The sequence below is a fragment of the Azospirillum sp. UENF 312511 genome (assembly GCF_058780635.1).
The window spans coordinates 235,001-291,032 of sequence record NZ_JBSNCG010000001.1; the positions used below are offsets into that span (position 1 = coordinate 235,001).

The following is a 56,032-nucleotide window of genomic DNA, read 5'->3' on the forward strand; positions in this document are numbered from 1 at the left end:
ATTTAGGTAGCGCGTCGGGCGATTGCCCACGGGGGTAGAGCACTGGATGGGCTAGGGGGCCTCGCGGCTTACCAAACCTAACCAAACTCCGAATACCGTGGAGCACAGCCCGGCAGACAGACGGTGGGTGCTAAGGTCCATCGTCGAGAGGGAAACAGCCCAGACCGCCAGCTAAGGTCCCCAAATCACGGCTAAGTGGGAAAGGATGTGGGAAGGCCATGACAACCAGGAGGTTGGCTTAGAAGCAGCCATCCTTTAAAGAAAGCGTAATAGCTCACTGGTCTAGTTAAGCCGGCCTGCGCCGAAAATGTATCGGGGCTCAAGCCGTGTACCGAAGCTGCGGATGTGATCTCTGGATCACGTGGTAGCGGAGCGTTCCGTAAGCCTGCGAAGGGTCCCCGCGAGGGTGCCTGGAGGTATCGGAAGTGAGAATGCTGACATGAGTAGCGACAAACAGTGTGAGAAACACTGTCGCCGAAAGTCCAAGGGTTCCTGCGCAAGGTTAATCCACGCAGGGTGAGCCGGCCCCTAAGGCGAGGCCGAAAGGCGTAGTCGATGGGAACCACGTTAATATTCGTGGGCCAGCGGGTGTGTGACGAATGGGAAAGCGTGTCGGGCCTTATCGGATTGGCCCGGCTGGGGACCCGTTCCAGGAAACAGCCCCCGCATCAGACCGTACCCCAAACCGACACAGGTGGACTGGTAGAGTATACCCAGGCGCTTGAGAGAATGGTGTTGAAGGAACTCGGCAAATTGCCCTCGTAACTTCGGAAGAAGAGGGCCCCGTTGTGGCGCAAGCCATGGCGGGGGGCACAGACCAGGGGGTGGCGACTGTTTACTAAAAACACAGGGCTCTGCGAAGCCGTACAAGGCGACGTATAGGGTCTGACGCCTGCCCGGTGCCGGAAGGTTAAGAGGAGGGGTTCACGCTCCGAATTGAAGCCCCGGTAAACGGCGGCCGTAACTATAACGGTCCTAAGGTAGCGAAATTCCTTGTCGGGTAAGTTCCGACCTGCACGAATGGCGTAACGACTTCCCCGCTGTCTCCAACACCAACTCAGCGAAATTGAACTCTCCGTGAAGATGCGGAGTACCCGCGGTCAGACGGAAAGACCCCGTGCACCTTTACTACAGCTTTGCAGTGGTGCTAGGGATCTCATGTGTAGGATAGGTGGGAGGCTAGGAAGCCCGGGCGCCAGCTCGGGTGGAGCCATCCTTGAAATACCACCCTTGAGGTCTCTGGCATCTAACCGCGCTCCGTTCATCCGGAGCCGGGACCCTGCATGGCGGGTAGTTTGACTGGGGCGGTCGCCTCCCAAAGTGTAACGGAGGCGCGCGATGGTGGGCTCAGAGCGGTCGGAAATCGCTCGTCGAGTGCAATGGCATAAGCCCGCCTGACTGCAAGACAGACAAGTCGAGCAGAGACGAAAGTCGGCCATAGTGATCCGGTGGTTCCATGTGGACGGGCCATCGCTCAACGGATAAAAGGTACGCCGGGGATAACAGGCTGATGACTCCCAAGAGTCCATATCGACGGAGTCGTTTGGCACCTCGATGTCGGCTCATCACATCCTGGGGCTGGAGCAGGTCCCAAGGGTTCGGCTGTTCGCCGATTAAAGTGGTACGTGAGCTGGGTTTAGAACGTCGTGAGACAGTTCGGTCCCTATCTGCCGTGGGTGTCGGAGTTTTGCGAGGATCTGTCCCTAGTACGAGAGGACCGGGATGGACATACCTCTGGTGCACCGGTTGTCACGCCAGTGGCATGGCCGGGTAGCTAAGTATGGACGGGATAACCGCTGAAAGCATCTAAGCGGGAAACCCACCTCTAAACCAGAACTCCCTTGAGAGCCGTGACAGACCATCACGTCGATAGGAGGCATGTGGACGGGCGGCAACGCCTGAAGCTGAGCCTTACTAATCGCTCGATCGGCTTGATCCTTCCCAGCAGGCGGCCCGCGCGCAGCGGCAAGCCCTGGGCGCACGAGCCAACACCGCAAGAACAAGAGCAAACGTCCTCGCTCAAACCAAACCTCTGCCGTCCCTGTCCGGATGGTTCGCGTGTGCCTTGGTGACCTGGTGGTCATGGCGGGGCTCCCAACACCCGATCCCATTCCGAACTCGGCCGTGAAACGCCTCAGCGCCGATGGTACTGCGTCTTAAGACGTGGGAGAGTAGGTCGCCGCCAGGTCACCACGGCACACGCCAAACCAACACGGACGTGGACGCAGCAAGGCTTCAGACACACTTGACAATCGGCTTCATGAACGGCAAGGCCGGCGCTTTCCCCTGGGGGAAGCGCCGGCTTTTCGTTGTGTTTGGGGTATCGCTGCGGGCCCCCTCCCTAACCCTCCCCCGCTCCGCGGGGGAGGGGATTATGGGGGTGGGGATTGGTTGCCGGGGCGGCGATCGAGTTGGGTCAGGATCGTCTGGGCCTCGGTCAGCAGGGCGTCGCGGACGCGGATGTATTGGTCGAGGGAGGTCCCGGATCGTTGCCGCGCCTGCAAGGCGGCGATCTGGATGTCGAGCGCGTCGAGATCGCGGTCGATGCATTTCAGCGCGTCGCGCGCCCGTTGCTCTTCTTGCGCGTTCATGGCCACTCCTCCCGTGTCTGGTCTGGATTTCCGGCGAATCGCATCCGAACGAGGTACGGCTCTTTGTTTCGGTCTCCCTGGCATTGCTTTTGCTGAACGAGTTCCGTTCACGAGCGTCCGCTCGGCAAGCTGAGAGGGAGACTACGATGGCGTCACGCGGAATCAATGCCGGTTTGGTGATTACGGTCGCTCAGAGTGCCATCGACTTTCTGTGGTCGCATTGGGACGGCTCGTCCAAATCCGTCCGCTCGGCGCTGATGGCCTCGGAATTCTGGACGCTGCAAGCCTATGGCCGGCATGGCCAGTGGGTGCAGTCGGTTACCCGCGACGCGCTGGTCGAGTTTCTCGGCAACTACATCGACCGGCGCATGGAGGTCGGTGACAGCGAGGACCGAGCGGTCGCCACCGCGGTTTACCGTCTCACGGGCAAGACGGTGGGTGCGGTTTGAACGCAGGCCAGGGGTTGGTCTGCCTGTTTATTGGTCTGCCTGTTTTTTGTCCGGATGCCCATGGGATGAGCAGCGCTTCCCATGGGCGTCCGGGAAGTGGATGTCACTCGGGGTCGGACCACAGCTTGCCGCCGCTGGCCCAATCGCTCTTCTTCACGTCGTGGAAGATGACATCGACCGCCTCCGGGCTGCAGCCGAGCACCGCGACCGAGGCGTCGGTGAGCGCCTTGGCGTAGGCGCGCTTCTGCTCCAGCGTGCGGCCTTCGAAAAGCTGAACATTGATCAGCGGCATCGTCGTTCCATCCCCTCTGTTGCGGACCACGGTCCGGAAAGCTCAGTTTTTGTAGTCCGGGCAGCGCCGGTCCAGGCGTCGCAGCAGCGCCGGCCATTCCAGTTCGCCTTCGGGCTCCGGATCGGCGGTGAGCTGCCGGTAGGTCTTGTCGCACAGCTCCGGTGCTGGCGACACAAGTTCCGCGCCGGTGGCCTGCGCGGCGAGCTGCATCCGGCAGGCCTTGTCCAGCATGTCCATCAGGCAGAACGCCTCCGCCACCGTGCGCCCGGTCACCAGACTGCCGTGGTTGTGGAGCAGCATTGCCCGGCGGGTGCCGAGATTGGCGACGAGGCGGACCTTCTCGCTGTCGGTTAGGGCCAGCCCTTCGTACCGATGGTAGGCGAGGTCGCGGTAGAAGCGCAGGGCGTGCTGGGACAGCGGGAGGAGCCCGTCCTTCAGCATCGACACCGCCACCGCCGCCTCGTTGTGGAGGTGCATGACGCAACGCGCGTCTTCGCGCGCCGCATGGACGGCGCCATGGATGACGAAGCCGGTGGCGTTCACCGAGTGGGGGCTGTCGCTGATGATGGCGCCGTGGATGTCGATCTTCACGAGGTTGGACGCGGTCACCTCGTCGAAGGACAGGCCGAAGGGGTTGATGAGGAAGCGCCCCGGCTCCCCCGGCACGGCCAGCGAAATGTGTGTGTAGATCAGGTCGTCCCAGCCGCGTTCGGCGACCAGACGGTAGGCGGCGGCGAGATCGATCCGGGCCTGCCATTCGGCATCACCGATGCCGGTGTCGGCGATGCGCGGTCCGGCATGGACGAATGATCCGCTGGTGTCCGTCATAGTCGGCTCCCGGTCTGTGCGATGAGCGGGGGAGCGTCGCATGGCGCGGCGCGGTTGTCCAAGCGGGACGCTGGGACTATTCCGGATTTCGGAAATCACTGGCTCGCCCTGGTTGCGGTCCCTTAGACTGAGGGGCTTTCCGCCGCCGAGTGCACAGTGATGACCATGACCGCTCCAGTCTCCGCCCCGCCCGACCGCAGCGCGCCGGAAGGGGGCCGAATGGAGGATCAGGCGAAGCCCTCCATCCTCGTGGTGGACGACGAGGAGGGGATTTGCAGCTTCCTGTCGCGCGCGCTGGAGCGGCGCGGCTGGCGGGTCGAGGTGGCGGGCAGCGCCGAGGAGGGCGCCCAGAAGCTGGAGCGCATCCACGCCGAGGTGATCATCCTCGACGTCGCCCTGCCGGGCCGCTCGGGGCTGGACTGGCTGAAGGAGCTGATGGCCGGCGGGTATGTCGGCGAGGTGATCCTGGTCACCGCCTTCGCCGATATGGACACGGCCATCGACGCCCTGCGCTCCGGCGCCGCGGATTTCGTGCTGAAGCCCTTCCGGGTCGAGCAGATCCTGAACTCCATCGACCGCTGTGTCGAGCGCACCCGGCTGACCCGCGAGAACTATGTGCTGCGCCGGCAGCTGTCGAAGAAGGACAACGGGCGCGACGAGATCGTCGGGCGGTCGGACGCCATGATGCGGCTGCGCTCGCTGGTCCAGCGGGTGGCGCCGACCCCGTCCACCGTGCTGATCCAGGGGGAGTCCGGCGTGGGCAAGGAGCTGGTCGCCCGCGCGCTGCACGACCTGTCGCCGCGCGCCGACCGGCCCTTCGTAGCGGTGAATTGCGCGGCGATCTCCGCCGACCTGATCGAGGCGGAGCTGTTCGGCCACGCCCGCGGCGCCTTCACCGGGGCCAAGGACGCGCGCAAGGGGCTGTTCTACTACGCCCACGGCGGCACGCTGTTCCTGGACGAGATCGGCGAGCTGTCGCTGACGTTGCAATCCAAGCTGCTGCGCGTTCTGGAGGAGCGGCGCATCCGCCCGGTCGGCAGCGAGCAGGAGGTGCCGGTGGACGTCCGCGTGGTCACCGCCACCAACCGTGACCTGAAGGCGGAGGCCGCGGCGGGGCGCTTCCGCCCGGACCTGTTCTACCGGCTGGAGGTGATGACGCTGACCATCCCGCCGCTGCGCCAGCGCGCGGTGGACGTGCCGGAGCTGGCCGCGTTGTTCATGCGCTTCCTGCCGGCGCGGCTGGCCGTGCCGCCGCTGACCCTGACGCCGGAGGTGACGCGGGCGCTGATGTGCCATTCCTGGCCCGGCAACGTGCGCGAGCTGCGCAACTTCGTGGAGCGGTCGCTGCTGCTCGGCGAATTCCCGCTCGACGATCTGGACACCGCCAACGCCGCAGCGGTGGAGGCCGGCTTGGCCGCGGACCCCAGCCTGTGCGCCGCCGCGGTGGCCGGCAACCCGCCCTGCGCGCCCTGTCCGGTCCGCCACGTCCGCATGGACGGCGACAATGACGTGCTGCCGCTGGCTGAGGTGGAGAAGCGCCACATCCTGACCGTGCTGGCGCGCTGCGACGGCAGCAAGACGCGCGCCGCCGACCTGCTGGGCGTGTCGCGCAAGACGCTGGACCGGAAATGCGTGGAATGGGGGGTGTGACGCCCCCATCTCCGGCGCCTCGCCCCAATCCGCCCCAGCCCAATATGCTGAAGCGGCTGGCGACGGCCTACGCGGAGTCGGTGCGGCTCAAGCTGCTGGCGCTGGTGCTGGCGCCGCTGCTGGTCGGCGCGCCGGTTCTGCTGATGATCGTCTGGGCCTGGGGGACGCAGGGCTACGACCAGCTTCTGGTCAACAAGGTCAGCTCCGACCTGGGGACGGCGCGGCAGTTCTTCGACCGGGTGCAGATGTCGCTGCGCAACGGGTTGGAGGGGGTGGCGACCTCCCACCGGCTGGCCCTTTTGCTGGAGCGTGGGGTTCTGGAACGCGGGACTCCCGCCGATCTGCGCCGGCTGCTCGACGAGGAGGCGGAAGAACACGGTCTGGATTATCTGCTGCTGCTCGACGCCGGGGGCATGGTGCGGGCGGGCGGGTCCTTCGCCGTCCCGGCGGACCGCAGCGGCTGGTCGGTGGTGCGCGAGGCGCTGCACGGCTACGCGCAGCACGGGCTGGAGGTTTTCGCCCCGGCGGAGCTGGAGGCGCTGAACCCGGCGCTGCGCCGGGCCGCCCACACGCCGCTGGTGCCGACCCGCGCCGCCCGGCCCGATCCGCGCAATGTCGAAAATCATGGGGCCGAGGACCGCGGGCTGGTGGTCCAGGTCGCCATTCCCTTCGACGGGCCGGATGGGCGGCTGCTGGGGGTGCTGGAAGGCGGGGTGCTGCTGAACGGCAACCAGGGCATCGTGGACCGGCTGAACACCATCGTCTATCAGGACGCCTCGCTGCCGCTGGGCAGCCAGGGCACCGCCACGCTGTTCCTGGGCGACACCCGCATCGCCACCAACGTCCGGCTGTTCGAAGGGCAGCGGGCGCTGGGCACCCGGGCGTCGCAGGCGGTGGCGGACAAGGTGCTGGACCGCGGCGAGCCGTGGCTGGGCTCGGCCTTCGTGGTCAACGACACTTATGTGTCGGGCTATCAGCCGCTGAGCGACACCGCCGGGCGGCGGATCGGCATGCTCTATGTCGGGTTCCTGGAATCGCCGTTGCGCGACACGTTGTACAAGGCGCTGGCCGGGCTGTTCCTGCTGTTCCTGCTGGTGTCGGGGCTGGGGACGCTGGTCGGCCTGCGTGGCGCGCGGGCCATCTTCCGCCCGCTGGAGCGCATGGCCGGCGTCATCGTACGCATCGAGAGGGGCGAGGATTCCGCGCGCATCGGCCCGACCGCCAGCCGGGACGAGCTGGGGCGGCTGGCCCGCGCCTTCGACCATCTGCTGGACTCCGTGGCGGCGCGGCGGTGGGAGCTTCAGCGCTCCGCCGAGGAGCTGGACCGCAAGGTGGCCCTGCGCACGGCCGCGCTGGAGGAGGCGAATGCCACGCTGCGCCGCGCCCAGCAGCAGCTGGTGATGAACGAGAAGCTGACCGCCATCGGCGAGCTGACCGCCGGGGTGGCGCACGAGATCAACAACCCGGTCGCGGTGATCCAGGGCAACCTCGACCTGCTGCGCGAGGTGCTGGGCGACGGGATCGAGCCGGTGCGCCAGGAGGTCCGGCTGATCGACGAGCAGACCCGGCGCATCCACGCCATCGTGACCAAGCTGCTGCAATTCGCCCGGCCCGGCGACTTCGCCGGCTACGCCGAGCCGACCGACGTGAACGGCGTGCTGTCCGACTGTCTGGTGCTGACCCGGCACAACCTGAACCGGGCGCGGGTCGTGGTGACGCTGGAGACGCGGGCGGGCGGCCCGGTGGAGATGAACCGCGGCGAGCTTCAGCAGGTGCTCATCAACCTGATCGTCAACGCCATGCAGGCGATGCCGGAGGGCGGCCGCCTGACTCTGGACAGCCGCGACATCGGCCCGGACGAGCGCCTGCCCGGGGCGGAGCCGTTCGAAGGGGTGCTGGTGGGGGTCGAGGACACCGGCCACGGCATCGCGGCGGGCGATCTGGCCCGCATCTTCGACCCCTTCTTCACCACCAAGAAGCAGACCGGGACGGGGCTCGGCCTGTCGATCAGCTACGCCATCGTCCAGCGCTACGGCGGGCGGATCACGGTGGAGAGCGTTCCGGGGCGCGGCACCCGCTTCACCCTGTGGCTGCGGCGGCAGGCCGTCTATTCCGACCAGCCGACCGCGCCCTTCTTCGCCGCCCAGCGGATCACCGCGGGGGGCTGACCGGCTTTCAATTACCCACATCCGGCAGCACCGCTGGTGACGGCAGTCTCCACCTCGAACGCGGGCAATCCACGGCCTGTTGACATCGCACGATGTTCGGGAGGTGCCGATGGCCACGGGAACCAACGCCTGGATCGACAATGAACTCGCTGGCTGCCACTTTGCCGACGAGCGGCTGGGGCGACGCTTGGGCACGTTGCTCGATCAGATGGCCGGGGCGATGGGCGACAGCATTCCCCTGGCCTGCCAGGACTGGGCCAACACCAAGGCGGCCTACCGGTTCTTCGCCAACGAGCGGGTGAGCGACGCGGACATCCTCTCCGGCCACTTCGATTCGACGCGCCAGCGGGTCGCCGCGGCCTCCGGCCCCATCCTGGCCATTCAGGACACCACGGAGTTCTCCTTCCAGCGTGAGCATCCCGAGAAGATCGGCCAGACCGTCCGGGTCAACAGTGGTCAGGACGAGGAGGGCCGGTTCCGCATGCACACCGTGTGTGGGCTGTTGATGCACGCCAGTTTGGCGGTCACGACCGAGGGTCTGCCCCTTGGGCTCGGCGCGGTCAAGTTCTGGACCCGGAGCAAGTTCAAGGGAACCGCCGCCCTCAAGAGAAGGATCAACCCAACGCGGGTTCCCATCGAGCAGAAGGAGAGTGTCCGCTGGCTGGAGAACCTGCGCCGGACCACGGAACTGTTCGGTGATCCGGGACGCTGCATCCACGTCGGCGATCGCGAAAGCGACATCTACGAGCTGTTTTGCCTGGCTCAGAAGATGGGCACGCATTTCCTGGTGCGAACCTGCGTCGATCGGCTCGCCCTTGGTGGCGATACGACCGTCGACGCCGTGATGGATGAGGTCGCCGTCCAAGGCGTGCATGCCGTTGCTGTCCGAGATGGCAAAGGTCACCTCGACACGGCGAAGGTCGAACTGACCTACCGTAGCCTGCGGATTTTGCCGCCGGTCGGAAAGCAGAAACGCTATCCGGCCCTCTCCCTGACGGTCCTGCGTGCCCGAGAACGTGACGCGCCCGCCGACCGGCCGCGCATTGATTGGAAGCTCCTCACCGATCTGCCCGTCCTCTCGAACGAGGACGCCATTGAGAAGCTCTGTTGGTATTCGGTGAGGTGGAAGATCGAGTTGTTTCACAAAATCCTGAAGTCAGGCTGTAAGGCGGAAGAGGCGCGCCTGCGAAGCGCCGACCGTTTGGTGAAGTTGATCGCCGTCTACTGCTTGGTGAGTTGGCGGGTCTTCTGGCTAACGATGATCAACCGATCGGCGCCGGACATTGACGCAGGGATCGTCTTCACCGAGCGCGAGCAGAAGATCCTCATTTTCCTGATCCCGAACAAGGCTCCAACCACGCCCGGCAGCAACACCCTGGGCATCTATCTCACCAAAGTCGCCAAGCTCGGCGGCTATCTCGCTCGCGGCGGTGATCCACCACCGGGAAACACTGTCATGTGGCGGGGCATGTCTCGCCTGATCGACATTGCATTGGGTTCGGAGATCGCGCCGCAGCTTGTGGGTAATTGAAAGGCTGACCGGTCCTTTACCCCCTTACCCCGCAACCGCCAGGAACGGGTTGACGCCGATGCGCCGGTACTCCTCCTCGCCCAGCAGCAGGTCGAGCGCCAGGGTGGCGAGGTCGTCGGCCACCGGGTCGAGGTCCGGCGCCTTCTCCAGGAACAGCAGCTTCAGATAGCTGTGGCAGGCGTCGCAGGTCTCCGCCCGCACCGCGCCGTTGGCCTCCGTGCCGTCCGCCCCTTCGACGAAGCGCTGGGAGACGTCCTTGCCGTCGCCGCAGGCCACGCAGGACGAGCGCACATGGTGCCAAGCGGTGTGGCAGATCCCGCAATGGAGATAGCGCAGGCCGCCGCTCTCCATGCCGACCTGCAACACGCCGGCGACCGGCGCGCCGCCGCAGACCGGGCAGGCGGTTGCGGTGGCGTGGGTGGTCACCGACGCCGGGTCGAGTGCCGCGGCGTGGCGCGTCCAGGCGGTCTGGAAGGCCGCGGCGAGGAAGGGTGCTGCGGCGAGGTCGCCGTCCTCCAGCGCGTCGCCGGCCCAGCGCCCGGCCAGCGCCTCCAGGGTGTCAGCGTCGGACGCGGCCAGAGCGGTCAGGGCGTCGCGCGCGCCGCCGGGCAGGCTGTCCAGCCGGGCGGCCAGGGCGCGCAGGTCGGCGGCCCACTGCTCCTCCGGCGGCAGGGTGGCGGGGGTGGCGGCCACCGCCGCCTGGGCGTCGGCCAGCGTGGCGACGAAGCGCAGCCAGTCGCCCATGGCGTGCCCCGCCGCCAGCGCGCGCAGGCGCGCCGCCCGCTGGGCGAAGATCGCCGCGTCGGGCAGGCGCAGCGGGGCCGGCGACTGGCCCGGCACCAGACCAGCGGCGGCCATGGCGGCGGCAGTCGCTTCGGACATCGCCGCTTCGGAAATCAGGGCGTCGGAGGAGGAGACGGTCATGGTGGCTTTCCCGGTCACGGATCACGAACAGTCGGAAGGGATAGCACAGCGCAAGAACGGTGCCAGGGGGACGAAAAGCCCTCTCCCCGCCGGGGAGAGGGTGGCCCGAAGGGCCGGGTGAGGGGGATGCGCGTGGCGGTAGGTTCGGCATAAGCGAAACCCCCTCACCCTAACCCTCTCCCCGGAGGGGAGAGGGGATTTTAGCTGCTCCCACCCCCGACAGATTGTCCTCCACACAAACGTTAGGGACATTTTGTCCATCGCCGGCTGGACAAAATGTCCCTCAGAGCGGTGCGGGCATGGCCGTTCCGTCCGTCCGCCCCAGCAAACGCACCGCGTTCCGCCACAGACCCCGGCTGGCACGGAATCTGCCCTTTGGGGGATGCGCTACTCCGGCCGGGTCACCCCGGACGGTGCGGCGCCACCGGCTCCAGGCGCTCAAGCGCCGGGCCGGCACATCCTGACACCAGGGCCGACATCAGGGAGGTTTCATGCCCATCACACCCATGCAGGTATCACGGCGGCAGTTCTTGAAGGTCACGGCGGGCGGTCTCGCCGCCTCCAGCATGGGGGTTCTGGGCTTCCTGCCGTCCGAGGCGCTGGCCGAGGTGCGCCAGTTCCGCCTCGCCCGCGCCAAGGAGATCCGCAACACCTGCCCCTACTGCTCGGTCGGCTGCGGCCTGCTGATGTACAGCCTGGGCGACGGCGCCAAGAACGCCAAGGCCGAGATCATCCACATCGAGGGCGACCCCGACCATCCGGTCAGCCGCGGCTCGCTCTGCCCGAAGGGCGCCGGCCTGCTGGACTTCATCCACAGCCCGAACCGCCTGAAGTACCCGGAGGTCCGCGAGGCCGGCTCCAACAGCTGGAAGCGCATCTCCTGGCATGAGGCGATCGAGCGCATCGCCCGCCACATCAAGGACGACCGCGACGCCAACTTCGTCACCAAGACCGCCGACGGCGTGACGGTGAACCGCTGGCTGTCCACCGCCATGCTGACCGCCTCGGCCTCGTCCAACGAGACGGGCATCCTGACGCAGAAGGTCATGCGCTCGCTGGGCATCGTCGGCACCGACGCGCAGGCCCGCGTCTGCCACGGCCCGACCGTGTCGGCGCTGGCTTCGACCTTCGGGCGCGGGGCGATGACCAACACGTGGGTGGACATCTCCAACGCCGACTTCATCCTGATCATGGGCGGCAACCCGGCGGAGGCACACCCGGTCGGCTTCAAGTGGGCGGTCGAGGCGAAGAAGCGCGGCGCGCGCATCGTCGTCGTCGATCCGCGCTACAACCGCTCCGCCGCGGTGGCCGACGAGTATCTGCCGATCCGCGCCGGCTCCGACATCGTGTTCCTGGGCGGCGTCATCAACTGGCTGGTCGCCAACGATAAGATCCAGTGGGACTATGTCCGCGCCTACACCAACGCCGCCTACATTGTGAAGGAGGGCTACGGGTTCGAGGACGGACTGTTCAGCGGCTACGACGCGGCCAAGGGCCAGTACGACCGCTCGTCTTGGAACTACGAGGTCGAGGCGGACGGGAACACGGCGAAGACCGACCCGACGCTCCAGCATCCGCGCTGCGTGTGGAACCTGATGAAGGCCCACTACGCGCGCTACACGCCGGAGCTGGTCGAGGATCTGACCGGCACGCCGAAGGACGGCTTCCTGCGCGTCTGCCAGCATCTCGGCTCCACGGCGGTGCGCGACCGGGTCGGCACGATCCTCTACGCGCTGGGCTGGACGCAGCACACGGTGGGTGCCCAGAACATCCGCACCATGGCGATGATCCAGCTCCTGCTGGGCAACATCGGCATGCCGGGCGGCGGCGTGAACGCCCTGCGCGGCCACTCCAACATCCAGGGCCTGTCGGACCTTGGCCTGCTGTCCACCAACCTGCCGGGCTATCTGACCCTGCCGTCGGAGAAGGCGCATCCGACCTTCGCCGACTACATCGCCAAGACCGCGCCGAAGGCGCAGGCGCCGGGCCAGCTCAACTTCTGGGCCAACACGCCGAAATTCTTCGTCAGCCTGCTGAAGTGGTTCTGGGGCGACAAGGCGACGGCGGAGAACAACTGGGGTTACGACTGGCTGCCCAAGTGGGACAGGATGTACGACGTGCTCCAGGTCATGGACCTGATGCACAACGGCAAGGTCAACGGCTTCATCGTCCAGGGCTTCAACCCGCTGACCTCCTTCCCGGACGCACGCAAGACGGCGGCGGACTTCGCCAAGCTGAAATACATGGTGGTGATCGATCCGATCGCCACGGAGACCGCCTCCTTCTGGCAGAACCACGGCGAGGTCAACGAGGTCGACACGGCGTCGATCAAGACCGAGGTGTTCCGCCTGCCCTCCACCTGCTTCGCCGAGGAGGACGGCGCCATCGTCAATTCCTCGCGCTGGCTGCAGTGGCACTGGAAGGGCGCCAACCCGCCGGGCGAGGCGAAGACCGACCAGGAGATCCTGGCCGAGCTGTTCATGGCCGTCCGCACCCTCTACGCCAAGGAGGGCGGCACCGCGCCGGAGCCGATCCTCAACCTCTCCTGGCCCTACAAGAACCCGCTGGAGCCGACGCCGGAGGAACTGGCGAAGGAGATGAACGGCCGCGCGCTGGCCGACATCCCCGACCCCAAGGACCCGACGAAGTTCCTGGCCCGCAAGGGGGAGCAGCTTCCCAACTTCGCCCTGCTGCGCGACGACGGCACGACGATGAGCGCCTGCTGGATCTTCGCCGGCAGCTGGACGCAGGCGGGCAACCAGATGGCCCGGCGCGACAACACCGACGCGGGTCTCGGCAACACGCCGGGCTGGGCCTGGGCGTGGCCGGCCAACCGCCGCATCATCTACAACCGCGCCTCCTGCGACCCGTCGGGCAAGCCCTGGGACCCCAAGCGCAATCTGATCGCGTGGAACGGCACCGCCTGGGCGGGCGCCGACGTGCCGGACTTCAAGGTGGACTCGCCGCCGGCCGACGGGATGAACCCCTTCATCATGAACCCGGAGGGCGTCGGGCGGCTGTTCTGCACCGACAAGCTGGTGGACGGTCCGTTCCCCGAGCATTACGAGCCGATGGAAAGCCCGCTCGGCACCAACCCGCTGCACCCGAAGGTGGTCAGCAGCCCGGCGGTGCGCATCTTCAAGGCCGACCGCGAGCGGCTGGGCACCCATGACCAGTTCCCCTATGTCGGCACCACCTACCGCCTGACCGAGCATTTCCAGTTCTGGACCAAGAGCGTGCGGCTGAACGCCATCGCCCAGCCGGAGCAGTTCGTGGAGATCGGCGAGACTCTGGCGGCGGAGAAGGGCATCCAGGCCGGCGACTGGGTCCAGGTCTCCTCCAAGCGCGGCCACATCAAGGCCAAGGCGGTGGTGACCAAGCGCATCAAGGCCCTGAAGGTGGCGGGCCGCACCGTCCACCAGATCGGCATCCCCCTGCACTGGGGCTGGGAGACGGTGGCCAAGAAGGGCTTCCTGTCCAACACGCTGCCGCCCGCCGTCGGCGACTGCAACACCCAGACCCCGGAATACAAGGCGTTCCTCGTGAACGTCGAGAAGATCGGAGTGGCGTAAGTCATGGCACTGCAATCCCTCGATATCCTGCGCCGGTCCGCCACCCCGACGCCGACCCCGCAGGCCCGCAACCCGCAGGAGGTGGCGAAGCTGATCGACACCACGGTCTGCATCGGCTGCAAGGCCTGCCAGGTCGCCTGCTCGGAATGGAACGAGCTGCGCGCCGAGGTCGGCACCTGCGTCGGCGTCTACGACAACCCGACCGACCTGTCCTCGCAGGCCTGGACGGTCATGCGCTTCAACGAGGTGGAGGAGAAGGGCAAGCTGGAGTGGCTGATCCGCAAGGACGGCTGCATGCACTGCGCCGACCCCGGCTGCCTGAAGGCCTGCCCGTCGCCGGGCGCCATCGTGCAGTTCAAGAACGGCATCGTGGACTTCCATCAGGAGAACTGCATCGGCTGCGGCTACTGCATTTCCGGCTGCCCGTTCAACGTGCCGCGCCTCAGCCCGGCCGACAGCAAGGCGTACAAGTGCAACCTGTGCTCCGACCGCGTGGCGGTGGGGCAGGAGCCGGCCTGCGTCAAGACCTGCCCGACCGGGGCCATCCAGTTCGGCAGCAAGGAGGACATGATCGAGGTCGCCCAGACCCGCATCACCGACCTCCAGTCGCGCGGCTACGACCAGGCGGGCCTCTACGACCCCGCCGGGGTGGGCGGCACCCACGTCATGTACGTGCTGCACCACGCCGACAAGCCGACGCTCTACTCCGGCCTGCCGGACAACCCGTCGATCAGTGCCGTCGTCGGGGTGTGGAAGGGCATGCTGAAGCCGCTGGCGACGCTGGGCGTCGCCGCCGCCGGCCTGTTCGGCTTCTTCCATTACATCACGGTCGGCCCGAACCGCGCCGATGACGAGGACGAGGCGGATCACGGCACGCCGCCGGTCCCGCCCGCTCAAGGAACCAAGCATAAGGAACGGGAGAACGCGCTGTGAAGACGTCGGAAAAGCTGATCCAACGCTACTGCGCCGCGGAGCGCATCAACCACTGGATCGTGGCGGTCTGCTTCGTTCTGCTCGCCATCTCCGGGCTGGCCTTCTTCTACCCGGCCTTCTTCTGGCTGACCGGCGTGTTCGGCACGCCGCAGCTCGCCCGCATCGTCCATCCCTTCGTCGGGGTGGTGATGTTCCTGGCCTTCGCCCGCCAGTTCTTCCGCTACGCCCACCACAACCTCATCAACAAGGAGGATGTGAAATGGATGATGTCGGTGAAGGAGGTGATGAAGGGCAACGAGGTCGGCGACATCGGCCGCTACAACGGCGGCCAGAAGGGCATGTTCTGGGTCATGGTGCTGTGCATGATCCTGCTGCTGGTGTCGGGGGTGATCGCGTGGCGGCCCTATTTCGCGGGCTATTTCCCGATCCCGATCATCCGCGTGGCGCTTCTGGTCCACGCCGCCAGCGCGCTGGTGCTGATCGCCAGCATCATCGTCCATGTCTACGCTGCGCTGTGGGTGCAGGGCACGATCCGCGCGATGGTCGAGGGCGTCGTCACCCACGCCTGGGCCCGCAAGCACCATCCGCGCTGGTTCCGTCAGGTGACCGGCAAGGAAACCGGGCATTGATCGCCTGAGGGCGCTTATAGCCCTCTCCCCTCTGGGGAGAGGGAAATTTACTAGGAAGGATATCCGCCATGAGCCTCGCCACCGACGTTGCCGCGCCGTCCACCACCCACCGCATGACCGTTCTGCGGCTGGGTCCGGACGCCGCACAGCTCTGCGACGACGCGGTGGTGGAGGAGGTGCCCGTCGCCATCGCTTACAACGGCATCGTCCATGCGGTGATGCTGGCGACCCCCGACGACCTGGAGGAGTTCGGTCTCGGCTTCTCCCTGACGGAGGGGATCATCGCCGACGCGGAGGAGCTGGAGAGCCTGCGGGTTGTGGAGGGCTGCGACGGGATCGAGGTGCGCATGGAGATCCCGATGGAGCGCTTCATGGCGCTGAAGGGCAAGCGGCGCAGCATCGCCGGGCGGTCGGGTTGCGGCGTCTGCGGCGTGGAGAGTCTCCAGGCCATCGCACGGTCCGGTCAGCCCGTTCCCTCGGGCGGGCGGCTGTCGGTCGGCGCGGTGGAGCGGGCGCTGCCCCGCTTCGCCGAGCGGCAGACCCTGCACCGCGCCACCGGGGCGGCCCACGGCGTTGCCTGGGTGGACGCGGCGGGGGAGATCCTGGCGGTGCGCGAGGATGTCGGCCGCCACAACGCGCTGGACAAGCTGATCGGCTGGCTGGTGCGCACGGGCGTGGACCGGCGGGGCGGCTTCGTCCTGACCTCCAGCCGCGCCAGCTACGAGCTGGTGCAGAAGGCCGCCCGGCTGGGCATCAGCGGGCTGGTCGCCATCTCCGCCCCCACCGGCATGGCGGTGCGCATGGCGGAAAGCTGCGGCGTGTCGCTGGCCGGCTTCGCCCGCGGCAACCGGCTGGTCGTCTACAGCCACGGCGACCGCTGGGCGTAGGCGCCTCCCGCGGGAGGCTTCACGGAAGGTGCCGCTCCGTCGTCTGGGAAATACCAGCCGGATGACGGAGACCCCGATGCCACTCGACAGGGCCGCGATCAAGAACACCAAGTCCAAGCCGCTCGATTTCGCGGAATGGCGGAACAGCGTCCAGGACGCCGCCCAGCTCAACGGGCTGGCCAATCTCAGTGTGGTCACCGATCACCACATCTGCCCGCAGAACATCCTGCTCAATCTCCGCAACCGGGCCGTCGATGCCAGCAGCGACGGACTCCTGATCAACGTCGGCACCTATGCGGTGAACAACGGCGTGATCGCGCAGACCCCGGACCCGCAGGCCCGGATCGAAGCGCTGATGGAGCGCATCCTCTGGGCCTTCGGCAACGTCGTTCCCGGCGCAGAGAATGTGATGCGGGTGGACGATCCCATGGACCTCGGCGGATGGGAGGCGGAGGGCGCGCTGTCCAAGGCTCTGGCCTACGCCAACCAGCTCAAGGACCTGCTCGTCCAGCTCATCACGGCGCCGTCGCATGTGAACTGGCAGGAGATTGCCAACCATGTCGACCCGCAAGGCGCGGCGATGCTCAAAGCCCAGAGATCCATCCTGAAATGGGCCGACGCCTGGGCGACCCATCCCACCTATCGCATCTACATCCGCCTGACGAAAGCGGACACGGAATACTGCCGCAGGAATTTCGACTCCCTGCCGGGCTTCGGCGCCTGGATCCATCCCCGGCACGAGGTGCTCAACCTGATCGCGTCCAAGCTGGCCGTCTGGGAGCCGACGGTCCGGAACAGCGCCGGGGATGACCAGCGCATCGCCTACAAGGCCATGCGCGAGGACATCAACCAGTCCTGCTTCAACGGGCAGGACAAATGCCACGACCGTTGGCTGGAGCATCACCAGATGCCCTGACGGCGCCGATCCGCGGAGCCGGGCCTCCGGCTACTCCCCGTCGTCGCCGTGCAGCCGTTCCAGGACCTGCCGCAGGTCGCCGGGGTGAAGGGGCTTGTGCAGGAAGGAGCAGCCGCGGCGCTGGCCTTCCAGCAGGGCGCTCTGGGCCGTCTCGCCGCTGAGGACCACGGCGGGGATCTCGCGGCCGTAGAGGCGGCGCACCCGGTCGATCACGTCGAAGCCGGACACCTTTCCGGGCAGCCGCAGGTCGGTCAGGATGACCGACGGCGCGTCGGGCAAGCCGTCCAGCACCGCGAAGACCTCCCGCATGTCGCTCGCGGCGGCGACGGTGCAGCCCCAGCTTTCCAGGATCATCTGAAGGCCGGTGAGCACCATGGCCTCGTCGTCCACCGCCAGCACGGTCATCCCGGTCAGGGGCGGCGCCGCGGCGGAGGAGGACGGAGGGGTGGCGAGGCTGGGCGGCGGCTCGGCCAGCGGGCTCGCCGCCTCCAGCGAGACGGAGAAGACGGTGCCGCGCCCGATGCGCGACCGCACCTCGACCTGGAGTCCGAGAAGCTCCGCCAGCCGGCGCACGATGGCGAGGCCGAGGCCCAGCCCGCGGGTGGGATCGCGGTTGGGGTTCTGGAGCTGGTGGAACTCGTCGAAGATGGCGGTCAGCTGCTCCTCGGGGATGCCGAAGCCGGTGTCCCAGACGTCGATGCGCCAGCGGTTGCCGCGCCGCCGCATGGCGAGCAGCAGGCCGCCGTGCCGGGTGTAGCGGATGGCGTTGGTCAGCAGGTTGCGCATCACCCGCCCGAACAGCACGGGGTCGGTCTCCACCGTGCCGGGGCACAGGCGGGCGCGCAGGCGCAGCCCCTTCTCCTCGCTCTGCGGGCGGAACTCCTCGACGAGCTGGCCCAGAAGCTCGTCCAGCGCGACCGGCTGCGGGTCCGGGGTCACCGTGCCGGCGTCCAGCGTGGAGATGTCGAGCAGCGCGTTCAGCAGCCGCTCGCCCGCCGTCATGGCGTTGCCCAGCATCTCGGCCGTGCTCAGCGCCTTCTCGTCGCTGATCTGGCTGCACAGCGCGTCGAGGAACAGGCGCATCGCCTGGAAGGGCTGGCGCAGGTCGTGGCTGGCCGAAGCCAGGAAGCGCGACCGCGCGGCGGTCGTCCGCTCGATCTCCGCGCGCATCTCCCGCTCCATGCGGGCGACGACCCGGTCGTCGGGGGCCGCCTGGGTGGCCAGGGCCAGCACGCCGACCGTCTGCCCGTCCTGGGTCAGCGGCACGCCTTGGAAGGTCGCGGGATCGGCGTCGCCCACGGGCAGAAGCTCGATGCCGACCGGCTCCTCGGTGTCGCCGGAAAACAGCGGGTCGACGGCGCCCAGCACCGCCGGCCAGACCGCTCCGAACCAGATCGGGGCCGGCTGCCCGCCCGCCGCCGGTTCCTTGCCGAGAAGGGCGCACAGCGCGTCGTTGGTGAAGAGGGTGGCGGCGTGCGGCGGCCCGCTCAGAACGAAGGCCGGCAACGCGGCGGCGCGGCAGACGCGCAGCGCGTTCTCCACGCACTCCGTCTCCGCTGGCGCGGTGTCGATGCTGGTCCTGTTCCTGTGCCGAGGCGTCACGTCGGTCTCTCTCTACCCGCTAGAGCTGAAGGTGTAGCACCTTAACCTTTGGTGCACTGGGGATGAAAGCGCCTGAAAGCCCTATACGCCTTCTATGCGGAAGGCATTGGGGGCGAGAGGCGGGCGAGGTGGTCCTCCACCATGTATTTCCGGCGGAGCAGGGCCATCAGACGGATCTTCAGGATGTCCATCGGCTGCGACTTGCCCACGAAGTCGTCGGCGCCGGCGGTCAGGCTGGCGGTCAGGCGGTCGTCGCCCTCCTGGCTGGTCAGGATGACGATCTGGAAGAACAGGCCGCGGCGCCGACGGAAACGGTCGAACCGCTCGCACAGCTGGGTGCCGCTGGTGCCGGGCATCACGAGGTCGAGGATCACGCAGTCCAGCCCCCCGTCCTCCAGCGCCGCCACCGCCTCGTCGGCGTTGCGCGCGGCGACGACGTGGCAGCCGTCCTCCTCCAGCTCGGCGCGCAGGAACTCACGGTAGGTCGCGCTGTCGTCGACCACCAGGATGCGCGCCCGCTGCAGGATGTCGGACACCGTCGGCGGCGCGTTGCGCCGGTCGAGCAGCGCCATGGCCTGCTGAACCACGCCCTGGGAATCCGCGGGATCCACCCATTGCACGTCGGCGGGAGCCCCGGCCTCCGCCGCCCGCTCCGCCGAACCCAGCAGCATGGCGGGGGCCGGGCAGCGCCGCCGCAGCTCCGTCAGGGTGCGGGCGGCCTCGCCGTCGGCCTCCACCATCAGCAGGTCGAAGGGGCGGCGCGCCAGCTCGGCGACCGCGGGTTCCACCGTTTCGACGCAGCTCGCCTCGATGCCCTGCTCCTCCAGCATCAGCTTCAGGAGAAGTCCCTGCGTCTGCGAGGCGATGACGATCAGCGCCCTGGGTCCACTCATGAGGGCTCCACTCCCGTCGAAACCAGTTCCAGCAAACGGGCCGCCACCTTGTCGATGGGCAGCTCCTCGGTAACGCCTCCCAGCCGGACCGCGGTCCCCGGCATGCTGTGGATGACCGCGGTGGAGGCGTGCTCCGCGATGGTGTAGGCGCCCGCCCGGCGCATGTCGGTGAGGCCGCGCGCCCCGTCCTCCCCCATGCCGGTCAGCAGCACGCCGATGGCGGCGGCGCCGAAGGCCGAGGCCAGGGAGGAGAACAGCACGTCCCCGGACGGCCTCTGGCCGCAGACCGGATCGCCGTGGACCAGCCGCATCCCGCCGGGCTCGGCGGTCAGATGAAGCTCCCCGGGGGCGACGTAGACGTGGCCGGGCCGGTGCGGCGCGTCGGAGGCCAGCGCCACCGGCAGCGGCGTGACCGACCCCAGCCAGGAGGCGAAGCCGGCCACGAAGGGCGCGCCGATGTGCTGCACCACGAAGACGGGCAGGGGGAAGTTGGTCGGCAGCCCGCGCAACAGCTTCACCAGAGCCGCCGGTCCGCCCGTCGAGGCGGCGATTCCCAACGCGCGGAACTGCCGCTTCGCCGTGGACGGCGGCAGGGGCGGTGGTGGCGGGACGGCGGCACCCTTGCCGCGGCCACCGTTGCCGGGGAACTCCTCATCGCCGTTGCGCGGGCGCCCGCGCTGCCGGATCACCTTCACCTGGCTCATGATGGTGAGCTGGGTGCAGAGATGCCGGGCGACGGTCTGATAGTCGGCGCGGGCCATGCTGCCCGGCTTCTCCACCACCGCGAGCGCCCCGGCCTGCAGCGCCCGCATGGGGATGTCCAGGTCGCGCACGTCGGAGGCGACGACGACGATGGGCACGGGATGGTCGCGCATCAGCCGTTGCGTCACGGCGAAGCCGTCGATGCCCGGCAGGCGGATGTCCAGCGACACCACGTCCGGCCGCAGCGAGTCGACCATGCGCAGCGCCTGCTCGCCGGACGCGGCGATGCCGGCCAGCTCCAGCCGCGGGTCCTCGCCGATGACGTGGGCGAGCAACTGCTGGACGACCGGCGAGTCCTCGACCACCAGGACGCGGATCTTGCGGGCGCCGCTCACAGCAGCCGCCGGATGCCGGCCAGAAGCTCGTTCTGGTCGAAACGGGTCTTGACGATGTAGGCGTCGGCGCCGAGGTCCAGCCCGCGCTCGCGGTCCTCGTCGCTGGCGCGCGAGGTGACCAGGATCACCGGCAGATCGGAGGTCATGGGGTTGCCCTTGACGGCCTGGAGCAGGGCGAACCCGTCCATCCTCGGCATCTCCACGTCGCTGATGATCAGGTTCACATCCTCCAGCTCGCCGAGCGTTTCGACCGCCTCGCGCCCATCCACGCACAGCGTGACCCGGTAACCATGGGCCTCCAGGATACTCTTTTCCAGGGTTCGCGTGGTGATGGAGTCGTCCACAACCAAAATGTGCGGCCGCCGCCGCGCCGACTCGTCCACCGGACGGACCAGCGGCGGCAGGGCCATGCCGGGGCGCGGCGACAGGGCGGCGGGATTCAGCACCAGGGCCGGCGATCCGTCGTCCATCAGCACGGTGCCGAGGAAGCGGGCGGCGTCGATTCCCATCTCCTCCGCCGGGGTGACCACCGAGTCGCGGGTGGCCATCAGCGCGTCCACGACCAGCGCGACCCGCCGCCCGGCGGTGCGCAGGATGACGAGCGCCAGCGGCGCCCCGTTGCCCTGCGGCATGGCGCCGTCGTAGCCGAGCAGGGCGGCCAGCGGCGTCACCGGAACGTCCTCCTCCTCCAGCCGGATGGTCGGGGCGGCGAGGTCGGTGAACAGCGTGTCCGCCGGGACGCGCAGCACGCGCGCCACGTCGTTGCTGGGAATCGCCAGGATGTCGTCCTGGACGGCGACGAAGACCAGCCGCTGGCTGAGCAGGCTGAGCGGCACCTCCACCGTGACGACGGTCCCGCCGCCCTCGCGTGCGGCCAGCGTCACCGAGCCCTGGAGCCGGGTGACCTCCCGCCGCACGATGGCGAGGCCCATGCCGCGCCCGGCGTATTCGTTCGCGGTGGGGGCGGTGGAGAAGCCCGGCTCGAAGATCAGGTCGAGCAGCCGCTCCTCGGACGCCGACTCCGCCTCGTCGGCGCCCAGCAGGCCGCGCTCGACGGCGTGGCGGGCGATGGCCTCGCGGTTCGGGCCGCGCCCGTCGTCCTCGACGCGCAGGACGAGGCGGCGCCCGACCACTGAGGCTTCGAAGCGGACGGTCGCCGCGGCGCGCTTGCCCGCGACCACCCGCTCCTGCGGGGTTTCGACGCCGTGGCTGACGGCGTTGCGCGCGATGTGCAGCACCGGGTCCTTCAGCCGTTGCAGGACCACCCGGTCGGCCTGGGTCTCCAGCCCGCGGATGTCCGCCTCGACCTCCTTGCCCTGGGCGCGGCTGATGTCGCGGATCATGCGGCCGAGGTTGCTGAACTGCGATTCCGCCGGCAGCATGCGGAGCTGCCGCACCTCGTCCTGGAAGCCGCTGCCCCAGCGGCGCAGTGACCAGAGATGGCGGTCATGGGCGCGGTGCGCCGCGTCCAGCGAGGCGCCGAGCGCGCGGAAGCGCCGCTCGAAGGAGGACAGGCGCAAGGCCGTCTCGTCGCCCGCGAAGCTGATGCCGGCGGCCCCCGTGGCGTCGTGGGAGCCGCCGCGGAGCAGGCGGGGCCGCATGGCGTGCCAGCTCCGCTCCAGGGCGCGCCATTCGCTGCGCAGCTCGCGCAGCTCGGCGACCAGGGCGGACTGGTTCTCGATCTCCGGCAGGAGGCCGGCGGCGGCGGTGAACAGCCGCTCCAGCCCGGCGCTGCGGATGCGGACCAACGCCGCGCTTTCGCGGCCATCGACGGAGCGGGCCGGGCGCGGCGCGGCGGCCGGAGGAGCGGTTCCCGCCTCCGCGGCGGCGGGGCGGCGCTGGACCGGTTCCGGCCCGCCGCCCTCGCCGCCCATGCGGGTCAGCTCGGCCAGCACCTCGGCGATGTCCACCTCGCCGCCGCCGCGGGTCGCCCAGGCGACGACGTCCTCGATGGCGTCCAGCGCGCGGCGCACCACGTCGCGGGCCGCCGCGTCGAAGGGCACCGTGCCGCGCTGGATGGCGATGAAGGCGGCCTCCAGCCAGTGGGACAGCCGCTCGACCTCCGGCAGGTCCACGGCGCGGGCGGCGCCCTTCAGGCTGTGGGCGCGGCGGTGGATCTCCACCAGATCGGGGTGGTGCGCCGGGTCCTTCTCCACCGCGCGCAGGGACTCGCGGATGGCCGCGAGGTGCTCCTTGTGCTCCAGGTCGAAGGCGGCGAGCAGGCGCGTGCGGATGTCGTTCATGCCGCCCGCACCTTCCGTTCGTCCTTGTCCGTGCCCCCGTCGCGGCCCATGCCGCCGCGTGCCGTCGCCATGATCACACGCGGTAGTTCCGCACGGCCTCGACCAGACCCTGGCCGAGATCGTTGAGGTTGGTGGCGGCCCCTTCGAGCTGGCGGGTGCCGGCGGCGGTCTGGCTGCTCGCCTCGCGGATGTTCTGGAGCGCCTGGATCACCTGCTCCAGGCCGATCTGCTGCTGGTTGGTGCCGGCGACGATCTGCTGGAAGGCGAGCACGCTCTCCTGCACGCTCTCGGCGAGGTCGCGGATGGTCGACTGGGTGGCGTCGGTCTGCCGCTTGCCGGCGCCGACGCGCTTGACCGCCTCCTCCGTCAGCATGACCGAGGCGTTGATGCCGTGCTGGATCTCGCTGAGGTTGGAGCGCACCTGTGCGGTGGCCTCCTTCGACTGGTCGGCGAGGCTCTTGATCTCGCTCGCCACCACGGCGAAGGTCCGGCCGTGCTCCCCGGCGGCGGCGGCCTCGATGGCGGCGTTGAGGGCCAGCAGGTGGCAGCGCTCGGCGATGTCGTTGACGGTCAGGATGATCTCGCCGATCGCCTGGGTGCGCTCCGACAGGATGACGATGTTCTCGGCGACGGCCTCCGCCTGCTCGCGAATGGCGTCCATCGCCTGGTTGGTGTCCTCCACCGCCTTCAGGCCGGTCTCGGAGTTGGAGGCGGCGACCTGGGCGTTCTGCGCCACATCCTGGGCGCGGCGGTTGATCTGCGCGCCGGATTCGGTGATTTCGCTGAGCGTCGCCGTCGTCTCCTCCACGGCGGCGAGCTGCTGGGCGACGCTGGCCGCCTGCTGCTGGGTCGAGGCGCGGATCTGCGCGGTCGCGGCGTGCATGCTCTCGGCCGTGGCGCGGGTGGTCTTGGCCATGCTGCGCAGGTTGCCGGTCATCTCGTTGAGGTGGGTGCCCAGCTCGGCCAGCTCGTCGTCGCCGGGCACGACCACCGTCTTGGTCAGGTCGCCCCTGCCCACCTGGGTGACGTAGCCGATGGCGGTGCCGAGCCGCTTGGTGACCGAGCTGCCGATCAGGATGGCGATGGCGACGGCCAGGGCCACCACGATGATCAGTGCCAGGATCGAGGAGCGCACCGCGTCGTCGTAGAGGTTGCGGATGTTCTGGCGCCCGGCCTCCGACAGGCGGCTGATGTCGCTGTGCAGGCTGGCAAGCTGGCTCGCCATGGCCACCCGCATCTCCTCCACCCGCGTCAGCCGCGCCAGCGCCTCCGGTTCGGTCCCGGCGGCCACACGCTCCATCAGCGTGTTGGCTTCCTCCAGCATGCGCCGCGAATGCTGGTCGAAGCTGTTGATCTGGGCAACCAGCTCGCCCCAGATGCGGCGGCGGTCCTCCGTGGTGCCGTCCTCGGCCCGCTCGCCGGCGATCCGCTTGAGCTTGTTGATCTGCTCGAACATCACCGCCGAACCGTCATGATAGCGCCGGCGCAGCTGCGTGATGTCCGGCACGCCACCCTGGATCTGGGCCAGCGCCGCGGCATGGGTCGCCGCCTCGCGGTAGCTGCGCAGGTTGCTTTCGGTCACCTCGATCTCGCGCACCGCCTCCGACACCTGGATGTCGTAGGTGGCGATGCCCATCATGACCTTCATGCCGTCCGCGAACCGCATCATCTGGAACGCCGCCAGCAGCCCGGTCAGCAGGCAGACGACCCCGAAGCTGAGCATCAGCTTGTGCTTGACCTTCAGTTTCATTCTTCTTTCATGCTCCTCAGCGTCTCCAGGATCGCCGGCACATCCAGCACGGCGACGCGGCCCCGGGTGATGGCGGTGACGAAGGACCCGGCTTCCGGCGGTGCCTTCGCGTCAGTCCCATCCAGTTCCATCACCGTGTCCACGGTGCGCAGGCGCAGCGCCACCGGACGCTCCCCGCCGCGCAGCACGACGGCGAAGCCGCCGCCCGCGGGAACGGCGTTGCGCCCGCACAGCCGGTCCACGTCGAACAGGCGCATCACCCGCCCGTCGATGGCGATCAGCCCCAGCAGTTCGGGCGGCGCGTGGGGCACGCGGGCCACCCGCGGCAGCGGAACGATGCGGGACAGGTGACGCAGGTCCAGCCCGTACGACCCGTCGGCGCCGCGCCCGACCAGCAGGGCGATCGGCGCCTCGGCCTCCGCCGCGGCATTGGCCTCGTCGGCGGAGGGGACGAGCGCCAGATCCTCGGCGCGGCGGCGCAGCAGCGCGTCGGCCCAGGCGCCGCCCGGCGCCGCGGCCTCCGCCGTATCCCGGCCCTGACGGGCCAGGCGCGCGCGGACGGCGTCCCAGTCGATGGCGTCTTTCACATCGGCCGCCTCTCCGGCTCCGGTCCGGTCGTCCATCACGGCTCCTCACCCGAGAACCAGAGGTCGATCATGCTGCGCAGCTCGGCCACGGTCAGGCCGCCGCCCTCGGCCACCAGCTCCGTCGCGTCGTGGGCAGCGACGGTGGCGCGGGCGTTGCGGAAGTGGCGTTGCGCCGGGGCCAGCTTGCCGCGCCGCCAGTAGGCCAGCGCCAAGTGGTAGTCGGCCAGCGCGAAGTCGGAATCCAGATACAGCGCCCGCTTGAAGGCGGCGATCGGGTCGCCGACGCCCAGCTCCTCCTCCAGCAGTCCCAGCCGGAAATGCACCACGGGGTCGAGGCGGTTGCGCTCGGCCAGGGCGATGCAGGCGTCCAGCGCCGCCGCCCGGTCGCCGTCGGCCACGGCAGGGTTGCCGGCTGGGGACGACGCCGGCGGCTGCGGGGCGGGAAGGGGGGCCGGTGTCGGCTTCGCCGTCGTGGCGCGCAGCCGCGCCGCGGAGTCCGTCGCCGTGCTCCGCTTCTTCGCGGGCTTCGGCTCCCCGGACTTCGGCTCGGCAGGGGGCTTCGGCTCGGCGGCGGACGGCGGTTCGGTAGGGGTGGGAGGTATGAAGGCGGGCTGCGCCGCCATGGGAGCCGCCGCGGGGGCGCAGCCGGGGCGCGGCTTGCGGTAGATGGTGGCGCCCGGCACCGGCACGGGGGTGAACAGGCTGTTGACCTGCTGTCCCGTCTCGGCATGGCCGACCACCAGCCAGCCGTTGGGGACCAGCACCTCGTGCAGGTTGTCCAGCAGGCGGGTGCGCGTCGGCTCGTCGAAATAGATCATGACGTTGCGGCACAGCACGACGTCCAGCGCGCCCAGGCCCCGCGGGTAGTTGGGCAGCGGCCCGTCCACGAGGTTGAAGACCGAGAAGCTCGTCCATTCGCGGAAGCGCGGCTTGACCGCCCACAGGTCGCCCTGCCGGTCGAAGCATTCCGAAAGGACCGCCGGGTCGAGCCCGCGCACCGCCCAGTTCCCGTAGACGCCGCGCCGCGCCGTTTCGATGAAGCTGGCGTTCAGGTCGGTGCCGACGATGCTGACCTGCCAGTCGCGGAGCTGGTCGGCGAAATGCCGCTTCAGCAGGATTTCCAGCGTGTAGGCCTCCGGCCCGATCGAGCAGCCGGCGCTCCAGATGCGCAGCAGGCGGCTCTCCCGGTTGCGGCGCAGGCATTCCGGGATGGCGACGGCGCACAGCGCCTCGAACTGCTCGGCGTAGCGGAAGAAGAAGGTCTCGCCGACCGTCAGCTCGTTGATGAGCGCCTGATACTCCGGCCCGGTCGGTCCCTCCCCGGCGAGCTGCGCCAGATAGGCGGCGAGGCCGAGGGTCGGCTTGTCCGACAGGCGGCGGTTGATGCGCTCCGCCAGGGCGGCGTCCTTGTCGGCGTAGTAGGCGAGCCCGGTCGCTCCGATGACGGCGGCCTTGATCCGGGGAAAGACGGGATCGCGCAGGATGGCGTCGATGCGGTTCATCGGGCCTCCTGGCCAATCTCGGAATTGCCGGTTTCGGAATCGGGGGCGCCGAGCCTGGCCAGACGCTCGTCGGCCATGGCCTGGAAGGCGGCGAGCAGCCGGCCCTCCGCCTCGGTCAGCAGACGGGTGGGATCGATCACCGTGGCCGTTCCGCCATCATGGGGCCCGCCGTGGGGACCATGATGGGGGATGGTCGCCACGGCGCAGCCGTTGAAGGACAGGCCAGGGTCGGCCGCCGTCCGCTCCGCGTCGGGGACGGGCAGGATGTTGAACACCCGGTCGGCCAGCAGGGCCAGCGGACGGCCGTCCCAGTCGGTCAGGAACAGCGGCGCGTACAGCTCCGGCGGCGCGGCGTCGAAGCCGAACAGCAGGTCGAGCCGCAGGACCGGGACGGCGCGGCCCTGGTAGCGGAACAGCCCGGCGACCACGGCGGGCGCCGCCGGCGGGCGGTCGAGCCGGGGCAGCGGCAGGAACCGGCGCACGGAGTCCGCCGGCAGGGCCAAGGTCCTGCCGGAGACGGAAAAGATTACGTACCGTGTCGCGGATGCCGTCGCAGCCATCGCGGGCGCACACCTTCCTGATTCGGTTGTCGGCCGAAGCCGGTTGCCGGGTCCGAGACGCGCAGCCGGACCCTGTATCCTATTGTTGGGTGACGCCTTGTTGGGTGACGCCGGGGGGCTTGAAACCGGCGCAGAACATGCCGCATCGCACCCGGGATGGAAATACCACCAAAGGCAAAAGCCTCAGCCCAAGGTAGCGGTATGACACCGGTCATACCGTGGGCGCCGGAACGCTTGCTGTTTTCGCAGTTGCGGTTACAAACATCCCCGGCCGCCGTCCGGCCCGCGGCCACCGACCGGGAGGGGCTTCATGATCAAGGTTGTTCGAGCGAAACTTCACTGCCTGCGCGTCACCGACGCCAACCTGAACTATCAGGGGTCGATCACCCTTGATCCGGAGCATTGCGAGGCGGTCGGGATCTACCCGCTGGAGTTCGTGGAGATCTGGAACAAGAATTCCGGCGCGCGGATCAGCACCTACGTGATCTATGGCGAGCGCGGTTCGCGCTGCTGCGTGCTCAACGGCTCGGCGGCGCGGAGCTGCCAGCCGGGGGACGAGGTCATCATCGCCGCCTCCTGGTACTGCCAGCCGACCGAACTGGCGACGCTGCGGCCGCGGGTGCTGACCTTCAACGCCGACAACAGCATCGACCGTTCGCTGACCTACGACGTGACGGCGCTGGACGGCGGACGGTTCGATTTCGCGATTCGCGAGGGCGCCTTTCTGGAGCCAGAACCGGCCTGACCCGCCGGCTCCGACCTCCCGCAAACAAAAGAAGCGAGTCTGAGCGAGTCCACGCGCTAAGCGAGCGGTTGGGCGACTTGCGCGTGTCTTGCGAGGGACAGGCCGTGAGTCCCACTTGAACGCGCGGCAATTTTTGCCTACTCTACCTGGGTGGGAGTGCGGACAGCGAGGAGTGCGTGTCATGGGCGTCAGCGGCATAGGGGGCTATCAGCAGCAACCTTTCACGACACCGTTGAGCAGCGGGCCGGCGGCCCTGCAGCAGACACGGGGAACCGACGCGAACCAGCAGGCCCAGAAGGCCGAAGAGGATCGCCGTCAGCAGGCCCAGGACCAGCAGGCGCAGCAGAGCCAGCAAGCCCTGGCGTCGGGCGGCAACACCACCCCGACCCGCGGACAGAACCTCAACATCACGGTCTGATCGCGCGTCGTCCAATCGGGGCCCGCCCGGCTGGTCCGGGGCCGGGCCCGCAGGGGAAAGGCGGCCAGCCATGGACATCCGAAGCGTTTCCGGCATCCAGGCGAACCGGCCGACTCCGGCATCGGCGGTCCCGACGCCGTCATCCGTGGCCGATGCCGCGGCACCGACTTCCCAAACCGCGTCCAGCGTTGCGGACCAATCCGCCCCGGCGGCGTCCCCGTCCGATCCCGTGGTGGTGGCCGGCGGCTACATCAGCCCGGTCCTGCGCTACGACCAGGGCGCCCGGCTGGCCGTCATCTATTTCCGCGACCGCTCGTCGGGCGAAACCCAGAACCAGATCCCGGCGCAACAGGTGGTGGAGGAATACCGCCGCACCGCCAGCCGCCTCGGCGTCGCGAGCGATGCGGCGGCGGAAGGCCACGACACCGGCAAAGGGACCGCGCCATCCGGCGGTACCGCCACGCCGGGCGGAGCCGGACGGAGTGTCGGATCGGGATACGGCACTATCCCGTCGGGCGGCGCCCCGTCCACCGGACCATTGCCCGCGGCGGGTGGCGGTCCGACGGGAACCGCCCCGGCCGTCGTTCCCCGTGCCGCGGGGTCCTACGGCGCCGGTTCGCCGGGGGCCATCGTCTCCGTCACCGTCTGATCCGGCAGCTCGAAGCGGGCGACCAGCGGTGCATGGTAGCTTTCCGGGGAATGGCTGACCGTGGCGTGCGCGACCAGCTCGTCGCCCAGGGCCTCGTTGTGGATTTCGGCGGAGCGGAACCAGCCCAGCAGGGCGCGCGACACCAGCAGATGGTCGAGCATCACCGCGTCGCCGCCGTGCAGCACGGTGAAGCGCCGCTCCTCGGGGACGGAGCGCTCCAGCGGCACGAGCGACCGCCCGGCGAGATGGCCGTTGCCGGTCTCGTCCAGGTCGGCGCGGATGATGCGGACGGGGGTCTGCTCGATCTCGGCGTTGAGGTCGCCGGCGACCAGGATCAGCGCCTGCGGGTCGGCGTCGAACACCCGCTCCACCGCCAGCCGGGCCTCTAGCGCCTGCCCGGCCCGCTTGATCGAGGCGAGATAGAAGCCCTCCGCCCAGCCGCCGACGCTCTTCCAGGTGGAGGCGTTCTTCTTCTGCCCCGGCACCGGCGCGGCGATGGGCGCGCGCAGATGCAGGTTGAAGACGTGCAGCCGCCGCCCGCCGGGCAGCTCGATCTCGCCGTGCAGCACCGGGCGGTCCCAGGTCACGGCGTCGCCGCCGGGCTGGGCCGGGTCGGCGGTGACCATGCGGACCTGCGGGGACGGCACCAGATCGTGCCGGTACTGCCGCGCCGCCAGGATCGGCCAGCGGCTGACCAGCACGAGGTTGTGGCGGTCGGCCAACTTGGTCCCCTCGCTGCCGGAAGTCCGGTGGAAATCGGCGTAGGGGCCGCCCTCCAGCAGCCGGTTCAGCGCGCGCAGGGTCCGCGGCTCTCCCTTTGCTGCGCGCTGGCCGTTGACCTCCTGAAGACACAGAATGTCGGCGTCCAGCCGCTCCAGCTGCGGGCGCAGGACGGCGGCGCGCTCCTCGAAGGAGAGGTCGCCGGTGTCGTCCAGGCTTTCCAGGTTGAAGGTGGCGATGCGGATGCTGCTGCGGCTCATGCCCCCCCCCGGACGCCCGGCCCGCCGCGGCGCGCGGGCGCGCCAGGAACAGGTGGTTGCGGTTGATGCGCCGCCGCCGCCGCCGGTGCGCGCTCAGCATCGCCGTGGAGGAGACGAGCGTGGCGTCCAGCCCGGCCTCGGCCATGCGCTGGGGGGTATCCGTACCATAAATCCGGTAGTGATAGGGATGGCCGAAGGCGGCCAGCCGCTTGGCCGGCGTGTCCATCGCCGGGTCCTCCCGCGTCGGCCCCTTGGGGTCGTAGGGGAACAGCAGGACGGCGCGGCCCGAGGGCTTCAGCACACGGGCGATCTCGCGCAGGGCGGCGCGGTCGTCGGGGACATGCTCCAGCACGTGGCTGGACAGCACGAGATCGAAACGGCCGTCCGGGAAGGGCAGGTCGGTCAGGTCGGCCTGCACGTCGGCGGCCGGGTTGAAGCGGTCCAGCGTGACGTAGCGCCGGCCGTGCCGCGCCCGCAGCAGCGGTTCCAGGCAGGGTTCGGGAGCGGTGTGCAGGATGCGCAGCGACCGCCGCAGCACGTCCGTCCGCTCCGCCAGGAAGCTCCACAGGAAGCGGTGGCGCTCCAGCGACCCGCAATCCGGGCAGCGGGCGTTGCGCCGCCCGCCCAGGCCGAAGGGCAGGAAACGCGCCGCCTCCCGCCCGCAGAGCGGGCAGAGCAGGGGGCCGGCGGCGGGGATCAGGCCGCGGGCGCCCTCGTAGCGCGGACGCTCGTACAGCGACTCCCGCCGGTAGACGGCGGCCTCGTCGAGATTCTGGTCCGCGATCGCGGGCAGCAGGCGGGACAATCCATGGAGCATGGGGATCAGAACAGTTCCACGTCGCCATCGATCCCGGTCTTGCGCAGCCGGTCCATGAAGGAGGTCTCGGACCGCGCGATGTCGCGCACCGTCTCCTCCCCGATCAGGCGGCGCTGGGTGCGGCCCGAGGTGGGGTAGAAGCGCACCGCGCGGGCCGTCGTGCCGCCGACGTCCCAGCTCATCGTCGGGATGCCTTCGGCCGCCAGATACTCCATGACGAACTCGACGTTGCGCTGGCCGATGCCGGAGCTGCGCGGCGCGCCGTTCACGCTGGCCCCGCCGAAGATCTTGGCGCGCAGCCGGTCGCGCCGCCCGGTCGCCGCCAGCAGCCGGTTGATGAGCTGTTCCATGGCCGCGCTGCCGTAGCGGGAGGAGATGGACAGCCGGTCGCCGTTGTGGTCGGGCAGCAGGAAGTGGTTCATCCCGCCGATCGCCGCGACGGGATCGAAGAGGCAGGCGGCGATGCAGGAGCCCAGCGTGGTGGTGATGACGACGTTCGGGTCGTCGCTGACCACGCAGCCACCGACCACGATGTTGACCACCTCCGCGCCCAATTGCCGGTCGTGGTAGCGGTTGGCCGCGATGTCCGGTGTGTCGGAACCCTGCTGGAGTCGGCGTGCGCGCGGGGTGATCGGCATCCAGAACCTCGGTGGGACATTCGGTCGCAGTGTACAACCGACCGTCGCCCTTCGCCAAGCGTCACGGTTGCGGGCGCGATTGCCCCCTCTCCCGCCCCGGGAGAGGGAAGGGGCCCACGCCGCAGGCGTGGGAAGGGTGAGGGTGCCACCAAGGATCATGCTTCAATCCTCGCACGACCCTCACCCGCCCGCTTTCGCGGGCACCCTCTCCCGGGGCGGGAGAGGGGGGAAGACCCTCACAAACCGGCGATCCACAACTCCAGCAGGTCGGCTTGGAGCTTGCGGGCGCGGGCCAGCCAGGCGCGGGCCTCCGGCGGAATTTCGGCGATGCGGCGGTCCATCGCCCGGTCCATGGCGGCGCGCTGCGCCTCGTCGGTGACGAAGAAGGCGAAGCCGAGCGTGCGCCCGCCCGCCGTCTTCAGCGTTCCGGCCAGCGCCTTGGCGTAGGCCAGCGTCCCCGACTTGGCGCGCACGCCGGGGGGCAGGACCTTGCCCTCGTCCTCGCCGGGCAGAAGGGCCAGAACCGCCGGGCCGGCGCCCTGGATCAGCGCCATGGTCTGGGCCGGGGTGATGCGCGATGCGGCGCTGAGCCCCGAATGGTTGAGCAGCCGCAGCCCCGTCCAGTCGGTGCGCGGGGCCGCCAGCATGGCCGGCGCGGTCAGCACCGCCGCCGACTCTGGCAGCGTCTGCACCGCCGGGTCCAGCCGCCGGGCGGCGGCCAGCCCGATCAGTTCCGCCGACAGGTTGTTGGAGTAGCGCAGGACCTGCCGGGCCAGGACCTCCAGCGGCTCGCTGCGGTGCAGGGCGGCGAGCGTGGCGGTCGGCGGCACGGCGCCGGGGACCGGCGCGGGCAGGGCGATCCCCGCCTCCGCGGCCAGCCGGCGGAACACGTGGGCCGCCGCCAGACCGGGGCGGGTGACCGGAAGCCACAGGCTGGCCGCCATGCCCGGCTGCGGGGCGAAGCGCCAGCGCTCGCCCCCAGGCTCCCCATTGGCCGGTTCGCCATCCATGGCGATGAGCGGGGTGAAGGCGGCCCCGGCCCCGGCGCCGAGCTGCACCGTCACGCTGTCCAGCGGCACGCGCCCCGTGTCGGACACCGACCACGCGCTGACCCGCACCGGCTGCCCGGCGGCGGCGGGGCGCGCCCAGTCGAAGCGGAAGCGGTTGAAGTTGAGCGACAGCGCCCCGACCCCGGTGTTGTAGCCGGCGGTCCAGGGTTGCCCGGCGTCGATCTCCGCCATCTCGGGCAGGGCGGAGGTGTCGTAGAGGAAGCGCCCGGTCACCCGCGTGACGCCCAGCGCGCCGAGGTCGCGCAACAGCTCCGTCAGCCCCTCGCTGGACAGCGACGGATCGCCGCCACCCTTCAGGATCAGGTCGCCGTCCAGAACGCCATCTCCCAGCCGCCCCGTGATGTGCAGCGTGGTCTCAAACCGGTGGTCCGGCCCCAGCACCGCCAGGGCGGCGGCCATCGCTGGCAGCTTGGCGACCGAGGCGGGGGCGAAGGGCTTGGCTGGCTGCCGTTCCGCCAGGACGGCGCCGCTGTCCGGATCGAACAGCACGTAGCCGACGTCATCGGCGGAAAAGCCGTTGCGGGCGATCGCCGCCCAGTCGTCCGGACCGGTGGCGGAATAGGGGGACGCGCAGGCCGACACCGCGGTGACGCAGGCCAGCAGGAGCAGGATGGAGAAGGTCGGAATCCGCATGGTGGGCAGTCTAGCGCAAAGCCCCCGGCCGCATCTGCGTCAATCCGGGGAGGGTCCGGAATCTTGATGCGCGGACAGTCCGCTTCCCCTACCATAATGCCCGGAAACGACGCCAAACCCTTGGGAAAGAGCTGAAAAGCCCATGATGTCACGGCGCCGGAGCGTCACGTTCGAAGTGGTCGTCGAGCAGGGCGGCAAACCCAACATCGACGGCGTCTTTCCCGACGAGGCCGCGGCGCGGGAGCGCGCGGCCTATCTGCTTCGTCTCGCGAAATTTCCGGTTGTCCGAATTTTAAAAGTGAACCAGGCGGGCAAGGAAGAGGTCATCTTCCAGAAGTCCACCTCTGGTGGTGGGAAGCCGACCACCATCTCCCCCATCGACGAGACCGACGTCGGCCCCGCCAATCTCTGCACCGACGCGCTCCAGCTCTTCTCCTACGAGAGCCGGATGCTGCTGCTGCGCCTGCTGCGCGGCTATTGGGACGATCAGGCGGTGATCCCGGCCGAGCAGCTCCACCGCTACTACCCGCTGCGCTATTTCGAGCGGGAGGCCCTGCTGTTCAACCCGGCGGTCAGCCGGCTCGCCACCCTTCAGGCGCCCTTGCTGGGCGTGAAGCCGTTCGACCGCCACGACCAGCTCATGCGGATGTTCACCCGGCTGAAGGAGATGGCGCAGGCGTCGGACACGCTGGCGCCCTTCGACGCGGCGCTGGCCCGCGGCGGGGTGGGCGGCCTGCTGGCGGCGGCGGCGGAGCGCCCGCCGGAGGAGCGCGACCGGCTGGTCACCCACGCCTTCGCCGCGGTGCTGGAGCCCTGCCGCGACTGGCCCGGCAAGGTCAAGGCGCTGCTGCGCTTCCACCGCGAGGACGGGGAGGAGGAGGCGAACCGCCGCCTGCTCGACCAGATGCTGGCGGAAACGGTGGACGGGCGGGAGCCGGTGCGCGCGCTGATCGGCTACGCCCCCGACCTGGGGGGGGCGCTGCAAAGCCTGATCGCGGCGGTGCACGGCGACCTCGACGACCGGCTGCCCCACACCGACGAGCTGCTGGCCCTGTCCAACGCGCTGGGCGGCGGCGGTTTCGAGGAGACGCGGCGGGCGCTGCTGCGCCGCATTCAGGGCGGTGTGGCTGGCCTGACCCCGCTGACCCGCACCGGCTCCGCCGCGGAGGGCAAGGCCTTCGGCATGATCGTCGACCGGCTGACCAACTTCGACGGCTTCCTGGGCGGCGCCGGCATGGCGGAGGCGCTGACCCGGCGCGCCAAGACGGTGTGGAGTTCCGGCGGGCAGGACGCGCCCTTCGACACGGCGGTGCAGCGTCTGGCCACCCGCCTGCCGGCGCCGGCCCAGCGCATCGGCTATCTGCTGGACCTCGCCACCAGCCCCTTCGGGCGCAACAAGCTCAGCGTCCTGATCCGGCAGGTCGCCACCGAGTTCGAGAGCATCACCTCCGCCCGCGAGCTGGTCGCCCCCGGCGTCAGCACGGACGACGTGCGCAGTGGGCTGGGCCGCCGCCTGCGCGCCGCCGGCATTCCCCGCGCGCTGGCCGAGGGGCTGATCGCCAAGATCGCCGCGATTCCGGACGCCGAACGGTCGCTCGGCATCCCCCTGCTGGCCGCTCCGGCGGTCGATGCCGTGACACGGGCGACCGAGGAGACGATTCTGATCGACGCCCCGCGGGCGGCGGAGCGGCTGGTCCTGTTCTGGCGCGGCCAGACCCGGGCGATCCCGGAGGACGGAACCCAGCTCGTCATCGGGCGGTCGTCGCAGTGCCAGTTCGTCCTCGACATCGCCTCGGCCTCGCGGCGGCACGCCGCGGTGTCGCGCCAGGACGGCGTCTTCGTGGTGGAGGATCTCAGCCGCAACGGCACCCAGATCGCCGTTCCGGGCGTGGCGGAGCCGCGGCGGCTGAAGGCCGGCGAACCGCTGCCGCTCCCGCCGCGCGGCGAGATCGTCATCGGCTCCACGGAGCTGGGCGAGGAGCCGGCGCGCATCGCCTGGGAAATCGTCAAGCGCTGAACGTTTCATCCAGCGGGCGGAACACGGGGCGCCAGCCGTCGCCGCGCACCGCCAGCGCGCCGACCAGCCCCGGCGCCGGGCGCAGGTCGAACAGCGACCAGTCCGTGGCATCCCCGGCCTCCAGCGCGCCGTCCAGGCTGAGCAGGCGGGCGGGGCGGCCCGGCGTCAACTCCACCGCGAAGCGGTCGAGTGGCGTGGACAGCCCCTGGCCGGTCGCCTTGATGAAGGCCTCCTTGCGGGTCCAGCCGTTGAGGAACGCCTCGTCCCGCAGCGCGTCGGGCAGGGCGGCGAAGGCGTCGCGCTCCTCCGGCGCGAAGAAGCGTTCGGCGATTCCGGTGGCGTCCGGCAGGCGGCGCAGCCGTTCGACGTCCACGCCCAGCTCCACCGTCGCACAGGGGGCGATGGCGATCAGCACATGATCCTTGCAGTCGGCGAGGTTGAAAGCCGGGCCGCCGGGCAGGGAGGGCTTGCCCATCGGCCCGTAGGCGAAGGCCAGACTCGCCGGGTCGCGGCCCGTCACCCGCCCGAGCAGATGGCGCAGCAGACCGCGCCGCAGCGCGCAGCGGGTGCGCAGCTCCTCCGTCGCGAAACGGGCGGTCCGCGCCGCCTCGTCGGGGGACAGCAGGGCGCGGAACGCCTCCAGCCGGTGCGCCAGCCCGCGCAGGTCGGCATAACAGAGTTGAATTTCTTCCGTTTTCCGCATCGGATGTCCCCATTCCCCGGATTCGGGACTATAACCGCGCTGGCCCCGCGCGGCGATTGCGCTATCATGCGCCTCCCTTTTGCCGGATCTGGAACCATGGTCGATACCGCTCAGCTTGCTCCGCATCTGTCCAACGTCGTCAAGGACGCCGCCATTCCCGAGCTGCCCAACCACTACCGGGGCAAGGTGCGCGAGAATTACGACCTTCCCGACGGGCGGCGCGTCATCATCGCCACCGACCGGCTGTCGGCCTTCGACATCATCCTGACCGCCATCCCCTTCAAGGGGCAGGTGCTGACCCAGATTGCCCGCTACTGGTTCGAGGCGACGAAGGACCTCTGCCCGAACCATGTCCTGGAATACCCGGACCCCAACGTGGTGGTCGCCAAGCGGCTGACCATCATGCCGGTGGAGATCGTGGTCCGCGACTATCTGGCCGGCACCACCGGCACCTCGCTGTGGACGATGTACAAGAAGGGCCGGCGCGAGATGTACGGCCACGTCTTCCCCGACGGGCTGCGCGAGAACCAGAAGCTGCCGGAAACGATCATCACCCCGACCACCAAGGCGTTCGACGCCGGCCATGACGAGGAGCTGACCGCCGCCCAGATCGTGGAGCGCGGGCTGCTGACCCAGGCCCAGTGGGACGAGGTGACGGAGAAGGCGCTGGCCCTGTTCGCCCGCGGGCGCGAGATCGCGGCGGCGCGCGGCCTGATCCTGGTCGACACCAAGTACGAGTTCGGCTTCGACGAGGCCGGCAACATCATCCTGGCCGACGAGATCCACACGCCGGACAGCAGCCGCTACTGGTTCGCCGCCAGCTATCCGGAGCGGTACGAGGCCGGGCAGCGCCCGGAGAGCTTCGACAAAGACTTCGTGCGGAGCTGGGTCACCCAGCGCTGCGACCCCTACAAGGACGCCATCCCGGAAATCCCGGCGGAGGTCGTGCTTGAGGCCGCCCGCATCTACATCGAGGCGTTCGAGACCATCACCGGCCAGACCTTCCAGATTCCGACAGAAGTCACGCCGGCGGTGGAGCGCATCCGGGCCAACCTGGCGCCGTACGTCGCGAAGCCGTGATGAAGATCGCCATCCTCGACGATTACCAGAACGTCGCGCGCGATCTGGCGGAGTGGCATCGCCTGCCCAACGGCAGCGCGCTGACGGTCTTCGAACGGCCGATCCCGGCGGAGGAGGTGGCGGGCACGCTGGCTCCCTACAGCGTTCTGGTGATCATGCGGGAACGCACGCCGTTCCCCGCGTCGCTGATCGACGCGCTGCCGAACCTGCGGCTTCTCGTCACCACGGGCGGGCGCAACAACGCCATCGACCTGGAGGCCTGCAAGGCCCGCGGCATCACCGTCTGCGGGACCGGCATGGTCGGCACCCCGACGGCGGAGCTGACCTGGGGCCTGATCCTGGCGCTGGTCAAGCGCATCCCGCAGGAGGAGCGCGGCCTGCGCGCCGGGCGCTGGCAGGCAGGCCTGACGCAGGGGCTGGCCGGCAAACGCCTCGGCCTCGTCGGGCTGGGCAAGCTGGGCACCCAGGTGGCGCGGGTCGGTCAGGCATTCGGGATGGAGGTCGCGGCCTGGAGCCCCAACCTGACCGACGAGCGGGCCGCCGCCGCGGGTGTCGCCCGGCTGGACAAGCACGACCTGTTCGCCACCTCCGACATCGTCAGCGTCCATCTGGTGCTGGGCGAGCGGACGCGCGGCGTGGTCGGGGCGGACGACATCGACGCGATGAAGCCCTCGGCCTTCTTCGTGAACACGTCGCGGGCCGGTCTGGTGGACGGGGAGGCCCTGCTGGCGGCCCTGCACGAGCATCGCATCGCGGGCGCCGGTCTGGACGTCTTCCCCGTGGAGCCGTTGCCGGTGGACAGCCCCTGGCTGGAGGCGCCGAACACGGTGCTGACGCCGCATCTGGGCTATGTCACCCGCGAGAACTACGAGGTCTTCTACCGCGACGCGCTGGACGACATCCTCGCCTGGCACGCCGGCGAGCCGGTGCGGATGCTCGCGTAAGGACGGGATGGTGCTGCCCTGCCCTTTCCCCATGGCGCGGGGAAGGGCGGGGCGTCCCGCATGGGCGCAAGCCCTTGATAATTTTCAGGCTTCCGTGTCTTTCCCGGATCGCCCTTCCAGGCGGTGCCGCCTCGCATCGCCCGTCCGCTTTTTCGCCCCCGCAGCACGGATTGTGGGATTACAGCCGCGGCCAAGACGTAGATGGATGGCTACCCTGCCACTTGCGGGGCGCGATTCCATTCCCAAAATGGGTGTGGAGCCTGCGGCAAGGGCGGTAGAGGAACGAGGTGTGTTGCGAAGCGCGGGCCTTACCGGGGCTGCGTGTCCGTGGGGTGGGGCGGCCACCGGTGCCGACGACGATTGGCGCTGAGGGTGTTGGCACTGTGGACAAGGCGTGCCGAATTTGATTGGAAGTCTGTTGGTTCAGGGCCATCCCGGCACGGACCGCGGACGGTCAGGACAGGAGACGGAAGGTTTGCCACCCATGGAGACAGGAATGAACATCTCGGACCTCTTGTCCGCACACAACGTCATTCTCGATGCAGGGCCGGCCAACAAGGAAACCCTGCTCGACCTTCTCGCCACCGAGGCGTCCAGCCGCATCGGGACCCCCAAGGAGGAGATTCTCAAGGCCCTGCAGGCGCGGGAGCACATCGGCTCCACGGCGCTGGGCAAGGGCGTGGCGCTTCCCCACACGGAGCTGCGCGGGACGGAAAACCCGTTGGTCCTGTTCGCGCGGCTCCGCAAACCCATCGATTTCGAGGCCCGCGACGACGAGCCGGTGGACCTGTTCTTCCTCGTCCTCTGGCCGACCGCGACCCGCAAGGGCCTGCTGCCCGTCATGGGCGAGATCTGCAAGGCTCTGCGCGATCCGCAATCCCTGCGCAAGCTGCGTCAGGCGGAGACGCCCGACACGGTGGTGCAACTCGTCCGGCAGGCGCTCCCCCCCAACGCCGAACGGGAGCCTGACGACGACGATTTCTGACCTGACGACGTCTGGCCGGCGCGGCGAGGGACCCCCATCCTTCCTATATTCGTAAAGCCGACAGTTCTCAGCATTTTGGCCCCTCCGATTGCCCGAGACCCCATTGTCACAGACCATGTCCGACGCCCTGTTGCTCCTGGCCGCCACCGGCCTTCCGTTCGTCGGCGCGATCGTCGCCGGAATGCTGCCGACGCACGCGCGCAACACCGCGGCGTGGCTGGCCGGTGCGATCGCGATCATCGGGCTGGGTCTGGTGTGGGCCGCCTACCCGACGGTGGCGGCGGGCGGGGTGATCCGCCATTCGATGGCCTGGATGCCGTCGCTCGGCCTCGACCTCACGCTGCGGATGGACGGCTTCGCCTGGCTGTTCGCCGGGCTGGTGTTCGGGGTCGGCGCGCTCGTCGTGCTGTACGCGCGCTATTACATGTCGGCGGACGATCCGGTCCCGCGCTTCTTCGCGTTTTTGCTGGCCTTCATGGGGTCGATGACGGGGGTGGTGCTCTCCGGCAATCTGATCCAGATCGCCTTCTTCTGGGAACTGACCAGCCTCTTCTCCTTCCTGCTGATCGGCTACTGGCACCACACGGCGGCGGCGCGCGACGGCGCGCGCATGGCGCTGACCATCACCGCGACGGGCGGATTGTGCCTGTTCGCGGGGGTGCTGCTGCTCGGCCACATCGTCGGCAGCTACAACCTCGACGTCGTTCTGGCCTCGGGCGACAAGATCCGCGAGCACGCGCTCTACCTGCCGACGCTGGTCCTCATCCTGATGGGCGCCCTGACCAAGAGCGCGCAGTTCCCGTTCCATTTCTGGCTGCCGCACGCCATGGCGGCGCCCACCCCCGTCTCGGCCTATCTGCATTCGGCGACGCTGGTGAAGGCCGGCGTCTTCCTGATGGCCCGGCTGTGGCCGGTGCTGGCGGGGACGGAGGCGTGGTTCTGGATCGTCGGCAGCGCCGGCCTGGCCACCCTGCTGATCGGCGCCTATGTGGCGATCTTCCAGAACGACCTGAAAGGACTTCTGGCCTATTCGACCATCAGCCATCTCGGGCTGATCACGCTGCTGCTCGGGCTGAACAGCGAACTCGCCATGGTCGCGGCGATCTTCCACATCCTCAACCACGCCGCCTTCAAGGCGTCGCTGTTCATGGCCGCCGGCATCATCGACCATGAGACGGGGACCCGCGACCTCCGGCGCCTGTCCGGCCTGAACCGCTTCATGCCTTTCACGACGCGGCTGGCGATGGTGGCCGCCGCGGCCATGGCGGGCGTGCCGCTGATGAACGGCTTCATCTCGAAGGAGATGTTCTTCGCCGAGACGCTGACGGCCCAGGCGTCGCTGCCGCTGCTGCTCCACATCCTGCCCTTCGCCGCGATGGTGGCGAGCGCCTTCGCCGTGGCCTATTCGCTGCGCTTCATCCACGGCGCCTTCTTCGGCCCCGACCCGGTCGATCTGCCGCACCTGCCGCACGAGCCGCCGGCCTGGATGCGGCTGCCGGTCGAGATCCTGGCGCTGGCCTGCATCATCATCGGGCTGCTGCCCGCGGCCACCGTGGGGCCGTATCTGAACATGGCGGCCCACGCCGCGCTCGGCGCCGCGACGCCGGAATACAGCCTGGCGGTCTGGCACGGCTTCAACACGCCGCTGGTGATGAGCCTGCTCGCCCTGGCGGCCGGCGTGACGCTCTACTTCCTGCTGCAGCCGCTGTTCCGGAACAACATCGAGGGCCCGCCCTTCATCAGCCGGCTGGAAGGCCGCCGCATGTTCGAGCGGAGCATGGTCTTCCTGTCCTGGCGCCTCGCCCGGACCCTGGAGGGCCTGCTGGGCACCCGGCGCCTGCAGCCCCAGCTCCGTCTGGTCGTCTGCGTCGCCATCCTGGCCGCGGGCTGGGCGGTCTACCGGCGCGGGCTCGGGCCCGGCAATCTGGTGCCACAGGGCATCGACCCCGTGCTCGCCCTGATCTGGGCGATCGGCGCGGCCTGCGCCCTGGGGGCGGCGTGGCAGGCCAAGTTCCACCGCCTCGCCGCGCTGATCCTGCTCGGCGGCACCGGTCTGGTGACCTGCGTCACCTTCGTCTGGTTCTCCGCCCCCGACCTCGCGCTGACCCAGCTGCTGGTCGAGATCGTCACCACGATCCTGCTGCTGCTCGGCCTGCGCTGGCTGCCCAAGCGGCTTCCCGGCACCGGCACGTCGGAAGTGATGCGGACGGGCCGCCGCCTGCGCGACCTCGCCATCGCCATCACCGCCGGGCTCGGCATGGCCGGGCTGGCCTTCGGCGTGATGACCCGCTTCCCGCCGGAAATCCTCGCGCAGCATTTCCTGGAGCGCGCCTACACCGAGGGCGGCGGCACCAACGTCGTCAACGTGATCCTGGTCGACTTCCGCGGATTCGACACGCTGGGCGAGATCGCCGTGCTGGGCGTGGTGGCGCTGACCGCCTACGCGCTGCTGCGCCGCTTCCGCCCGGCCCCCGACAGCGTGGACGTGCCGGAGCAGCAGCGCGACCAGAGCGCCTATGACATCGCCCGGCCCGAGCGGCGGGAGGGCGACACGGTGGCCGACTGGCTGCTGGTTCCGTCGGTGATCGCGCGTCTGCTGTTCCCGGTGGTCGGCATGGTCGCGCTGTTCCTGCTGCTGCGCGGCCACGACCTGCCCGGCGGCGGCTTCGCCGCGGGGCTGATGGGCTCGATCGCGATGATCCTGCAATACATGCTGGGCGGCACGCAGTGGGTGGAGGCGCGGCTGCGCGTGCTGCCGCTGCGCTGGATGGGCCTCGGGTTGTTGCTGGCCGCCGGCACGGGCCTGGGTGCCCTGCTGTTCGGGCGGCCCTTCCTGACCACCTATTTCGCCTACGCGGACCTGCCGCTCATCGGGGAGATTCCGACGGCCAGCGCGCTGCTGTTCGACATCGGCGTGTTCGCTCTGGTCATCGGCGCCACCATGCTGACCCTGATCGCGCTGGCCCGCCAGTCGGTCCGCGGCCATCGCGCCGCAGCACCCCGCGCCCCGGCGGCGAGCGCCCCCGCGGCGCCCGCTCCGGTCGCGACCAATGCCCCGACCGGCGCCCCGACCGCCGCAACCGGAGACGACTGATGGAACTTATCCTCGCCCTCGGGATCGGGGTGCTGACGGGCTCCGGCGTCTGGCTGCTGCTGCGTCCCCGCACCTTCCAGGTCATCATCGGCCTGTCGCTGCTCTCCTACGCCGTCAACCTCTTCATCTTCTCGACCGGCGGCCTGCGCACGGGGGCGGCGCCGGTGCTGGAGCGCGGCATGGCCGGCAGCCTCGCCACCCACGCCGACCCGGTGCCGCAGGCCCTGGTCCTCACGGCCATCGTCATCAGCTTCGCGACGACGGCGCTGTTCCTCGTCCTGCTCCTCGCCGCGCGAGGCCTGACGGGAACCGACCATGTGGACGGTAAGGAGAAGTCCCGGTGAACGGGTGGATGGATCATCTGGTGATCGCGCCGATCATCATCCCGCTGCTGGTCGGCGCGCTGCTGATGCTGATCGACGAGCGGCGGCGGGCGCTGAAGGCCACGCTCGGCGTGGCGTCGGCGTCGACGCTGCTGGCGCTGGCGGTGCTGCTGCTCTATCTGACGGACCACACCGCCACGGGGGCGGACGCCACCGTGCGCGTCTACCGGCTGGGCGACTGGCCGTCGCTGTTCGGCATCGTCCTGGTGCTCGACCGGCTGTCGGCGATGATGCTGGTGCTGACCGGCATTCTGGGGCTGTCCGCTCTGGTCTTCGCGCTGGCGCGCTGGCAGAAGGCGGGGGCGCATTTCCATTCGCTGTTCCAGTTCCAGCTGATGGGTCTGAACGGCGCCTTCCTGACCGGCGATCTGTTCAACCTCTTCGTCTTCTTCGAGATCATGCTGGCCGCCTCCTACGGGCTGGCGCTGCACGGCTCCGGCCTCGCCCGCGTCCGCGCCGGGCTGCATTACATCGCCATCAATCTGGCGGCGTCCCTGCTCTTCCTGATCGGGGTGAGCATGATCTATGGCGTGTCCGGCACGCTGAACATGGCCGAGCTGGCCGTGCGCATCGCCGGGGTCGCGCCGGAGGACCGTGGGCTGCTGGAGGCCGGGGCGGCGATCCTCGGCGTCGCCTTCCTGATCAAGGCGGGCATGTGGCCGCTGGGCTTCTGGCTGCCGAACACCTACACAACGGTCGGTGCGCCGTCCGCGGCGATCATCTCGATCCTCAGCAAGGTCGGCATCTACGCCATCATCCGGATCTGGCTGCTGGTCTTCGGCGACAGCGCCGGCACCTCGGCGGGGTTCGGCGGGCACTGGCTGCTGATCGGCGGGGTCCTGACCATTGCCTTCGGCTCCATCGCGGTGCTGGCGACGCAGAATCTGGCGCGGCTGGCCGGGGGCAGCGTGCTGGTGTCGTCCGGCACGCTGCTGGCCGCCGTCGGCGCCGGGCAGGTGGCGGTGACCGGGGGCGCGCTGTTCTACATGACCAGCTCCGTCCTGGCGATCGCCGGCCTGTTCCTGTTGATCGAGCTGGTCGAGCGCGGCCGCATGGTCGGCGCCGACGTGCTGGCCGTGACGCGCGAGGCCTTCGGTGAGGGCGAGGACGAGGAGTCGGACGACGACGACGCCATCGGCGTGTCGATCCCGGCGATCATGGCGATCCTCGGCATCGCCTTCATGGCCTGCGCGCTGCTTCTCGCAGGATTGCCGCCGCTGTCCGGCTTCCTCGCCAAGTTCGCCATCCTGGCGCCGATGCTGGCGCAGGGGGCGGAGGGGCTGCCCTTCACCACCTGGGCGCTGATGGCGGCGCTGATCCTGTCCGGTCTGGCGACGGTGGTCGCGATGAGCCGCACCGGCATCGACGTCTTCTGGGCGTCGCCCGCCGGTGATCTGCCGCGCGTGCGGCTCGTGGAACTCGGTCCGGTGATGATGCTCCTGGCGCTCTGCGTGGCGCTGACCGTCCAGGCCGGTCCGGTGATGCGCTACATGGAGGACACCGCCCGCTCGCTTCACGGGCCGGAACGCTACGTCCAGGGGGTGATGACCACCGCCGCGCCCGGAACCGGCAAGGGGGTCGCGCCATGAAGCGCTGGTGGCCGTACCCGCTGCTGACCGCCGCGCTCGTGGCGATGTGGCTGCTGCTGACCGAGAGCGTGGCGCTGGGCTCCATCCTGATGGGGGGCATCCTGGCGACCGTCGCGGTCTGGGGATTTGCGGCGCTCGACCCGCCGGGCGGACGGCTGAAGCGGCCGCGCGCCGTCTTCGCGCTGGCCGCGCTTGTGATGGCCGACATCGCCCGCTCCAACCTCGCGGTCGTCAAGATCATCCTCAACCCGCGGAAGACGGAGCGGGTGTCCGGCTTCCTCCACATCCCGCTCGACATGCGCGCGCCCTACGGTCTGGCGACGCTGGCCTGCATCATCACGGCGACGCCGGGGACGATCTGGGTGGAGTACAATTCCGCGAACAACACCATCCTTCTCCACATCCTCGATCTGGTCGACGAGAGCACTTGGATCGACACCATCAAGGGACGGTACGAGAAGCGCCTGATGGAGATCTTCGAATGACCGCCACGCTGCTGCTCTGGTCGATCTTCCTGGCGCAGATCCTGCTGGTCGCCGCCATGGCCTGCGCGACCATCCGCGTGCTGCGCGGGCCGCGGGCGCAGGACCGGGTGCTCGGGCTCGACACGCTGTATGTCAACGCCACGATGCTGCTGCTGACCTTCGGCATCCGCACCGGCAGCACGCTCTATTTCGAGGCGGCGCTGATCATCGCGCTGCTCGGCTTCGTCGCGACGGCGGCGCTGGCGAAGTTCCTCATGCGCGGAGAGGTGATCGAATGACGCATCTGGCCGACCTGCCGGTCTGGGCGGCGATCCCGGTGGCGCTGCTGCTCCTGCTCGGCGCCTCGCTGGCGCTGATCGGGTCCATCGGGTTCGTGCGGCTGCGCAGCTTCTACGAGCGCGTCCACGCCCCGACGCTGGGGACCACCATGGGCATCGGCTCCGTGCTGCTGGCCTCGATGCTGTGCTTCACCGTGCTGCAGTCGCGGCTGGTTCTGCACGAGATCCTGATCGCCATCTTCATGGTGGTGACCACGCCGATCACGCTGATGCTGCTCGCCCGCGCCGCCCTCTACCGCGACCGCAGCGAGGGCAGCGACGACGTGCCGGCGGCCCCGCCGGCGCAGACGACGGCACCCTCGGCCACGGACGCCGCCCCGCCGGTGTAGGCCCTGCCTCGGTGCGTCAGGTCGCCTCGACCTGGGCGAACATGCCGGATTCGTTGGTAAAGCTCTTGAACTCCAGCCCGTTGCCGGAGGGGTCGAGGACGAAGAAGGTCCCCTGCTCCGACGGCTTGCCGGGGTAGCGGATCTGCGGCTCCAAGAGGAAGGTCGCGCCGGCGGCCTCCAGCCGTTCCCTCAGCGCGTCCCAGACCGGGCGCGGCAGCACCGCCCCGAAATGATGCAGCGGCACCGCCTTGCCGTCGACCATGCTGGTCTCGGTCGAGCGCGGCTCGGACGAGCGGTGGGCGGAAATCTGGTTGCCGAAGAAGTCGAAATCGATCCACCGCTCGGTGGAGCGCCCTTCGCGGCAGCCCAGGACATCGACGTAGAAACGGCGGGTTTCCTCGATGTCCCGGATGGGAAAGGCGAGATGAAACGCGAACACCGGCGCACCCTTCTGACGTTGGTTCGGACGGCCAGGGTAGACCGCGCTCCGTGGTGCCAACAAACGATTTAAGCGAAGGTCGATGGCGCGAAAACGCTGCGGCCCCTGGAGCTTTCCAAAGGCCGCAGCGGTCAGCGTGATCAGAACGCCAGACGAGTGTCGAGCATCACGATGTGCGCGCGGTCCTTCAGGTCGCCGCCGTCGGGACGGGCTGCCTGCAGGGCGGACTGCACGTAGTCGTACTCCAGCCCGGCGGTGAAGCCGGGGGCGACGGTCCAGGTGACGCCGCCCTGCCAGATGTCCGCCTTGCTCGGCGTGGACATGGTCGCGCTGTCGTTGCCCAGCGCCCGCAGGTAGTTGGCGGCAAACAGCAGCGGTCCGGCGGTGTACTGCGCGCCGAAGATCCAATTCTGCTGCGCCCGCGTCTGGGCGAGGCCCTCGGCATAGCCGCTGTCGCCGCTGTAGGCGTAGCTGGCGCCGACCTTCACCGGCCCATAGCCGACGTTGGCACCGACATGGACGGAGTTCAGGTCCTCGAAGGACTGGCCGACGACGCCGTCGGTCTGGCGCACCGCCTTGCCGGTCGCGTAGAAGGCGCTGCCCTCGATGCTGAAGTCGCCGACTGCGGTCTGGAAGGCGCCGCCGGCCTCGACCACGTCGCGGAACGACAGCAGGTCACCCAGCGCGTCGGTCGTGCGGCGGTTGACCGAGGTGTTGGAGTCGCCGCTGCGCGGCATGTAAGACACCGCCGCCGACAGGCCGCCGAAGCTCGGCGTGATGTAGACCAGCTTGGTGCCGGTGTCGTAGGCGATCAGCGTGCGCAGGCTGGTGGCGGCCAGCGGTAGGGCGCCGAAGGTCGAGGAGCCGTTGAGGAACAGGATGCCGTTGCTGTCCGGGCTGCCGGCCACGCCCTCGACGTTCGGGCCGATCATCCCGTATTCGTCCGACAGGCCGTTGATGACGCCGGCCTGGATCGTGCCGAAGGCGCCGTTGGCGAAGAGGAAGGCGCGGTCGTTCTCGATGTTGCGGGTCGAGACGGTCGGATCGCCGTTGCCCGCCACGATGCGCAGCCGCGCGCCGTAGGTCAGGCCGTTGTCCGCGGTGGCCGTCGGGGTGACGACCAGACGGTAGCGGTTGGCGAACTCGCGCGGGCGCAGGCCCTCGTCCTGCTGCTGGCGGATGTAGGCGCCCTGGAAATAGGCGTCGCCGCCGAGGATCAGGTCGAAGCTCGGCTCGGCCAGGGCCGGGGCCGACGTCAGGGCGGCGAAGGCGGTGCCGGCGAGAGCGGCGGCGCGAAGGGACAAGGTGTTCATGGGCGTCGTCATTCCAGGGTCGAGGCTTGCGGGGGCGATGTTTTAAAATCCCCTCTCCCCTCCGGGGAGAGGGTTAGGGTGAGGGGGTTGCGCGTGTCGGACCGTTCGGTAAAAGCGCAACCCCCTCACCGGCCCTTCGGGCCACCCTCTCCCCGGAGGGGAGAGGGTTGGTACAGAACCAGCGGCGGCCGAAGGCGGTGAGGTTGTCGTCCTGCAGCCGGGCGAGGCAGAGGATCTCCACGCTGTCGGCCCAGCGCGGGTTGATGCGGCTGAACTGGGCGACGGCCGGGCTGTCCAGCTTGGCCTCGCTGATGGCGCGGGCCTCCTCGGTCAGGCCGTAGCCCTGCCACTGCCAGTCCACGGTGCCGGTGTCGGCGTCGTAGTAATGGGCGAAGCACTCCCGCCCGATGTGATCGCGGAACGTCCGGTCGAGGTCGTCGGGCTCCGTGTCCAACTGCGGCGTGTGGCGGACGAACAGCATCGGCATGTAGCGGTAGGAGCGGTAGCCGACCGCGCTGTAGCTCCAGTACCACAGCCGTCCCGAACGGTCGGCGCGGGCGCGGGCGACCATTTCGGCAACCATCGAGCGCACAAGTTCGTTCGACCCCCAGAAGCGGCGCTCCAGGATGCAATGGGCGGTGTGGAAGGCGCCGACGGCGGTGCCGTCGATTTCCATCGCCTGCCGGTAGACGGTGGCGAAGCCGACCAGTTCACCGGTCCCGGCATCCTCCTGCACCACGCAGTGGTCGAGGTCTTCCAACTCCTCGTTGAAATAGTCCTCGCCGTAACCTTCGAACCAGACGCTGAGCAGGGCGAACATCGCCGCCCGCCGCTCCGGCGTCAGGGCTGCCGGCTCGACGAAGCTGGTCCGCAGGGGAGGACGCGCCGCGGGCGTGGTCATCCCTCTGCTCCGGCCCCGGCCCCGGCCCCGGTCAGATAGAGCGCCGCCCCGGCCTCGCGCACGTCGGCGCAGATGTCCTCATAGTTGCAGGTGATCTCCTCCCCGGCGGTGATGTCGCGGCGGGCGACGAAGCGCCGCCAGTCGCCGGGATCGGCCCGCCCGATGGACGGACCATCGGCGTGGTTGAGGAACCGGGCGTCGTCCCCCGGCAGAAGGACGCCGACCCCCTCGATCACGCAGCCGTGGAAGTCGATCAGCCGGGCGACCTGCGGAAACTCCGCCAGCACGGCGTCGTCGGGCTCCAGCAGGCGGTCGATGCGGGCGTCGAACGCCCACACCGGCGTGCCGGCGGCGACCGCCTCCTCGGCGAAGAGCCCCAGCCCGTGGATCGGGCTGGAGGCGAGGCGGGTGGCGATGAGGAGCGGCATGGCGTCCTTCTCCGGCGATGGGGCTCAGGCGGCGGCGGTGGCCGGCGACCCGGCCGGGGCCTCGGCGTTGGACGACAGCAACTCGTCGAACTCGAAGCTGGCGGCGTCGTCGACGAACTGCTCGGCGATGGTCGTGCCGGGGTTGGTCAGGCAGACGCCGATGTAGTCGGCGAAGCGCGGCGGCGGGGTGAAGCCCTCGGCGAGCAGACGGCTGTTGTCGAAGGCGATGTCCTGCGCGGTGAAGCGGTGGTACTTGCGCCCGCCCGCCATCATCGTCCGGTGCAGGATGTCGCGCTGCGGGAAGGCCAGGCGGAAAGCGCGGTCGAAGGGCTTCCAGCCTTCCGGACCCTTCGGGTCGAAGAAGCTGTAGGGGCGGGTGCCCTCATGGCCGTGCGTGGCGAAGGCGGCCTGGAAGTCGCTCCAGGTCGTCCGGCTGCCGAGGCCGGCGGAGAGGTGGTAGAGATTGTGCTTCAGCTCGGGCTTGCGCAGCAGGTCGTGCAGCCGTGCCGAGGCCCAGTCCACCGGAACGATGTCGATGAAGCCGTCCGGCGAGCAGGGCAGGACGCCGGTGCGGTCGACCAGCCGGAAGAACCAGAAGATGCTGGCGCTCGGGCGCACGCCCATCGCGGTGTGGCCGACGACGATGGACGGGCGGCAGACGACGATCGGCAGGTCGGGGAAGCCGGCGGCCAGGGCGCGCTCCGCCGCCGCCTTGCTGCGGGTGTATTCGACGATGTGCGGCGTGTCGTGGCCGGGGGCCGGGGCCTCCTCGACCATCTCCAGCCACGGCGTCTCGCCGCAGCAGAAGGCGGTTCCGATGTGCAGGAAGCGCTGAAGGTGCTTCATGCGACGGGCGCGGGCGGCCAGCGCCAGCGTGCCGTCGACGTTGATCTGCCAGACCGAATGCCGGCTGTCGAAGGAGGTGTCGGCGGCGACGTGGACGATGTGGGTCACCGCGTCCAGCCGCGGGTCGGCGCTGGTCGCCAGCGACTGCAGGTCGCCCGGAATGATCTGGCAGAGATCGGCGTAGGCCTGGGCCGTGGCGCGGTCGACGCAGCGCATCAGGTTGGTGGCGAGACGGGAGCGGCAGGCGGCCTCGTCGGCGCCGCGGATCAGCAGCAGGCAGTCCGCCGCGGTCCCGTTCTTGACGGCGTCGAGGTAGAAGGAACCACCGAGAAAGCCGGTGCCGCCGGTGAGAAGGATCATGGTGTGCCTCGGTCTCGCGTCTGGGGGAGGGGAGGGTTCGGTCGGTGGCTCCGATCCGCTGGCCCCGATCCGCTGGTCTGGATCAGGCGGGCAGCAGGTCGGGGGCCGGAAGGGCAGGGGTGTCGAGCCGGCGGATACCGCCCTGCTCCACCTGGATCTGCACGTCGGCGGCGTCGAAATACGCGTCGTCGTGGGTCACGGCGATCACGGTGATGCCGCGCGCCTTCATCCAGGGAATGATCTCGCGGTAGAATTTCCGCCGGAAATAGGGGGACTGGTCGGCGGCCCATTCGTCGAGCACCAGCACGGGCTTGCGCTCCAGCAGGGCGGCGGCCAGCGCGAGGCGCTTCTTCTGCCCCTGCGACAGGTCCACCGTCGTGAAGGCGCGGTCCTCCACCGCCACCTTGTCGGACATCTCCAGCAGGTCGAGCAACTCGTCGGCGAAGCCGTCCTCCAGCGACACCGCGCCGTAGAGCTGGCGGGTGACGTGGTTGTCGGAGAAGACGACGGAGAACAGATCGCGGTAGGAGCCCAGCGTGTCTGCCGTCACCACCGCGCCGTCCACCGTCAGGCTGCCGCGCTGCGCCGGGTAGAGGCCGAGCAGCATGTGGATCAGCGTGCTCTTGCCGGCGCCGTTGTGGCCGGTGACGAAGACGACGTCGCCGCGCTCCACCGACAGGTCGATGGGACCGACGGTGAAGGAGCCGGTGCCATCGCGCCCGGGGTGGCGGTAGGACGCTCCGTCGAGCGCGATGGTGGCGAAGTCGGCGAAGCCGGTCGGCGGCGCGTCCTTGGCCCGGCGCTGCGCAGGACGCGGCGGCGCCTTCAGCTCCGCCTCCACCGCCAGATAGGAGCGGGCGGCGGTCTCGGCGCTGATGTAGGAGGGGTAGGAGGCGACGATGGTGATGACCGGGTAGGCGATGAAGGCGGCGGCGTGGCCGGCCAGCACGACGGTCGTGATGTCGGTGCTGGACACCGCCGGCAGCAGGAAGATGATCCCGGCCAGCGCCGCGTAGTAGGTCAGCTCGCTCAGCGTGAAGTAGTGGCTGTACTCGGCGCCGAAGCGGTGGCGCTCGGTCCGCAGCGCCTCGGCACAGGCGGTGGCGTCGGACAGCGCGTTGGCGGCGCGGCGGCGGTTCAGCTTGCACTCGCGCAGGGTCTGCAGGATGTGGTCCGACCGCTCCGACAGAGCGCCCTCGGCCTCGTGGATCGTCTCCGACAGCCGCTCCAGCCGCAGGACCGAGCGGGTGATCAGGACGCCGCCGACCGTCAGGAAGGCCAGCACGATCAGCACCGCGGCGTTCGACAGGGTGGCGAGGTAGAGCAGGCAGAGGAGGATCGCCGCGACCGACTGGAAGCTGATGACCAGCGTCGGCACCGCCTGGGCGAGAAGCTGCAGCTCCGGCCCGGCGACCTGGGCGAGGCGGGTGGACCCGACCGCCATGGCGTCGGGCAGGTCGGCGGCCACCGCGCGGCGCAGCAGGTCGACGCGCAGGATCGCCAGCGCCGCCTGCATCCGCTTGGACGCCGCGCTCATCATCCAGCCCTGCGCGAACCGCCAGGAGAAGGCGGACAGCAGGAAGATGAACAGCAGACGCTGCAACCCCTCCGGATCGTCCATGATGACCAGCGCGCTGTTGAGCGAGGTCAGCAGGGCGAGGTTGAGGGCCGCCGCCAGCACCGCCAGCAGCATCAGCGGCTGCATGTTGCGCAGGGCGTCGCGTCTCAGGATGCGCCAGAGATCCATCGCCGGCTCACTTGGACTGGATGAGGTCGAGCAGGCGGGACGGCGACATGTTCGACAGGATGGGGGCCGCGGCGGCCTTTCCGTCCTTGGCCGGTCCGCTGGCGGCCCCCGCGGCACCACCCGCCGCCTGGGGCTTGACGCCGGGGACCGGCGCCGTCGGCGCGTGGCCCGCGGTGGACGGCGCGGGTTCGGCGCCCGCGGTGTTCAGGCTGGGCATCTGGGCGACCGGCACCTGTCCGGGGGTGCCCTCGCCGCTCAGCGAGGGGAGCTGCGCGGCGGGCGGCACCGGCAGGCCGCTCGGCATGGTGACCGTCGCGGCCCCCGCTTGCGGCGCGCCCGGGGCAGGGGCGCCCGGCATCGGGAGGGTGGCGCCCTGGCCCGAGGCGGCGTCGAGGATCAGCGGCAGCCCGCCGCTGGCGGCGTTGCCGATGACGACGATCTTGGCGTTGGGCGAATGGGCCAGTTCCAGCGTCGCCTCGATGCCGCGCCAGCGCAGGTAGTTCTCGGTCAGGTTGGCCTGGACCGTCTCCTGGAAGGCGCGGATGCCCTGGCCTTCGAGCTGCTTGCGCTGGCTCTCGAACAGCTCGCGCTGCAGGCGGAACTGGTATTCCTGGGCGGCCTGGTCCTGCTGGATCTTGCGCTCGATCGACACCATGATCGCCTCGGGCAGCGAGACGTTGCGGATCAGGATGTCCTGGATCAGCAGGTAGCCGGTCTTGGTCCGCCCGTCGGGCTTCGGCGTGTCCTCGGCCCCGATGATCTGGGCGTACATCACGCGGTCGGCGACCTGCTCGAAGGTCTCGGTCTGAACGCGCAGGCGGCGATGGGCGTAAAGCTCGTCGGCCTTGAAGCGCGACACGATTTCGCGCGAGACCGACCCGACCTCCGGCACCAGCAGCACTTCCAGATAGTTCGGCCCGACGTTCTTGTGCAGGGCGGCCAGCATCTCCGCGTAGGGGCGGTAGCGCACCGTGATCTCGATGCTGACGTTCAGGCCGTCGTTGGCGATGGCCGAGTAGGACCGGGTGTCCTCCTGCAGGCGCAGGTCGTAGACCTCGATCTTGTCCCAGGGGAAGATGACGTGCACGCCCTCGGCCAGGGCCGGGCCCATCTGGGTGCCCTGGTGGAAGCGCTTCCACAGCACGCCGCCGTGGCCGGCGGGGATGAAGACGACGATTGACGGCGCGAAGTAGAGGAAGATCAGGATACCGACCAGCAGCGTGCACAGCAGCGACCGGCGGTGCTCGTCGTACCAGTTGCCGAGCAGCGCGCGCAGGCGCGACTTCGGCTGCGGCGTCGCGTCGGCGTCGTCGTAGGTGAAGGCCTGGTCAGCCATGTCACGCGGTCTCCTGGAGCAAAGCCGTGGCGGGGCGGGACGCGGCCTTGTCGGCCGGCGTGTCCGTCTGCCCGTTCGTCATGTGGCCGTTGGTCATGTGAATGGTCACGTCGCAGACCGACGCGGCGTTGCCGTCGTGCGACACGAAGATCACCGTGCGGCCGAGCGCCCGCAGCTTGCCGATGATCTCGTTGGTGAAGCGGGTGCGGAACTCGGCGTCCTGGTCGGACGTCCATTCGTCGAGGATGATGATCGGACGCCCCTCCGCGACCGCGACGGCCAGGGCGACGCGGCGCCGCTGGCCCTTGGACAGGTCGCGGTTCAGCAGGCCGTCGCCGGTCTCCGGAACCAGATGGTCGATCTTCAGATAGGCCAGCATCTCGCGGAACAGCTCCGCGTCGAAGGTCGGCCCCTGCGGCAGGCGGGTGAACAGGTGGTGGTCCTGGAACACCGCGCAGAACAGGTCGCGGTAGGACTCCAGCCGGTCGCCCTCCACCGCCTGCCCGTCGAGCAGCACCTGACCCTCGTCCGGGCGGAACAGCAGCGGGATGACGCGCAGCAGGGTGGACTTGCCCGACCCGTTGGCGCCGACGATGCCGACGACGCTGCCCGCCGGGATGGTCATGTCGATGGGACCGATCACGAAGGGCTCTGGCCGCAGCCCGGCGCGGTAGGCGAAGCGCACGCCGCGCAGCTCGATGGCGGAGAAGCGGCGCGGCGCGCGGGCCAGCTTCGACGGCGCGTATTCCGCCGCCGGCATGGCGGCGAGCAGGGTGGTGAGCTGGTTCGCCGCATCCTCCGCCGCGATGTAGTCGGGCACGGCGTTGAGGAACTTCGACAGCGGCCGGGCGAGGAACAGGATGACCGAGGTCACCAGCGGAAGCTCCGCCGCCGACAGCGCGCCCATGCGCGGGAAGATGAAGACGAAGACCGCGGAGAAGCCGATGACGATGGTGGCGATCCAGGAGAACAGCTCGCCCAGATTGCGCCCGTGGCGCCGCTTCAGGTCCTCCCATTGGGCGACGTCCGCCTCGACCGCCTGGGCCAGCTCGTCGCGCCGCGCCTTGCCCAGCTTGATCTCGGCGTTGCCGCCGACGATCTCGGAGAAGCCCTGGAGCATCCGCACCTCGGACTCCTTGGCCTGGCCCAGCAGGGCGCGGGTCCGCTGCGCCTCGCGCACGTACCAGCCGCCGATCATCGCGCCGGCCACCAGAAGCAGCGTGGCGCCCACCGTGGTCAGCGTCCACAGGTAGAGGTAGGCCACGACCGCCACCAGCATCATGTTGGCGGCGATCGACAGGTTGGGCAGCAGCGCCGCGATGCGCTCCAGATGGTGGTTGCCGAGGTCGAAGGAGCGCCGCGCCTGCATGTCGAGGATGTCGGCGTGGTTGCCGAGCGTGACGGTCTGCAGGAAGCGCCGCCGCACCCCGGCCAGCGCGCTGAAGCCGGTGGTCAGCACCAGCCCGACGAAGCGTTTGCTGAAGGCGTAGGAGACCAGCAGCGACAGGCAGAAGATCAGGAAGGGCGTGTCCAGCACCTCGCCGCGCATCCAGCCGTTCAGCTCGGCGCTGAGGCTCATCAGGCTGATGAGGTTGGCGGTGGCGGCGACGCAGCCGGTCACCACCAGCCGGGTCAGGATCTCACGGTCGGCCAGCCCGATCAGGGGCAGCAGGGCCGAGACGGGCCGGCTGGGGGCGACACGCTTGGTTGTCTTGCTCTTGCTCATCGCTCCGCCTCACTCCGCCAGCCAGGAGTTGAGGATGCGGGTGATCGTGCCGTTGTCGCGCAGCTTGACGAAGGCGGCCTGCAACCGCTCGGCCTTCTCCTTGCGCGCCTTGGGCATGGCAATGTAGCGGGGGATCAGGCCCAGCGGCTTGGGCAGGACGCGCACGTCCTTCAGGCGCCCGTCCTGCTTGGCCATGTGGTTCAGCACATGCAGGTCGCCGACGATCACGTCCACCCGGCCCAGGATCAGGCGGCGGAAGTTGACCACGTTGCTGCTCGACGGGACCTTTTCCAGATAGGTCGCGGCGTCGAAGTCCGGCGCGTAGGCGAAGCCATCGACCACGCCGATGCGGTAGGGGGTCAGGTCCTCCAGCCGCTCGAAGGCGATGGGGGAGTCCTTGCGCACCATGAAGACGGTCGTGCCGGTGCGGAACGGGCCGATCATGTTGTACTGCGCGAAACGGGCGGGCGAAGCGATGAACTGGAACCCGACGTCGGCGGTGTTCTCGTCCATCGACCGGACGACCTCGGTCCAGGACAGCGGCCGGTGGACCGGGGTGATGTTCAGCTCCTTCAGCAGGGCGACGACGATCTCGGTGTCGATCCCCGTGCGGGTGCCGTTGAAGGAGTAGTTGTAGGGCGGGAAATGGTCTTCCGACGCGATGGTCCAGTATTCGGCGCGCGCCGGAAGGATCGCGGCGAACAGCGCCAGCAGGACCGGCAGCAGGAGCCGCAGGGCCGGGCGGAGGACGGACGCCGTCGCCGCCGTCATGCCTTCGCCCGCTTCTTGCTGCGGGTGGTCAGCAGGATCATCACGAGAAGGGCGCCGGGCGGGGTCAGAACCACCGCCAGGAAGGCGTAAAGCAGGAAGCCGCCGCGGCGGCCGATCCCCAGAAACCCGACCAGCAGGCAGAGACCGATGTAGATCAGCTCGAACACGGCGATGCTTCCTTCTTTGCCCGGCGCCCCGGCGTCGTGCCCTTAAAGCGAACTTCCGTTCGCTTTAGACTCTTATCGCCTCATTCGCCGGCTCTCAGCGGATGCCGATGGCATCCGCCTGCCGCCAGCGGGAACTCTGTTCCCGCGAGAGGCGGGCTCCGGTCGCATGTGCGACCGGGACCGCCGTCGCGGTCCAAAGCGGATTACAATCCGCTTTAGCCGGCCTTCTGGACCGGCTGCTCTTCCATCTGCGGCGCCGCGGCGGGGGCCTCGCCGGCCTCGCTCTTGTTGGCGGCGTCGTTGCGGGCGGCCTCGAACTCCTTGCGGAAATGCTCGCGCATCGCCTCGACGTCGAAGTCCAGCAGCGTGCCGCCGGTTTCGAAGTGCTGCGCGAACACGCGGCCGAGCGCCTGGGTGGCGGCCAGCGACAGGGCCGGCATGACGGCGACGCCCAGGGCGGTGCCGATGAACGGAACGGCCTTCACGGCGGAGCCGAG

Annotated in this window: 48 protein-coding genes, 2 rRNA genes and 2 pseudogenes (2 of these 52 cut by a window edge); 24 read left to right on the plus strand and 28 right to left on the minus strand. The window is 69.4% G+C overall.

All coding sequences use genetic code 11. The annotated features are described in order from the left end of the window. Both ACWPN7_RS01130 and rrf read left to right on the plus strand, forming a co-directional pair. A 23S ribosomal RNA gene (locus ACWPN7_RS01130) occupies positions 1-1,939 on the plus strand; it begins 809 nt to the left of the window's first position. A gap of 133 nt (positions 1,940-2,072) precedes the next feature. Beyond that, positions 2,073-2,188, plus strand: a 5S ribosomal RNA gene (gene rrf, locus ACWPN7_RS01135). A gap of 184 nt (positions 2,189-2,372) precedes the next feature. Here rrf and ACWPN7_RS01140 read toward each other — a convergent pair. Then, a complete protein-coding gene (locus ACWPN7_RS01140) occupies positions 2,373-2,591 on the minus strand; it encodes a hypothetical protein (protein ID WP_040134730.1) in 219 nt (72 codons plus the stop codon). 146 nt (positions 2,592-2,737) lie between these two features. Between ACWPN7_RS01140 and ACWPN7_RS01145 the strand changes: the two genes are divergently transcribed. Further along, positions 2,738-3,040, plus strand: coding sequence for a hypothetical protein (locus ACWPN7_RS01145; RefSeq protein WP_014197964.1), 303 nt, complete (start codon positions 2,738-2,740; stop codon positions 3,038-3,040). Positions 3,041-3,143: 103 nt separating this feature from the next. Here ACWPN7_RS01145 and ACWPN7_RS01150 read toward each other — a convergent pair whose 3' ends face one another. After that, positions 3,144-3,332, minus strand: coding sequence for a 4-oxalocrotonate tautomerase (locus tag ACWPN7_RS01150; protein ID WP_014197963.1), 189 nt, complete (start codon positions 3,330-3,332; stop codon positions 3,144-3,146). A gap of 42 nt (positions 3,333-3,374) precedes the next feature. Next, the gene (locus ACWPN7_RS01155) at positions 3,375-4,160 is read right to left on the minus strand and encodes a class II aldolase/adducin family protein (protein ID WP_456526251.1); all 786 of its coding nucleotides are present in this window, start codon (positions 4,158-4,160) and stop codon (positions 3,375-3,377) included. Between the two features lie 159 nt (positions 4,161-4,319). On the opposite strand from ACWPN7_RS01155, the gene ACWPN7_RS01160 reads away from it, so the two are divergent. From ACWPN7_RS01160 to ACWPN7_RS01170, 3 genes are all read left to right on the plus strand, one after another. Continuing rightward, the gene (locus tag ACWPN7_RS01160; protein WP_459198265.1) at positions 4,320-5,810 is read left to right on the plus strand and encodes a sigma-54-dependent transcriptional regulator; all 1,491 of its coding nucleotides are present in this window, start codon (positions 4,320-4,322) and stop codon (positions 5,808-5,810) included. Positions 5,811-5,854: 44 nt separating this feature from the next. Then, the gene (locus ACWPN7_RS01165) at positions 5,855-7,978 is read left to right on the plus strand and encodes a cache domain-containing protein (RefSeq protein ID WP_459198264.1); all 2,124 of its coding nucleotides are present in this window, start codon (positions 5,855-5,857) and stop codon (positions 7,976-7,978) included. A 109-nt stretch (positions 7,979-8,087) separates the two neighbouring features. Beyond that, positions 8,088-9,509 carry an IS4 family transposase gene (locus ACWPN7_RS01170; RefSeq protein ID WP_492273086.1) on the plus strand — a complete coding sequence of 474 codons (1,422 nt, stop codon included), beginning with the start codon at positions 8,088-8,090 and terminating at the stop codon, positions 9,507-9,509. A gap of 24 nt (positions 9,510-9,533) precedes the next feature. Here ACWPN7_RS01170 and fdhE read toward each other — a convergent pair whose 3' ends face one another. Further along, entirely contained in the window at positions 9,534-10,433 is a 900-nt protein-coding gene (gene fdhE / locus ACWPN7_RS01175; RefSeq protein WP_459197747.1) for a formate dehydrogenase accessory protein FdhE, read from the minus strand. Between the two features lie 491 nt (positions 10,434-10,924). Between fdhE and fdnG the strand changes: the two genes are divergently transcribed. From fdnG to ACWPN7_RS01200, 5 genes are all read left to right on the plus strand, one after another. Then, positions 10,925-14,005: a formate dehydrogenase-N subunit alpha gene (gene fdnG, locus ACWPN7_RS01180; protein ID WP_492273087.1), complete on the plus strand. Its 3,081-nt coding sequence runs from the start codon at positions 10,925-10,927 to the stop codon at positions 14,003-14,005. Positions 14,006-14,008: 3 nt separating this feature from the next. Then, entirely contained in the window at positions 14,009-14,938 is a 930-nt protein-coding gene (gene fdxH / locus ACWPN7_RS01185; RefSeq protein ID WP_040134722.1) for a formate dehydrogenase subunit beta, read from the plus strand. Continuing rightward, a complete protein-coding gene (locus ACWPN7_RS01190) occupies positions 14,935-15,567 on the plus strand; it encodes a formate dehydrogenase subunit gamma (protein WP_040134720.1) in 633 nt (210 codons plus the stop codon). The genes fdxH and ACWPN7_RS01190 overlap by 4 nt, the downstream gene beginning before the upstream one ends. 68 nt (positions 15,568-15,635) lie before the next feature. Further along, positions 15,636-16,454, plus strand: a complete 819-nt coding sequence (gene fdhD / locus ACWPN7_RS01195; protein WP_103041771.1) for a formate dehydrogenase accessory sulfurtransferase FdhD — start codon at positions 15,636-15,638, stop codon at positions 16,452-16,454. Between the two features lie 76 nt (positions 16,455-16,530). Next, positions 16,531-17,370: a hypothetical protein gene (locus ACWPN7_RS01200; RefSeq protein WP_137116900.1), complete on the plus strand. Its 840-nt coding sequence runs from the start codon at positions 16,531-16,533 to the stop codon at positions 17,368-17,370. Between the two features lie 30 nt (positions 17,371-17,400). Here ACWPN7_RS01200 and ACWPN7_RS01205 read toward each other — a convergent pair whose 3' ends face one another. From ACWPN7_RS01205 to ACWPN7_RS01240, 8 genes are all read right to left on the minus strand, one after another. After that, positions 17,401-18,912 carry a hybrid sensor histidine kinase/response regulator gene (locus ACWPN7_RS01205; RefSeq protein WP_247881674.1) on the minus strand — a complete coding sequence of 504 codons (1,512 nt, stop codon included), beginning with the start codon at positions 18,910-18,912 and terminating at the stop codon, positions 17,401-17,403. A gap of 152 nt (positions 18,913-19,064) precedes the next feature. Beyond that, positions 19,065-19,865: a response regulator gene (locus tag ACWPN7_RS01210; protein WP_040134710.1), complete on the minus strand. Its 801-nt coding sequence runs from the start codon at positions 19,863-19,865 to the stop codon at positions 19,065-19,067. Further along, the gene (locus tag ACWPN7_RS01215) at positions 19,862-20,962 is read right to left on the minus strand and encodes a chemotaxis protein CheB (RefSeq protein WP_492273088.1); all 1,101 of its coding nucleotides are present in this window, start codon (positions 20,960-20,962) and stop codon (positions 19,862-19,864) included. Before ACWPN7_RS01215 ends, ACWPN7_RS01210 begins: the two co-directional genes overlap by 4 nt. Next, positions 20,959-23,205 carry a hybrid sensor histidine kinase/response regulator gene (locus ACWPN7_RS01220; RefSeq protein WP_459197748.1) on the minus strand — a complete coding sequence of 749 codons (2,247 nt, stop codon included), beginning with the start codon at positions 23,203-23,205 and terminating at the stop codon, positions 20,959-20,961. Before ACWPN7_RS01220 ends, ACWPN7_RS01215 begins: the two co-directional genes overlap by 4 nt. Before the next feature lie 73 nt (positions 23,206-23,278). Next, entirely contained in the window at positions 23,279-24,955 is a 1,677-nt protein-coding gene (locus ACWPN7_RS01225) for a methyl-accepting chemotaxis protein (RefSeq protein WP_103040488.1), read from the minus strand. Then, positions 24,952-25,578: a chemotaxis protein CheW gene (locus tag ACWPN7_RS01230; RefSeq protein WP_103040489.1), complete on the minus strand. Its 627-nt coding sequence runs from the start codon at positions 25,576-25,578 to the stop codon at positions 24,952-24,954. Before ACWPN7_RS01230 ends, ACWPN7_RS01225 begins: the two co-directional genes overlap by 4 nt. Beyond that, positions 25,578-27,044 carry a CheR family methyltransferase gene (locus tag ACWPN7_RS01235; RefSeq protein WP_456511855.1) on the minus strand — a complete coding sequence of 489 codons (1,467 nt, stop codon included), beginning with the start codon at positions 27,042-27,044 and terminating at the stop codon, positions 25,578-25,580. The genes ACWPN7_RS01230 and ACWPN7_RS01235 overlap by 1 nt, the downstream gene beginning before the upstream one ends. Beyond that, complete coding sequence (locus ACWPN7_RS01240; RefSeq protein WP_051658318.1) at positions 27,041-27,604, minus strand: chemotaxis protein CheW; 564 nt, start codon at positions 27,602-27,604, stop codon at positions 27,041-27,043. The genes ACWPN7_RS01235 and ACWPN7_RS01240 overlap by 4 nt, the downstream gene beginning before the upstream one ends. A 310-nt stretch (positions 27,605-27,914) precedes the next feature. On the opposite strand from ACWPN7_RS01240, the pseudogene panD reads away from it, so the two are divergent. From panD to ACWPN7_RS01255, 3 genes and pseudogenes are all read left to right on the plus strand, one after another. After that, positions 27,915-28,313 (plus strand): annotated as a pseudogene (gene panD, locus ACWPN7_RS01245) (aspartate 1-decarboxylase); the annotation flags it as partial. Between the two features lie 217 nt (positions 28,314-28,530). Continuing rightward, positions 28,531-28,767, plus strand: a complete 237-nt coding sequence (locus ACWPN7_RS01250; protein WP_454017347.1) for a hypothetical protein — start codon at positions 28,531-28,533, stop codon at positions 28,765-28,767. A gap of 70 nt (positions 28,768-28,837) precedes the next feature. Then, positions 28,838-29,416: a hypothetical protein gene (locus tag ACWPN7_RS01255; RefSeq protein WP_459197749.1), complete on the plus strand. Its 579-nt coding sequence runs from the start codon at positions 28,838-28,840 to the stop codon at positions 29,414-29,416. Here ACWPN7_RS01255 and ACWPN7_RS01260 read toward each other — a convergent pair. The 4 genes and pseudogenes from ACWPN7_RS01260 to dacB form a co-directional block, all read right to left on the minus strand. Further along, positions 29,371-30,396: an endonuclease/exonuclease/phosphatase family protein gene (locus ACWPN7_RS01260; protein WP_200776771.1), complete on the minus strand. Its 1,026-nt coding sequence runs from the start codon at positions 30,394-30,396 to the stop codon at positions 29,371-29,373. The two genes, ACWPN7_RS01255 and ACWPN7_RS01260, sit on opposite strands and share 46 nt — an antisense overlap. 274 nt (positions 30,397-30,670) lie before the next feature. Further along, positions 30,671-31,213: pseudogene (locus ACWPN7_RS01265) on the minus strand (class I SAM-dependent methyltransferase); the annotation flags it as partial. A 5-nt stretch (positions 31,214-31,218) separates the two neighbouring features. Continuing rightward, positions 31,219-31,851 carry a chemotaxis protein gene (locus ACWPN7_RS01270; RefSeq protein WP_040134693.1) on the minus strand — a complete coding sequence of 211 codons (633 nt, stop codon included), beginning with the start codon at positions 31,849-31,851 and terminating at the stop codon, positions 31,219-31,221. 236 nt (positions 31,852-32,087) lie between these two features. After that, positions 32,088-33,554, minus strand: a complete 1,467-nt coding sequence (dacB, locus tag ACWPN7_RS01275; protein WP_459197751.1) for a D-alanyl-D-alanine carboxypeptidase/D-alanyl-D-alanine endopeptidase — start codon at positions 33,552-33,554, stop codon at positions 32,088-32,090. A gap of 142 nt (positions 33,555-33,696) precedes the next feature. On the opposite strand from dacB, the gene ACWPN7_RS01280 reads away from it, so the two are divergent. Continuing rightward, positions 33,697-35,571, plus strand: a complete 1,875-nt coding sequence (locus ACWPN7_RS01280) for an FHA domain-containing protein (RefSeq protein WP_459197752.1) — start codon at positions 33,697-33,699, stop codon at positions 35,569-35,571. Here ACWPN7_RS01280 and ACWPN7_RS01285 read toward each other — a convergent pair. Next, positions 35,561-36,274 carry a 4'-phosphopantetheinyl transferase family protein gene (locus ACWPN7_RS01285; protein WP_459197753.1) on the minus strand — a complete coding sequence of 238 codons (714 nt, stop codon included), beginning with the start codon at positions 36,272-36,274 and terminating at the stop codon, positions 35,561-35,563. The two genes, ACWPN7_RS01280 and ACWPN7_RS01285, sit on opposite strands and share 11 nt — an antisense overlap. A 96-nt stretch (positions 36,275-36,370) precedes the next feature. On the opposite strand from ACWPN7_RS01285, the gene ACWPN7_RS01290 reads away from it, so the two are divergent. The 9 genes from ACWPN7_RS01290 to mnhG all read left to right on the plus strand — a co-directional run bounded on the left by ACWPN7_RS01290 (position 36,371) and on the right by mnhG (position 45,501). After that, entirely contained in the window at positions 36,371-37,354 is a 984-nt protein-coding gene (locus ACWPN7_RS01290; RefSeq protein WP_459197754.1) for a phosphoribosylaminoimidazolesuccinocarboxamide synthase, read from the plus strand. After that, positions 37,354-38,298, plus strand: coding sequence for a D-2-hydroxyacid dehydrogenase family protein (locus ACWPN7_RS01295; RefSeq protein ID WP_200774887.1), 945 nt, complete (start codon positions 37,354-37,356; stop codon positions 38,296-38,298). Before ACWPN7_RS01290 ends, ACWPN7_RS01295 begins: the two co-directional genes overlap by 1 nt. Before the next feature lie 496 nt (positions 38,299-38,794). Continuing rightward, positions 38,795-39,283 (plus strand): PTS sugar transporter subunit IIA, encoded by a 489-nt coding sequence (locus ACWPN7_RS01300; RefSeq protein ID WP_149651256.1) that lies wholly within the window; start codon positions 38,795-38,797, stop codon positions 39,281-39,283. Positions 39,284-39,386: 103 nt separating this feature from the next. Then, positions 39,387-42,377, plus strand: coding sequence for a monovalent cation/H+ antiporter subunit A (locus tag ACWPN7_RS01305; RefSeq protein WP_456526264.1), 2,991 nt, complete (start codon positions 39,387-39,389; stop codon positions 42,375-42,377). After that, positions 42,377-42,721 carry a Na+/H+ antiporter subunit C gene (locus tag ACWPN7_RS01310; protein WP_014197933.1) on the plus strand — a complete coding sequence of 115 codons (345 nt, stop codon included), beginning with the start codon at positions 42,377-42,379 and terminating at the stop codon, positions 42,719-42,721. The genes ACWPN7_RS01305 and ACWPN7_RS01310 overlap by 1 nt, the downstream gene beginning before the upstream one ends. Beyond that, the gene (locus ACWPN7_RS01315; protein ID WP_459197755.1) at positions 42,718-44,349 is read left to right on the plus strand and encodes a monovalent cation/H+ antiporter subunit D; all 1,632 of its coding nucleotides are present in this window, start codon (positions 42,718-42,720) and stop codon (positions 44,347-44,349) included. The genes ACWPN7_RS01310 and ACWPN7_RS01315 overlap by 4 nt, the downstream gene beginning before the upstream one ends. Then, a complete protein-coding gene (locus tag ACWPN7_RS01320) occupies positions 44,346-44,834 on the plus strand; it encodes a Na+/H+ antiporter subunit E (protein ID WP_040134676.1) in 489 nt (162 codons plus the stop codon). Before ACWPN7_RS01315 ends, ACWPN7_RS01320 begins: the two co-directional genes overlap by 4 nt. Continuing rightward, positions 44,831-45,112, plus strand: a complete 282-nt coding sequence (locus ACWPN7_RS01325) for a K+/H+ antiporter subunit F (protein WP_014197930.1) — start codon at positions 44,831-44,833, stop codon at positions 45,110-45,112. Before ACWPN7_RS01320 ends, ACWPN7_RS01325 begins: the two co-directional genes overlap by 4 nt. Further along, positions 45,109-45,501, plus strand: coding sequence for a monovalent cation/H(+) antiporter subunit G (mnhG, locus tag ACWPN7_RS01330; protein ID WP_137104478.1), 393 nt, complete (start codon positions 45,109-45,111; stop codon positions 45,499-45,501). The genes ACWPN7_RS01325 and mnhG overlap by 4 nt, the downstream gene beginning before the upstream one ends. Before the next feature lie 16 nt (positions 45,502-45,517). On the opposite strand, the gene ACWPN7_RS01335 is transcribed toward mnhG, so the two are convergent. The 11 genes from ACWPN7_RS01335 to ACWPN7_RS01385 all read right to left on the minus strand — a co-directional run. Next, entirely contained in the window at positions 45,518-45,940 is a 423-nt protein-coding gene (locus ACWPN7_RS01335) for a VOC family protein (protein WP_459197756.1), read from the minus strand. Between the two features lie 140 nt (positions 45,941-46,080). Continuing rightward, entirely contained in the window at positions 46,081-47,253 is a 1,173-nt protein-coding gene (locus tag ACWPN7_RS01340) for a porin (protein WP_459197757.1), read from the minus strand. Positions 47,254-47,326: 73 nt separating this feature from the next. Then, entirely contained in the window at positions 47,327-48,154 is an 828-nt protein-coding gene (locus ACWPN7_RS01345; RefSeq protein WP_492273089.1) for a hypothetical protein, read from the minus strand. Next, positions 48,151-48,582 (minus strand): SET domain-containing protein, encoded by a 432-nt coding sequence (locus ACWPN7_RS01350; protein WP_459197759.1) that lies wholly within the window; start codon positions 48,580-48,582, stop codon positions 48,151-48,153. Before ACWPN7_RS01350 ends, ACWPN7_RS01345 begins: the two co-directional genes overlap by 4 nt. A gap of 24 nt (positions 48,583-48,606) precedes the next feature. Next, entirely contained in the window at positions 48,607-49,788 is a 1,182-nt protein-coding gene (locus ACWPN7_RS01355; RefSeq protein WP_200774881.1) for an SDR family oxidoreductase, read from the minus strand. Positions 49,789-49,870: 82 nt separating this feature from the next. Then, positions 49,871-51,535 carry an ATP-binding cassette domain-containing protein gene (locus tag ACWPN7_RS01360; RefSeq protein WP_040134666.1) on the minus strand — a complete coding sequence of 555 codons (1,665 nt, stop codon included), beginning with the start codon at positions 51,533-51,535 and terminating at the stop codon, positions 49,871-49,873. 7 nt (positions 51,536-51,542) lie between these two features. Then, positions 51,543-52,871, minus strand: coding sequence for a prohibitin family protein (locus ACWPN7_RS01365; RefSeq protein ID WP_349621037.1), 1,329 nt, complete (start codon positions 52,869-52,871; stop codon positions 51,543-51,545). A gap of 1 nt (position 52,872) precedes the next feature. Further along, positions 52,873-54,597 carry an ATP-binding cassette domain-containing protein gene (locus ACWPN7_RS01370; protein WP_451994685.1) on the minus strand — a complete coding sequence of 575 codons (1,725 nt, stop codon included), beginning with the start codon at positions 54,595-54,597 and terminating at the stop codon, positions 52,873-52,875. A 9-nt stretch (positions 54,598-54,606) separates the two neighbouring features. Next, positions 54,607-55,368, minus strand: coding sequence for a substrate-binding periplasmic protein (locus tag ACWPN7_RS01375; RefSeq protein ID WP_492273090.1), 762 nt, complete (start codon positions 55,366-55,368; stop codon positions 54,607-54,609). Beyond that, positions 55,365-55,535: a hypothetical protein gene (locus ACWPN7_RS01380; protein ID WP_172428501.1), complete on the minus strand. Its 171-nt coding sequence runs from the start codon at positions 55,533-55,535 to the stop codon at positions 55,365-55,367. The genes ACWPN7_RS01375 and ACWPN7_RS01380 overlap by 4 nt, the downstream gene beginning before the upstream one ends. A gap of 215 nt (positions 55,536-55,750) precedes the next feature. Further along, positions 55,751-56,032: the 3' portion of a YcjF family protein gene (locus tag ACWPN7_RS01385; protein WP_459197760.1), read on the minus strand. It continues 237 nt past the right edge of the window; the window shows 282 of its 519 coding nt (coding positions 238-519); its start codon lies off the right edge, out of view — the gene reads right to left on this strand; the stop codon is at positions 55,751-55,753.

What these genes read in the sequence shown, in the direction of transcription:
- ACWPN7_RS01140 (WP_040134730.1), bottom strand. Translation starts at nt 2,591, where the DNA reads ATGAACGCGCAAGAAGAGCAACGGGCGCGCGACGCGCTGAAATGCATC.
- ACWPN7_RS01145 (WP_014197964.1), top strand. Translation starts at nt 2,738, where the DNA reads ATGGCGTCACGCGGAATCAATGCCGGTTTGGTGATTACGGTCGCTCAG.
- ACWPN7_RS01150 (WP_014197963.1), bottom strand. Translation starts at nt 3,332, where the DNA reads ATGCCGCTGATCAATGTTCAGCTTTTCGAAGGCCGCACGCTGGAGCAG.
- ACWPN7_RS01155 (WP_456526251.1), bottom strand. Translation starts at nt 4,160, where the DNA reads ATGACGGACACCAGCGGATCATTCGTCCATGCCGGACCGCGCATCGCC.
- ACWPN7_RS01160 (WP_459198265.1), top strand. Translation starts at nt 4,320, where the DNA reads ATGACCATGACCGCTCCAGTCTCCGCCCCGCCCGACCGCAGCGCGCCG.
- ACWPN7_RS01165 (WP_459198264.1), top strand. Translation starts at nt 5,855, where the DNA reads ATGCTGAAGCGGCTGGCGACGGCCTACGCGGAGTCGGTGCGGCTCAAG.
- ACWPN7_RS01170 (WP_492273086.1), top strand. Translation starts at nt 8,088, where the DNA reads ATGGCCACGGGAACCAACGCCTGGATCGACAATGAACTCGCTGGCTGC.
- fdhE (WP_459197747.1), bottom strand. Translation starts at nt 10,433, where the DNA reads ATGACCGTCTCCTCCTCCGACGCCCTGATTTCCGAAGCGGCGATGTCC.
- fdnG (WP_492273087.1), top strand. Translation starts at nt 10,925, where the DNA reads ATGCCCATCACACCCATGCAGGTATCACGGCGGCAGTTCTTGAAGGTC.
- fdxH (WP_040134722.1), top strand. Translation starts at nt 14,009, where the DNA reads ATGGCACTGCAATCCCTCGATATCCTGCGCCGGTCCGCCACCCCGACG.
- fdhD (WP_103041771.1), top strand. Translation starts at nt 15,636, where the DNA reads ATGAGCCTCGCCACCGACGTTGCCGCGCCGTCCACCACCCACCGCATG.
- ACWPN7_RS01200 (WP_137116900.1), top strand. Translation starts at nt 16,531, where the DNA reads ATGCCACTCGACAGGGCCGCGATCAAGAACACCAAGTCCAAGCCGCTC.
- ACWPN7_RS01210 (WP_040134710.1), bottom strand. Translation starts at nt 19,865, where the DNA reads ATGAGTGGACCCAGGGCGCTGATCGTCATCGCCTCGCAGACGCAGGGA.
- ACWPN7_RS01220 (WP_459197748.1), bottom strand. Translation starts at nt 23,205, where the DNA reads ATGAACGACATCCGCACGCGCCTGCTCGCCGCCTTCGACCTGGAGCAC.
- ACWPN7_RS01225 (WP_103040488.1), bottom strand. Translation starts at nt 24,955, where the DNA reads ATGAAACTGAAGGTCAAGCACAAGCTGATGCTCAGCTTCGGGGTCGTC.
- ACWPN7_RS01230 (WP_103040489.1), bottom strand. Translation starts at nt 25,578, where the DNA reads ATGGACGACCGGACCGGAGCCGGAGAGGCGGCCGATGTGAAAGACGCC.
- ACWPN7_RS01235 (WP_456511855.1), bottom strand. Translation starts at nt 27,044, where the DNA reads ATGAACCGCATCGACGCCATCCTGCGCGATCCCGTCTTTCCCCGGATC.
- ACWPN7_RS01240 (WP_051658318.1), bottom strand. Translation starts at nt 27,604, where the DNA reads ATGGCTGCGACGGCATCCGCGACACGGTACGTAATCTTTTCCGTCTCC.
- ACWPN7_RS01250 (WP_454017347.1), top strand. Translation starts at nt 28,531, where the DNA reads ATGGGCGTCAGCGGCATAGGGGGCTATCAGCAGCAACCTTTCACGACA.
- ACWPN7_RS01255 (WP_459197749.1), top strand. Translation starts at nt 28,838, where the DNA reads ATGGACATCCGAAGCGTTTCCGGCATCCAGGCGAACCGGCCGACTCCG.
- ACWPN7_RS01260 (WP_200776771.1), bottom strand. Translation starts at nt 30,396, where the DNA reads ATGAGCCGCAGCAGCATCCGCATCGCCACCTTCAACCTGGAAAGCCTG.
- ACWPN7_RS01270 (WP_040134693.1), bottom strand. Translation starts at nt 31,851, where the DNA reads ATGCCGATCACCCCGCGCGCACGCCGACTCCAGCAGGGTTCCGACACA.
- dacB (WP_459197751.1), bottom strand. Translation starts at nt 33,554, where the DNA reads ATGCGGATTCCGACCTTCTCCATCCTGCTCCTGCTGGCCTGCGTCACC.
- ACWPN7_RS01280 (WP_459197752.1), top strand. Translation starts at nt 33,697, where the DNA reads ATGATGTCACGGCGCCGGAGCGTCACGTTCGAAGTGGTCGTCGAGCAG.
- ACWPN7_RS01285 (WP_459197753.1), bottom strand. Translation starts at nt 36,274, where the DNA reads ATGCGGAAAACGGAAGAAATTCAACTCTGTTATGCCGACCTGCGCGGG.
- ACWPN7_RS01290 (WP_459197754.1), top strand. Translation starts at nt 36,371, where the DNA reads ATGGTCGATACCGCTCAGCTTGCTCCGCATCTGTCCAACGTCGTCAAG.
- ACWPN7_RS01295 (WP_200774887.1), top strand. Translation starts at nt 37,354, where the DNA reads ATGAAGATCGCCATCCTCGACGATTACCAGAACGTCGCGCGCGATCTG.
- ACWPN7_RS01300 (WP_149651256.1), top strand. Translation starts at nt 38,795, where the DNA reads ATGAACATCTCGGACCTCTTGTCCGCACACAACGTCATTCTCGATGCA.
- ACWPN7_RS01310 (WP_014197933.1), top strand. Translation starts at nt 42,377, where the DNA reads ATGGAACTTATCCTCGCCCTCGGGATCGGGGTGCTGACGGGCTCCGGC.
- ACWPN7_RS01320 (WP_040134676.1), top strand. Translation starts at nt 44,346, where the DNA reads ATGAAGCGCTGGTGGCCGTACCCGCTGCTGACCGCCGCGCTCGTGGCG.
- ACWPN7_RS01325 (WP_014197930.1), top strand. Translation starts at nt 44,831, where the DNA reads ATGACCGCCACGCTGCTGCTCTGGTCGATCTTCCTGGCGCAGATCCTG.
- mnhG (WP_137104478.1), top strand. Translation starts at nt 45,109, where the DNA reads ATGACGCATCTGGCCGACCTGCCGGTCTGGGCGGCGATCCCGGTGGCG.
- ACWPN7_RS01340 (WP_459197757.1), bottom strand. Translation starts at nt 47,253, where the DNA reads ATGAACACCTTGTCCCTTCGCGCCGCCGCTCTCGCCGGCACCGCCTTC.
- ACWPN7_RS01345 (WP_492273089.1), bottom strand. Translation starts at nt 48,154, where the DNA reads ATGACCACGCCCGCGGCGCGTCCTCCCCTGCGGACCAGCTTCGTCGAG.
- ACWPN7_RS01350 (WP_459197759.1), bottom strand. Translation starts at nt 48,582, where the DNA reads ATGCCGCTCCTCATCGCCACCCGCCTCGCCTCCAGCCCGATCCACGGG.
- ACWPN7_RS01355 (WP_200774881.1), bottom strand. Translation starts at nt 49,788, where the DNA reads ATGATCCTTCTCACCGGCGGCACCGGCTTTCTCGGTGGTTCCTTCTAC.
- ACWPN7_RS01360 (WP_040134666.1), bottom strand. Translation starts at nt 51,535, where the DNA reads ATGGATCTCTGGCGCATCCTGAGACGCGACGCCCTGCGCAACATGCAG.
- ACWPN7_RS01365 (WP_349621037.1), bottom strand. Translation starts at nt 52,871, where the DNA reads ATGGCTGACCAGGCCTTCACCTACGACGACGCCGACGCGACGCCGCAG.
- ACWPN7_RS01370 (WP_451994685.1), bottom strand. Translation starts at nt 54,597, where the DNA reads ATGAGCAAGAGCAAGACAACCAAGCGTGTCGCCCCCAGCCGGCCCGTC.
- ACWPN7_RS01375 (WP_492273090.1), bottom strand. Translation starts at nt 55,368, where the DNA reads ATGACGGCGGCGACGGCGTCCGTCCTCCGCCCGGCCCTGCGGCTCCTG.